Origin of the sequence: Streptomyces galbus, from assembly GCF_005280195.1 — a bacterium.
Lineage (GTDB): Bacteria > Actinomycetota > Actinomycetes > Streptomycetales > Streptomycetaceae > Streptomyces > Streptomyces galbus.
Map to the genome: position 1 here is coordinate 55,676 of NZ_SZPR01000020.1, position 56,272 is coordinate 111,947.

General features: G+C 72.0%; 55 protein-coding genes and 1 pseudogene (2 of these 56 cut by a window edge). 37 read left to right on the forward strand and 19 right to left on the reverse strand.

Going from position 1 to position 56,272, the window contains the following annotated elements:
• From modA to E4U92_RS25880, 3 genes are all read right to left on the reverse strand, one after another.
• Positions 1 to 399, reverse strand: the start of a protein-coding gene (gene modA / locus E4U92_RS25870) for a molybdate ABC transporter substrate-binding protein (RefSeq protein ID WP_137302878.1). 429 nt of this gene lie to the left of the window's left edge; 399 of the gene's 828 nt are visible here — the first part of the coding sequence; the start codon lies at positions 397 to 399; the stop codon falls past the left edge of the window.
• A gap of 193 nt (positions 400 to 592) precedes the next feature.
• Complete coding sequence (locus E4U92_RS25875) at positions 593 to 988, reverse strand: TOBE domain-containing protein (protein WP_137302879.1); 396 nt, start codon at positions 986 to 988, stop codon at positions 593 to 595.
• Positions 989 to 1,058: 70 nt separating this feature from the next.
• Entirely contained in the window at positions 1,059 to 1,691 is a 633-nt protein-coding gene (locus tag E4U92_RS25880) for a hypothetical protein (protein ID WP_174864018.1), read from the reverse strand.
• Positions 1,692 to 2,053: 362 nt separating this feature from the next.
• Between E4U92_RS25880 and hemL the strand changes: the two genes are divergently transcribed.
• The 8 genes from hemL to E4U92_RS25925 all read left to right on the forward strand — a co-directional run bounded on the left by hemL (position 2,054) and on the right by E4U92_RS25925 (position 10,305).
• Complete coding sequence (gene hemL, locus E4U92_RS25890; RefSeq protein WP_137302881.1) at positions 2,054 to 3,400, forward strand: glutamate-1-semialdehyde 2,1-aminomutase; 1,347 nt, start codon at positions 2,054 to 2,056, stop codon at positions 3,398 to 3,400.
• A complete protein-coding gene (locus E4U92_RS25895; RefSeq protein WP_137302882.1) occupies positions 3,397 to 4,092 on the forward strand; it encodes a histidine phosphatase family protein in 696 nt (231 codons plus the stop codon). Before hemL ends, E4U92_RS25895 begins: the two co-directional genes overlap by 4 nt.
• 136 nt (positions 4,093 to 4,228) lie before the next feature.
• Positions 4,229 to 5,524: a polysaccharide deacetylase family protein gene (locus E4U92_RS25900; RefSeq protein WP_137302883.1), complete on the forward strand. Its 1,296-nt coding sequence runs from the start codon at positions 4,229 to 4,231 to the stop codon at positions 5,522 to 5,524.
• 82 nt (positions 5,525 to 5,606) lie between these two features.
• Positions 5,607 to 6,311 (forward strand): TlpA family protein disulfide reductase, encoded by a 705-nt coding sequence (locus E4U92_RS25905; RefSeq protein ID WP_137302884.1) that lies wholly within the window; start codon positions 5,607 to 5,609, stop codon positions 6,309 to 6,311.
• Between the two features lies 1 nt (position 6,312).
• On the forward strand, positions 6,313 to 7,086 hold the full coding sequence (locus E4U92_RS25910) for a cytochrome c biogenesis CcdA family protein (protein ID WP_067240580.1): 774 nt from the start codon (positions 6,313 to 6,315) through the stop codon (positions 7,084 to 7,086).
• Positions 7,087 to 7,089: 3 nt separating this feature from the next.
• Positions 7,090 to 8,808 carry a cytochrome c biogenesis protein ResB gene (resB, locus tag E4U92_RS25915; protein ID WP_137302885.1) on the forward strand — a complete coding sequence of 573 codons (1,719 nt, stop codon included), beginning with the start codon at positions 7,090 to 7,092 and terminating at the stop codon, positions 8,806 to 8,808.
• Positions 8,805 to 9,884, forward strand: coding sequence for a c-type cytochrome biogenesis protein CcsB (gene ccsB / locus E4U92_RS25920; RefSeq protein ID WP_137302886.1), 1,080 nt, complete (start codon positions 8,805 to 8,807; stop codon positions 9,882 to 9,884). Before resB ends, ccsB begins: the two co-directional genes overlap by 4 nt.
• Before the next feature lie 25 nt (positions 9,885 to 9,909).
• Entirely contained in the window at positions 9,910 to 10,305 is a 396-nt protein-coding gene (locus E4U92_RS25925; RefSeq protein WP_137302887.1) for an SRPBCC domain-containing protein, read from the forward strand.
• Positions 10,306 to 10,315: 10 nt separating this feature from the next.
• Here the strand turns inward: E4U92_RS25925 and E4U92_RS25930 are convergent, their stop codons facing one another.
• Complete coding sequence (locus tag E4U92_RS25930; protein WP_137302888.1) at positions 10,316 to 11,314, reverse strand: quinone oxidoreductase family protein; 999 nt, start codon at positions 11,312 to 11,314, stop codon at positions 10,316 to 10,318.
• A 106-nt stretch (positions 11,315 to 11,420) separates the two neighbouring features.
• Positions 11,421 to 11,810, reverse strand: coding sequence for a PLD nuclease N-terminal domain-containing protein (locus E4U92_RS25935; protein WP_137302889.1), 390 nt, complete (start codon positions 11,808 to 11,810; stop codon positions 11,421 to 11,423).
• A gap of 194 nt (positions 11,811 to 12,004) precedes the next feature.
• Between E4U92_RS25935 and E4U92_RS25940 the strand changes: the two genes are divergently transcribed.
• From E4U92_RS25940 to E4U92_RS25980, 9 genes and pseudogenes are all read left to right on the forward strand, one after another.
• The gene (locus tag E4U92_RS25940; protein ID WP_137302890.1) at positions 12,005 to 13,456 is read left to right on the forward strand and encodes a menaquinone biosynthesis decarboxylase; all 1,452 of its coding nucleotides are present in this window, start codon (positions 12,005 to 12,007) and stop codon (positions 13,454 to 13,456) included.
• Positions 13,453 to 14,355 (forward strand): menaquinone biosynthesis prenyltransferase MqnP, encoded by a 903-nt coding sequence (gene mqnP, locus E4U92_RS25945; RefSeq protein ID WP_137302891.1) that lies wholly within the window; start codon positions 13,453 to 13,455, stop codon positions 14,353 to 14,355. Before E4U92_RS25940 ends, mqnP begins: the two co-directional genes overlap by 4 nt.
• A gap of 86 nt (positions 14,356 to 14,441) precedes the next feature.
• A complete protein-coding gene (locus E4U92_RS25950) occupies positions 14,442 to 15,125 on the forward strand; it encodes a UbiX family flavin prenyltransferase (RefSeq protein ID WP_137302892.1) in 684 nt (227 codons plus the stop codon).
• 112 nt (positions 15,126 to 15,237) lie between these two features.
• A complete protein-coding gene (locus E4U92_RS25955) occupies positions 15,238 to 15,693 on the forward strand; it encodes an Lrp/AsnC family transcriptional regulator (protein ID WP_137302893.1) in 456 nt (151 codons plus the stop codon).
• Positions 15,694 to 15,731: 38 nt separating this feature from the next.
• Positions 15,732 to 16,895: an aminofutalosine synthase MqnE gene (gene mqnE / locus E4U92_RS25960; RefSeq protein ID WP_137302894.1), complete on the forward strand. Its 1,164-nt coding sequence runs from the start codon at positions 15,732 to 15,734 to the stop codon at positions 16,893 to 16,895.
• Positions 16,864 to 17,469 (forward strand): annotated as a pseudogene (locus E4U92_RS25965) (UdgX family uracil-DNA binding protein); the annotation flags it as partial. The gene mqnE and the pseudogene E4U92_RS25965, both read left to right, overlap by 32 nt.
• A gap of 16 nt (positions 17,470 to 17,485) precedes the next feature.
• Positions 17,486 to 18,010, forward strand: coding sequence for a GNAT family N-acetyltransferase (locus E4U92_RS25970; RefSeq protein WP_137302895.1), 525 nt, complete (start codon positions 17,486 to 17,488; stop codon positions 18,008 to 18,010).
• A gap of 98 nt (positions 18,011 to 18,108) precedes the next feature.
• Positions 18,109 to 18,411: a DUF4229 domain-containing protein gene (locus tag E4U92_RS25975; RefSeq protein WP_137302896.1), complete on the forward strand. Its 303-nt coding sequence runs from the start codon at positions 18,109 to 18,111 to the stop codon at positions 18,409 to 18,411.
• 59 nt (positions 18,412 to 18,470) lie between these two features.
• Positions 18,471 to 19,139 (forward strand): TetR/AcrR family transcriptional regulator, encoded by a 669-nt coding sequence (locus tag E4U92_RS25980; RefSeq protein ID WP_137302897.1) that lies wholly within the window; start codon positions 18,471 to 18,473, stop codon positions 19,137 to 19,139.
• Between the two features lie 110 nt (positions 19,140 to 19,249).
• On the opposite strand, the gene E4U92_RS25985 is transcribed toward E4U92_RS25980, so the two are convergent.
• Both E4U92_RS25985 and E4U92_RS25990 read right to left on the reverse strand, forming a co-directional pair.
• Positions 19,250 to 20,161, reverse strand: a complete 912-nt coding sequence (locus E4U92_RS25985) for a MaoC family dehydratase (protein WP_137302898.1) — start codon at positions 20,159 to 20,161, stop codon at positions 19,250 to 19,252.
• The gene (locus tag E4U92_RS25990) at positions 20,161 to 21,531 is read right to left on the reverse strand and encodes a 3-oxoacyl-ACP reductase (RefSeq protein ID WP_137302899.1); all 1,371 of its coding nucleotides are present in this window, start codon (positions 21,529 to 21,531) and stop codon (positions 20,161 to 20,163) included. Before E4U92_RS25990 ends, E4U92_RS25985 begins: the two co-directional genes overlap by 1 nt.
• A 117-nt stretch (positions 21,532 to 21,648) precedes the next feature.
• On the opposite strand from E4U92_RS25990, the gene E4U92_RS25995 reads away from it, so the two are divergent.
• Together E4U92_RS25995 and E4U92_RS26000 are read left to right on the forward strand one after the other, a co-directional pair.
• Positions 21,649 to 22,935, forward strand: a complete 1,287-nt coding sequence (locus tag E4U92_RS25995) for an acetyl-CoA C-acetyltransferase (protein WP_137302900.1) — start codon at positions 21,649 to 21,651, stop codon at positions 22,933 to 22,935.
• 245 nt (positions 22,936 to 23,180) lie between these two features.
• A complete protein-coding gene (locus tag E4U92_RS26000; protein ID WP_137302901.1) occupies positions 23,181 to 25,100 on the forward strand; it encodes an AMP-dependent synthetase/ligase in 1,920 nt (639 codons plus the stop codon).
• A gap of 59 nt (positions 25,101 to 25,159) precedes the next feature.
• On the opposite strand, the gene E4U92_RS26005 is transcribed toward E4U92_RS26000, so the two are convergent.
• Positions 25,160 to 25,609 carry a hypothetical protein gene (locus tag E4U92_RS26005; protein WP_206666482.1) on the reverse strand — a complete coding sequence of 150 codons (450 nt, stop codon included), beginning with the start codon at positions 25,607 to 25,609 and terminating at the stop codon, positions 25,160 to 25,162.
• 227 nt (positions 25,610 to 25,836) lie between these two features.
• Complete coding sequence (locus E4U92_RS26010) at positions 25,837 to 26,040, reverse strand: cold-shock protein (protein ID WP_067240544.1); 204 nt, start codon at positions 26,038 to 26,040, stop codon at positions 25,837 to 25,839.
• A gap of 298 nt (positions 26,041 to 26,338) precedes the next feature.
• Between E4U92_RS26010 and E4U92_RS26015 the strand changes: the two genes are divergently transcribed.
• From E4U92_RS26015 to E4U92_RS26035, 5 genes are all read left to right on the forward strand, one after another.
• The gene (locus tag E4U92_RS26015; RefSeq protein WP_137302903.1) at positions 26,339 to 27,187 is read left to right on the forward strand and encodes a menaquinone biosynthetic enzyme MqnA/MqnD family protein; all 849 of its coding nucleotides are present in this window, start codon (positions 26,339 to 26,341) and stop codon (positions 27,185 to 27,187) included.
• A gap of 71 nt (positions 27,188 to 27,258) precedes the next feature.
• On the forward strand, positions 27,259 to 29,100 hold the full coding sequence (locus E4U92_RS26020; protein ID WP_137302904.1) for a serine/threonine-protein kinase: 1,842 nt from the start codon (positions 27,259 to 27,261) through the stop codon (positions 29,098 to 29,100).
• A 62-nt stretch (positions 29,101 to 29,162) separates the two neighbouring features.
• Positions 29,163 to 29,885 carry a prepilin peptidase gene (locus tag E4U92_RS26025; protein WP_137302954.1) on the forward strand — a complete coding sequence of 241 codons (723 nt, stop codon included), beginning with the start codon at positions 29,163 to 29,165 and terminating at the stop codon, positions 29,883 to 29,885.
• Positions 29,886 to 29,963: 78 nt separating this feature from the next.
• Complete coding sequence (gene mqnC, locus E4U92_RS26030; RefSeq protein ID WP_137302905.1) at positions 29,964 to 31,178, forward strand: cyclic dehypoxanthinyl futalosine synthase; 1,215 nt, start codon at positions 29,964 to 29,966, stop codon at positions 31,176 to 31,178.
• 7 nt (positions 31,179 to 31,185) lie between these two features.
• Positions 31,186 to 31,791, forward strand: a complete 606-nt coding sequence (locus E4U92_RS26035) for an amidohydrolase family protein (protein ID WP_137302906.1) — start codon at positions 31,186 to 31,188, stop codon at positions 31,789 to 31,791.
• 129 nt (positions 31,792 to 31,920) lie between these two features.
• Here E4U92_RS26035 and E4U92_RS26040 read toward each other — a convergent pair whose 3' ends face one another.
• The 6 genes from E4U92_RS26040 to E4U92_RS26065 all read right to left on the reverse strand — a co-directional run bounded on the left by E4U92_RS26040 (position 31,921) and on the right by E4U92_RS26065 (position 38,240).
• A complete protein-coding gene (locus E4U92_RS26040; protein ID WP_229863286.1) occupies positions 31,921 to 32,346 on the reverse strand; it encodes a hypothetical protein in 426 nt (141 codons plus the stop codon).
• Between the two features lie 86 nt (positions 32,347 to 32,432).
• Positions 32,433 to 33,677, reverse strand: a complete 1,245-nt coding sequence (locus E4U92_RS26045; RefSeq protein ID WP_168725197.1) for an NlpC/P60 family protein — start codon at positions 33,675 to 33,677, stop codon at positions 32,433 to 32,435.
• Positions 33,678 to 33,871: 194 nt separating this feature from the next.
• Positions 33,872 to 34,552 (reverse strand): hypothetical protein, encoded by a 681-nt coding sequence (locus E4U92_RS26050; RefSeq protein ID WP_137302908.1) that lies wholly within the window; start codon positions 34,550 to 34,552, stop codon positions 33,872 to 33,874.
• A 14-nt stretch (positions 34,553 to 34,566) separates the two neighbouring features.
• Complete coding sequence (locus E4U92_RS26055; protein WP_137302909.1) at positions 34,567 to 36,705, reverse strand: glycoside hydrolase domain-containing protein; 2,139 nt, start codon at positions 36,703 to 36,705, stop codon at positions 34,567 to 34,569.
• Positions 36,706 to 36,720: 15 nt separating this feature from the next.
• Positions 36,721 to 37,251, reverse strand: coding sequence for a peptidase inhibitor family I36 protein (locus tag E4U92_RS26060; RefSeq protein ID WP_137302910.1), 531 nt, complete (start codon positions 37,249 to 37,251; stop codon positions 36,721 to 36,723).
• Positions 37,248 to 38,240, reverse strand: a complete 993-nt coding sequence (locus tag E4U92_RS26065; protein WP_137302911.1) for a hypothetical protein — start codon at positions 38,238 to 38,240, stop codon at positions 37,248 to 37,250. Before E4U92_RS26065 ends, E4U92_RS26060 begins: the two co-directional genes overlap by 4 nt.
• A 185-nt stretch (positions 38,241 to 38,425) precedes the next feature.
• On the opposite strand from E4U92_RS26065, the gene E4U92_RS26070 reads away from it, so the two are divergent.
• Positions 38,426 to 39,448 carry a MarR family transcriptional regulator gene (locus tag E4U92_RS26070; RefSeq protein WP_137302912.1) on the forward strand — a complete coding sequence of 341 codons (1,023 nt, stop codon included), beginning with the start codon at positions 38,426 to 38,428 and terminating at the stop codon, positions 39,446 to 39,448.
• Between the two features lie 366 nt (positions 39,449 to 39,814).
• Here the strand turns inward: E4U92_RS26070 and E4U92_RS26080 are convergent, their stop codons facing one another.
• Positions 39,815 to 40,780, reverse strand: coding sequence for a chitinase (locus tag E4U92_RS26080; protein ID WP_168725198.1), 966 nt, complete (start codon positions 40,778 to 40,780; stop codon positions 39,815 to 39,817).
• A 286-nt stretch (positions 40,781 to 41,066) separates the two neighbouring features.
• Here E4U92_RS26080 and E4U92_RS26085 point away from each other — a divergent pair, with 286 nt between their 5' ends.
• From E4U92_RS26085 to E4U92_RS26100, 4 genes are all read left to right on the forward strand, one after another.
• A complete protein-coding gene (locus tag E4U92_RS26085) occupies positions 41,067 to 41,474 on the forward strand; it encodes a hypothetical protein (RefSeq protein ID WP_174864020.1) in 408 nt (135 codons plus the stop codon).
• Between the two features lie 20 nt (positions 41,475 to 41,494).
• Positions 41,495 to 43,729 (forward strand): bifunctional polysaccharide deacetylase/glycosyltransferase family 2 protein, encoded by a 2,235-nt coding sequence (locus E4U92_RS26090; RefSeq protein WP_137302913.1) that lies wholly within the window; start codon positions 41,495 to 41,497, stop codon positions 43,727 to 43,729.
• A gap of 125 nt (positions 43,730 to 43,854) precedes the next feature.
• Complete coding sequence (locus tag E4U92_RS26095; RefSeq protein WP_137302958.1) at positions 43,855 to 44,928, forward strand: acyltransferase family protein; 1,074 nt, start codon at positions 43,855 to 43,857, stop codon at positions 44,926 to 44,928.
• Between the two features lie 24 nt (positions 44,929 to 44,952).
• Positions 44,953 to 45,648, forward strand: a complete 696-nt coding sequence (locus E4U92_RS26100; protein ID WP_137302914.1) for a demethylmenaquinone methyltransferase — start codon at positions 44,953 to 44,955, stop codon at positions 45,646 to 45,648.
• Between the two features lie 29 nt (positions 45,649 to 45,677).
• Here E4U92_RS26100 and E4U92_RS26105 read toward each other — a convergent pair whose 3' ends face one another.
• Both E4U92_RS26105 and E4U92_RS26110 read right to left on the reverse strand, forming a co-directional pair.
• Complete coding sequence (locus E4U92_RS26105; protein WP_373311697.1) at positions 45,678 to 46,028, reverse strand: PASTA domain-containing protein; 351 nt, start codon at positions 46,026 to 46,028, stop codon at positions 45,678 to 45,680.
• 74 nt (positions 46,029 to 46,102) lie between these two features.
• Positions 46,103 to 46,660, reverse strand: coding sequence for a GNAT family N-acetyltransferase (locus E4U92_RS26110; RefSeq protein ID WP_137302916.1), 558 nt, complete (start codon positions 46,658 to 46,660; stop codon positions 46,103 to 46,105).
• Positions 46,661 to 46,871: 211 nt separating this feature from the next.
• Between E4U92_RS26110 and E4U92_RS26115 the strand changes: the two genes are divergently transcribed.
• A complete protein-coding gene (locus E4U92_RS26115; RefSeq protein ID WP_137302959.1) occupies positions 46,872 to 48,125 on the forward strand; it encodes a geranylgeranyl reductase family protein in 1,254 nt (417 codons plus the stop codon).
• 93 nt (positions 48,126 to 48,218) lie between these two features.
• Here the strand turns inward: E4U92_RS26115 and E4U92_RS26120 are convergent, their stop codons facing one another.
• Positions 48,219 to 49,034, reverse strand: a complete 816-nt coding sequence (locus tag E4U92_RS26120; protein WP_137302917.1) for a C40 family peptidase — start codon at positions 49,032 to 49,034, stop codon at positions 48,219 to 48,221.
• 754 nt (positions 49,035 to 49,788) lie between these two features.
• On the opposite strand from E4U92_RS26120, the gene E4U92_RS26125 reads away from it, so the two are divergent.
• The 7 genes from E4U92_RS26125 to E4U92_RS26155 all read left to right on the forward strand — a co-directional run.
• Positions 49,789 to 50,148, forward strand: a complete 360-nt coding sequence (locus E4U92_RS26125; protein WP_007383963.1) for an NADH-quinone oxidoreductase subunit A — start codon at positions 49,789 to 49,791, stop codon at positions 50,146 to 50,148.
• Positions 50,149 to 50,161: 13 nt separating this feature from the next.
• Entirely contained in the window at positions 50,162 to 50,716 is a 555-nt protein-coding gene (locus E4U92_RS26130) for a NuoB/complex I 20 kDa subunit family protein (protein WP_137302918.1), read from the forward strand.
• A gap of 224 nt (positions 50,717 to 50,940) precedes the next feature.
• Positions 50,941 to 51,666: an NADH-quinone oxidoreductase subunit C gene (locus E4U92_RS26135; RefSeq protein ID WP_137302960.1), complete on the forward strand. Its 726-nt coding sequence runs from the start codon at positions 50,941 to 50,943 to the stop codon at positions 51,664 to 51,666.
• Entirely contained in the window at positions 51,663 to 53,003 is a 1,341-nt protein-coding gene (locus E4U92_RS26140) for an NADH-quinone oxidoreductase subunit D (RefSeq protein ID WP_137302919.1), read from the forward strand. Before E4U92_RS26135 ends, E4U92_RS26140 begins: the two co-directional genes overlap by 4 nt.
• On the forward strand, positions 53,000 to 53,872 hold the full coding sequence (nuoE, locus tag E4U92_RS26145; protein WP_137302920.1) for an NADH-quinone oxidoreductase subunit NuoE: 873 nt from the start codon (positions 53,000 to 53,002) through the stop codon (positions 53,870 to 53,872). The genes E4U92_RS26140 and nuoE overlap by 4 nt, the downstream gene beginning before the upstream one ends.
• Positions 53,872 to 55,218 carry an NADH-quinone oxidoreductase subunit NuoF gene (gene nuoF / locus E4U92_RS26150; RefSeq protein WP_137302921.1) on the forward strand — a complete coding sequence of 449 codons (1,347 nt, stop codon included), beginning with the start codon at positions 53,872 to 53,874 and terminating at the stop codon, positions 55,216 to 55,218. Before nuoE ends, nuoF begins: the two co-directional genes overlap by 1 nt.
• Positions 55,215 to 56,272, forward strand: partial view of an NADH-quinone oxidoreductase subunit G gene (locus tag E4U92_RS26155; protein ID WP_137302922.1) — the 5' end (the start) only. The gene runs 1,447 nt beyond the window's last position; 1,058 of the gene's 2,505 nt are visible here — the first part of the coding sequence; the start codon lies at positions 55,215 to 55,217; the stop codon falls past the right edge of the window. Before nuoF ends, E4U92_RS26155 begins: the two co-directional genes overlap by 4 nt.

Here is a 56,272-nt window from a genome sequence, read left to right on the forward strand (position 1 = left end):
GTTGCGGACGAAGGTGGCGGGCGTGCCGGAGGCGTCCCCCGCGTCGGTGACGACCTTCATCGTCTTCGGGCTGGCCGAGGCGAACACGTCGGCGGGCGCGCCCCCGGTGATGCTCGCGGCCAGGGCGTCGCTGCCGCCGAAGCTGAAGGTGACCGTGGTGCCGGGGTGCGCCTCCTCGAACTCCTTGCCCAGCGTGGTGAAGCTCTCCTTCAGCGAGGCGGCGGCGAAGACGGTCACCTCACCGGACAGCTTGCCGGAGGAGTCCTTCCCGGACCCGGACCCGGACCCGGACCCGCCGGTGCCGGAGCAGGCGCTCAGGGCCAGCAGGGCGGCGACCCCCGCACCGGCCGCCTGCCACGTCCGGCGGGTCCGGCGGGCAAGGCGCACAGAACGGGTCATCACGGGTCCACTCCCTCGGGTCCTGACGGACTCGGCCACGGTCCGATGATAATGCCGCACCTGCGAGGAGGAAGCCCCTAGTCACATCGCATGAGCAGGGTCGAGGCGTGGATCGCTTGGCATGTGCGATCGTACGACCGTCCCGGCCTGCCCCCCCGGCCCGCCCCCCGGCGTGCCCCGCCGCGACCCGCCGTCAGGCCCGGTCGACGTGCACGTTGGTGGACTTCACCCGGGCCGTGGCCTCCATGCCGACCTCCAGGCCCAGTTCCTCCACGGCCTCCCGGGTCAGCAGGGACACCAGCCGGTGCGGGCCGGCCTGGATCTCCACCTGGGCGGCGACGTCCCCGAGCTTGATCGCGGTGACGATGCCGGGGAACGCGTTGCGGACGGAGGTGGTGGGGACGTCCTCCTCGCCGCTGCCGGTGCGCGCGAGTTCGACGGAGAAGGCGGCCAGGTCCCGGCCGTCGACGAGCCGCTTGCCGTGCTCGTCGCGGTGGGTGGCCACCCGGCCCGCGTCCGCCCACCGCCGGGCGGTGTCCGGGCTCACTCCGAGCAGCCGCGCGGCCTGACCGATCGTGTATGACTGCATGCGCGCCAAGATAGGCCAGCACCGGGACACGCACCGGAAGGGGCCACGGCCGGCCCCGGCCGCGGTCGGCTCAGGGCCAGACCAGGCAGTACGGCTGGTGTCCCGCCTCGTGCAGGCGGTGCGAGAAGTCCTGCCACTCGTGCAGGAGCTGGTACACGTTGAACGCGTCCCGCGGGCCGCCCCGGTCCGGGACCGTCGACCAGATGAACGCCGCCGCGCCGACCGCTTCCTCGCCTATGTCGCGCAGGGGGTCGACGACCGTCATGGGGAGCTTCACGACCGCGTAATCGGGGTGCAGGACGACCAGTTCCAGCGGGGGGACCTTGTGCAGGGGGACGCCCTCGATGCCGGTGAGGACCATCGCGGCCATGGTCTCGGGCTTGATCTTGGTGAACATGCCGCCCATGCCGAGTTCGTCGCCGCCGAGTTCCTCGGGGCGCATCGAGATCGGGACCCGGGCCGCGGTCGCGCCGTCCGGCGCGCCGAAGTACTTGTACGTCACCCCCACCCGACCACCATTCCTGCTCCCGGCCCGCAGCGGCTCCACCCGGCCCAGCCGGTCGATCCGCTCGGACTCGCTCGGTGCACCCTGTGCCTGACGTGCCTCGTTCGCTTCCTCCGCGTCGCGCCGGTGCCTTCCCCGCCGGGCACGTCGAGGACCCAGGTCGTCAGTCCCCTCGCCCAGTCCGCCACCGCGATGCATATCTCCACCCGACTGCTTTTCTAGGACGCGTGGCCCCCGCCGCGCAACCCGATCATCGTGTCAGTGACCTCCCCCACGGCCGCCCGCCGAAACGTGCGCTGAAACACCTCTCCGCGGGAGCGCAGGATCTGCCCGGTCCCTGACCATCACGGGCCGCACGGGCCGTCCGTTCAAGAACTCTGTGTATCAGGAGCCAGTTTCGCAGATCACCGGAGCCCGCATGAGTTCGATCACCGGGCGGCACCGACCCGCCCGCCCGTCCACGGGCCCCGCTGCTCCGTCGGCCCCCTGGCCTACCCTGAGGAGGTCACCCAGCATCCGGAGTCCGAGCAAGTCGGAGAAGGTCGGAGAAGTCGCAGGTCATGAGCGAAACGCCCTCTTCGGGAGCGCCCTCCGCGGCGCCCTACCCCTACGAAGCGCCTGTCTCCCAGGCACTGTTCGACCGCGCGGCCGCCGTCACGCCGGGCGGGGTGAACTCCCCGGTGCGCGCCTTCCGCGCGGTCGGCGGCACGCCCCGGTTCATGGTGTCCGGCCAGGGCGCCTGGCTCACCGACGCCGACGGGCGGGAGTACGTCGACCTGGTGTGCTCCTGGGGACCCATGATCCTCGGGCACTCCCACCCCGAGGTGATCGCCGCCGTGCAGGACGCCGTCGCGCGCGGTACGTCCTTCGGGACGCCCGGTGAGGGCGAGGTCGCCCTGGCCGAGGAGATCGTCGCGCGCGTGGCGCCCGTGGAGCAGGTGCGGCTGGTCTCCAGCGGCACCGAGGCCACCATGAGCGCCATCCGCCTGGCCCGCGGCTTCACCGGCCGCTCCAAGGTCATCAAGTTCGCCGGGTGCTACCACGGCCACGTCGACGCCCTCCTGGCCGCCGCCGGCTCCGGCGTCGCCACCTTCGCGCTGCCCGACACCCCGGGCGTCACCGGCGCCCAGGCCGGCGACACGATCGTGCTGCCGTACAACGACCTGGAGGCCGTGCAGGAGGCCTTCCACCGGCACCCCGGCGAGATCGCCTGCGTGATCACCGAGGCGTCCCCGGGCAACATGGGCGTCGTCCCGCCGCTGCCCGGCTTCAACCAGGGCCTGAAGGACGCCTGCGCCACCAACGGCGCCCTGTACATCTCCGACGAGGTCATGACCGGCTTCCGCACCAGCCGCAGCGGCTGGTACGGCATCGACGGCGTGGTCCCCGACCTGATGACCTTCGGCAAGGTCATGGGCGGCGGCTTCCCCGCGGCCGCGTTCGGCGGGCGCGCCGACGTCATGGCGCACCTCGCCCCCGCCGGGCCCGTCTACCAGGCCGGCACCCTCTCCGGGAACCCGATCGCCACCGCCGCCGGCCTCGCCCAGCTCCGCCTCCTCGACGACGCCGCCTACGCGCGGGTCAACGCCGTGTCCGAGCAGATCCAGGCGCTGGTCTCGGACGCGCTCGGCAAGGAGGGCGTCGCGCACACCGTGCAGAGCGCCTCCAACATGTTCTCGGTGTTCTTCACCGACCGTCCGGTGCGCACCTACGAGGACGCCCGGGCGCAGGAGTCGTACCGCTTCACCGCCTTCTTCCACGCCCTGCTCGCGAACGGCGTCTACCTGCCGCCGTCCTCGTTCGAGTCGTGGTTCGTGTCCACGGCCCACGACGAGCGGGCCCTTCAGACGATCGCCGACGCCCTCCCGGCGGCGGCCCGAGCCGCAGCGGAGGCCACGCCCGCATGAGCAGCAGCACCGACATCACCGTCGTCCACCTCATGCGGCACGGCGAGGTCGACAACCCGGACGGGGTCCTCTACGGCCGGCTGCCCGGCTACCACCTGTCCGAGCTCGGCCGGCAGATGGCCGACCGGGTCGCCGAGCACCTCTCCTCGCGCGACGTGACGTACGTCTGCGCCTCCCCGCTGGAGCGGGCGCAGGAGACCGCCACGCCGATCGCCAAGGCGCACGGCCTCGACCTGGCCACCGACGAGCGGCTGATCGAGGCGGAGAACACCTTCCAGGGCAAGACCTTCGGCGTCGGCGACGGCGCGCTGCGCCGGCCGGGCAACTGGAAGTACCTGGTCAACCCGATGAAGCCGTCCTGGGGCGAGCCGTACATCGACCAGGTCGTGCGGATGATGGGCGCGCTGGACTCCGCCAAGGAGCGGGCCCGGGGGCACGAGGCGGTGCTGGTGAGCCACCAGCTCCCGATCTGGATCGTGCGGTCGTACGTCGAGAAGCGCCGGCTGTGGCACGACCCGCGCAAGCGGCAGTGCACACTCGCCTCGCTGACGACGTTCACCTACCGCGGTGACCGCATCGTCTCCGTCGGCTACAGCGAGCCCGCCCGCGACCTGGTCCCGGCCCACCTCCTCGCCGGCGCCAAGCCGGTCAAGGGCCAGGTCAAGGGGCAGGGCAAGGCCTTCGGCGCCTGACCGTACCCGGGCGGCCACCGCACGTCACAGGGCGGCCGACCTGTTACGGAATCCGGACCTTTCCGCGGAACCCCCCCGTTCGTCGCGTCCTCTGACTGGGTGACCACCCAAGCACGTGAACGAACGGGGGACGCGCATGCGCATTCTCACCCGCAGGGGAGCACTCGGAATCGGCGCAGGCGCGGCGGCCTCCGCCGGACTGGCAGGCTGCGGCACCCTCACCTCCGGCACCGGATCGAGCGGATCGGACGGGTCCTCCGAGAGCCCGTCGGGCCGGCCGAGCGCCACCGCCACCGCGCGCCCCATCGGCGACGGGTCGACCTCCTTCACCGGCAAGCAACCCCACCAGCCGGGCAAGCCGGTGCCGCTGGAGCCGGGCCAGCAGCCCCCGCAGTTCGTCGTCTTCTCCTGGGACGGCGCCGGCGAGGTCGGCAACGGCCTCTTCCCGCGCTTCCTCGACCTCGCGCGCGAGCACGGCGCGTCCATGACCTTCTTCCTGTCCGGCCTGTACCTGCTGCCCGAGGCGAAGAAGCGGCTCTACGACCCGCCGAACAACGCCCGCGGCGCCTCCGACATCGGCTACCTCACCGACGGCCACATCAAGGAGACGCTGAAGAACGTCCGCCGCGCCTGGCTGGAGGGCCACGAGATCGGCACCCACTTCAACGGCCACTTCTGCGGCGAGGGACACGGCTCCGTCGCCCACTGGACGCCGCAGCAGTGGCGCAGCGAGATCGACCAGGCGAAGTCCTTCGTGAAGCAGTGGCGCACCAACACCGGCTGGACCGACCTGCCCGCCCTGCCCTTCGACTACGACAAGGAGCTGGTCGGCGGCCGCACGCCGTGCCTGCTCGGGCAGGACAACCTGCTGCCCACCGCCCGCGCCCTCGGCTGGCGCTACGACGCCTCCTCGCCCGGCGGCCGCCAGGTCTGGCCGCAGAAGCGGCAGGGGCTGTGGGACCTGCCGCTGCAGCAGGTGCCGTTCCCCGGCCGCAGCTTCGAGGTGCTGTCGATGGACTACAACATGCTCGCCAACCAGTCGATCAACTCGACCAACGCGCCCGCCCACAACTACCCGGCCTGGCGGCGGCAGGCGGCGCAGGCGTACATATCGGGCTTCCAGCGTGCGTACGAGACGAACCGGGCGCCGCTGTTCATAGGCAACCACTTCGAGCGCTGGAACGGCGGCATCTACATGGACGCCGTCGAGGAGGCGTTCACCCACATCGCCCGCGAGAAGGAGAAGGGCGCCGACGTCCGCCTCGTCTCCTTCCGGCAGTTCGTGGACTGGATGGACGTCCAGAAGCCCGAGGTGCTGGCCAGGCTGCGCACCCTGGAGGTCGGGCAGCAGCCGGCCGGCGGCTGGAAGACGTTCCTCGGCACCGCCGCCCAGAGCCCCTCGGGCACCGGCACGCAGAGCCCCGCGGCGTGAGGAAACCGCCGCCTGAAATGCGGGTTTCCGCCCGCAAGGGGGGTGGGCAAGATCCCCAGAACGGGCATGCGAAACTTTTCACATGAGTGCCGCCCGCCGCGCCGTACCCCTGCGCTCGACCAGCGCACCCCGCCCGTCCGGCTCACCCCGCCCCTCGGGCCCGTCAGGTTCCGGTGAATCCCCCCGCACGACCGCCCGGTCGACGCGGCGCACCGCCCTCGCGGTGGCCGCCGGCACCGCGGCCGCGGGGCTGCTGCTCACCGCGTGCGGCTCCGGAGGCACCTCCGGCGGGGGCGGCGACACCAACTTCGTCATGGGCAAGGACGGCATCTCCACCGTCGACCGCGGCAAGCGGACCACCGCCCCCGACCTGTCCGGCACCGCCCTGGACGGCAAGCGGCTCGACGTCGCCTCCTACAAGGGCCAGGTCGTGGTCCTCAACGTCTGGGGGTCGTGGTGCTCGCCCTGCCGGGCCGAGGCACCCAACTTCGAGAAGGTCTACCGGCAGGTCAAGGCCCGGGGCGTGCAGTTCGTCGGCATCAACACCCGGGACACCAGCACCGCCAACGCCCTCGCCTTCGAGAAGCAGCAGGGCATCAGCTACCCCAGCCTGTACGACCCGGCGGGCAAGCTGCTGCTGCGCTTCAAGAAGGGCACCCTGAACCTCCAGGCGATCCCCTCCACCCTGGTCCTCGACCGGCAGGGCCGGATCGCCGCGCGCTCGCTGGCCCCGCTCAGCGAGACCAAGCTGCGCAAGATGATCGACCCGGTCCTCGCGGAGAAGTGACGTGACCGCAGTGTCGACGCTGGCCGCGGCCACCGATCCCAACCAGACCGTCCTGCACGGCGCCCTGCTGGTCGCCCTGCCGGTCGCGGTGCTCGGCGGCCTGGTCTCCTTCTTCTCCCCGTGCGTGCTGCCCCTGGTCCCCGGCTACCTCTCCTACGTGACCGGGGTCACCGGCACCGACCTCGCGGAGGCCAAGCGCGGCCGGATGGTCGCCGGCGCCTCCCTGTTCGTCCTCGGCTTCACCGCGGTGTTCGTCTCCAGCGGCGCCCTGTTCGGCTACTTCGGCGACACGCTCCAGGCCAACAAGGGCGTGCTGTCCAAGGTGCTCGGCGTGCTGATGATCGGCATGGGCGTGTTCTTCATGGGCCTGATGCCCTGGCTCACCCAGCGCGAGTTCCGCTTCCACCGCACGCCCACGACCGGGCTGATCGGCGCGCCCTTCCTGGGCGCCCTGTTCGGCATCGGCTGGACGCCCTGCATCGGCCCGACCCTCACCTCGGTCCTCGCCCTCTCCTACAACGAGGGCAGCGCGGGCCGCGGTGCCATACTGACCGTCGCCTACTGCCTCGGCCTCGGTGTGCCGTTCGTGCTCGCCGCGGTCGCCTTCCGCAAGGCGCTCGGTGCCTTCGCCTGGGTCAAGCGCCACTACGTCTGGGTGCTGAGGATCGGCGGCACGATGATGATCGTGACCGGTGTGCTGCTGCTCACCGGCGCCTGGGACCGCATCGTGCAGGACATGCAGACCTGGTCCAACGGCTTCACTGTGGGGATCTGACCGATGAGCAAGACCACCGCGCCCACCGACCCGACGGGCGAGCAGGAGCTGGCCGAGGCGGGCTCCCAGCTCTCCACCGCGCCCGACGAGTCCGCGCCCCAGCTTCCCGCGCTCGGCGTCGTCGGCTGGGCCCGCTGGTTCTGGCGGCAGCTCACCTCCATGCGGGTCGCGCTGCTGCTCCTGCTGCTGCTCGCGCTCGCCGCGATCCCCGGTTCGCTGATCCCGCAGACCGGCACCGACGCCACGAAGGTCGCCGCCTTCCGCTCGGCCCACACCACCCTCGGGCCGGTGTACGAGCGGCTCGGCCTGTTCCACGTGTACAGCTCGGTGTGGTTCTCCGCGATCTACATCCTGCTGTTCGTCTCCCTCATCGGCTGCATCGTGCCCCGCACCTGGCAGTTCGTCGGCCAGGTGCGCAGCCGCCCGCCGGGCGCCCCGCGGCGGCTGACCCGGCTGCCCGCGTACACCACCTGGCGCACCGAGGCGTCGCCGGAGCAGGTGCGCGAGGCCGCGCTGGCCCTGCTGAACAAGCGCCGCTTCCGGGCGCACACCGCCGGGGACGCGGTCGCCGCCGAGAAGGGCTACCTGCGCGAGATCGGCAACCTCGCCTTCCACGTCGCGCTGATCGTGCTGCTGGTCGCCTTCGGCTGGGGCCAGCTCTTCAAGTCCGAGGGCAACAAGCTGGTCGTCGAGGGCGACGGCTTCTCCAACACGCTCACCCAGTACGACGACTTCAAGTCCGGCAGCCTCTTCACCTCCGACGACCTGGTGCCGTTCAGCTTCCACCTGGACAAGTTCACCGGCACCTACGAGATGACCGGGCCCAACCGGGGCACCGCGCGCACCTTCCAGGCCGCCCTCACCTACAGCGAGGGCGCCTACGGCAAGGACAAGAAGACCATCGTCAAGGTCAACCACCCGCTGGAGATCGGCGACGCCAAGGTCTACCTCACCGCGCACGGCTACGCGCCCGTGATGACCGTCCGCGACGGCAAGGGCGACGTGGTCTACCGCGACGCCGTCCCGCTGCTGCCGCTGGACAACAACGTCACCTCGACCGGCGTGGTCAAGGTCATGGACGGCTACCGGAACGCCCGGGGCGTGACCGAGCAGCTCGGCATCAAGGCGTTCTTCTACCCGACGTTCGGCGGTGCGGGCACCGAGGCCGGCTCGCGGTTCCCGGCCCTGCTCAACCCGCTGCTGAACCTGGAGCCGTACCACGGCGACCTGGGCGTCGACTCGGGCATCCCGCAGAGCGTGTACCAGCTCGACAAGACCCACATGAAGGACTTCAAGGACGCCAAGGGCCTGCAGGTCCGCGGCAACCTCAAGCCCGGCGAGACCCTGACCCTGCCCGGCGGCGCCGGCTCGGTCACCTACGAGGGCACCAGGCAGTGGGCCAACTTCCAGGTGGTCCAGGAGCCGGGCGGCGGCTGGGCCCTGGCCGGCGCCCTCACCGCGATCTTCGGGCTCGCCGCGTCCCTGTTCATCCAGCGCCGCCGCGTGTGGGTGCGCGCCGTGCCGGGCGACGACGGCGTCACCGTCGTCGAGATGGCCGGGCTCGGCCGCAGCGAGTCCGCCAAGGTGCCCGAGGAGCTCGGCGACCTCGCCGGCCTCCTGTACGAACGGGCCCCCGGCGCCCCGGAGCCGGATCCCGACCCCGCAGTTTCCCCCGACCCCGACCCTCACGTCGTACCTGCCGAAGGGGCTGAGCAGCAGTGACCCTCGCCGCCGCCACCAACGAACACCTCGCGAACATCAGCAACACGCTGATCTACTCCGCGATGGCCGTCTACACCCTGGCCTTCTTCGCGTACATCCTCGAGTGGCTGTTCGGCAGCCGCAGCAAGGTCGGGCGCACCGCCGCCGCGCTGACCGCCGACGCCCGCGGGGCGAAGGCGCCGGCCGTCACCGTCCGCCGGAACGGCGGGACCGCCGTCCTGGAGCGGCCGGAGGTCGTCGTGCGCTCGGCGGCCGGGGCGCGGGACGTGCCCGACGGGCCCGGCGCGCACGGCGGTGACGAGCAGGGCGACCTGTACGGCCGGATCGCGGTCTCCCTCACCGTGCTGGCCTTCGCGGTGGAGCTGGCCGGCGTCATCGCCCGCGCGGCCTCCGTGGAGCGGGCGCCGTGGGGCAACATGTACGAGTTCAACATCACGTTCTCCACGGTCGCCGTCGGCGTCTACCTGGCCCTGCTGACGCTGCGGAAGAACGTCCGCTGGCTCGGCCTGTTCCTGACCACCACGGTCCTGCTCGACCTGGGCCTCGCGGTCACCGTCCTGTACACCGCGAGCGACCAGCTCGTCCCGGCGCTGCACTCGTACTGGCTGTACATCCACGTCTCCACCGCGATCTTCTGCGGCGCGGTGTTCTACGTCGGCGCGGTCGCCACGATCCTGTACCTCTTCAAGGACGGCTACGAGACCAAGCTGGCCGGCGGCGGCACGCCCGGCCGCTTCGCGAACTCCGTCCTGGACCGGCTGCCCTCCGCCGCGTCCCTGGACAAGTTCTCCTACCGGGTCAACGCGGCCGTCTTCCCGCTGTGGACGTTCACGATCATCGCGGGCGCCATCTGGGCGGGCGACGCCTGGGGCCGCTACTGGGGCTGGGACCCCAAGGAGACCTGGTCCTTCATCACCTGGGTCGCCTACGCCGGCTACCTGCACGCCCGCGCCACGGCCGGCTGGAAGGGCCGCAAGGCCGCCTACTTGGCCCTGATCGCCTTCGGCTGCTGGCTGTTCAACTACTACGGCGTCAACATCTTCGTCTCGGGCAAGCACTCCTACGCGGGCGTCTGAGCCGGTCAGGGGGCACCCTGGAGACATGACCGGTTCGATCGAACAGGGCACCAGCCAGACCCACGGGAACACGCACATCCTGCACTTTTTGGTGAAGTTCCCGCACCCGATGGAGGGGGTCTGGCCGGCGCTCTCCACCCCCGAGGGGCTCGGCGCCTGGTGGACCGCCGTCGACGTCCTGGAACCCCGGCTCGGCGGCACGGTCGCCCTGCGCGGCCTGGGCGCCGGCCAGGTCACCGCGTGGGACGTGGACCGGATCGCCGAGTACACCCTCGACGACGGCGCCCGCGTCCGCTTCCACCTGGAACCCGACGGCGGCCACGGCAGCGCCCTGCGCTTCTCCCACGAGTTCCGCGGCGAGGGCGACTCGGAACAGGACTGGCGCGACCGCTTCGAGCGCCTGATCGGGCAGCTCGGCTAGGTCGTGCCGGTCAGCCGACCCGCAGCAGCAGCTTGCCGGTGCTCGCCCGGGTCCCCATCAGCGTGTGGGCCCGCGCCGCGTCCGCCAGGTCGAACTCCGCGGTGACCGGCAGGGTCACGGTGCCGTCGACCGCCTTCGCGAACGCCCGCTCCGCCAGCGCCCGCAGGTCCGCCGGGGACGTCCTGGCCAGGGTCAAGACGGAGAAGCCGCCGACCGACCGGCCGCCCGGGTACAGCTCCGGCTGCCCCACGTGCCACGGCTCGGCGGAACTGGCGTTGCCGAAGGAGACCAGCCGCCCGAAGACCGCCAGCGAGACCAGGGACTGCCGGAAGGTCTCCCCGCCCACGGCGTCCAGGGCGAGGTCCACCCCCCGGCCGCCGGTCGCCGCCCGCACCCACGCGGACAGGCCGCCCGTTCCCGCGTCCGCCTCGACGTCCCCGACGTACACCTCGTCGTAACCGTGCTCGCGGGCGTACCGCGCCTTGGACTCCGACGACACCACCCCGTACACCGCGCCCGCGCCCGCCGCGCGCGCCAGCTGGCCCGCCACGGTGCCGACGCCGCCCGCCGCGCCCTGCACGAGGACGCTCTCGCCGGGCTGGAGCCGGCCCACGGAGTGCAGCAGCGCGTACGCCGTCGGCAGCACCGTCGGCAGGGTGGCCGCCGTGCGCAGGCCGACGCCCGCCGGGAGCGGGAAGACGGTCGCCGCGTCGGCGACGACGACCTCGGCGTACGCCCCGCCCTCGGTCAGCGCGGCCACCTCCTGGCCGGCGGTCAGCCCCGTCACGCCCGCGCCGACGGCCCGTACCCGGCCGGAGACCTCCAGGCCGGGGCGGTGGGGGAGGGCGGGCACCCGGTAGCCCTCGGAACGCGCCTTGAGGTCGGCGAAGTTGACGCCCGTCCAGGCCACGTCCACGCTCACCTGGCCGGGCCCCGGCTCGGGCACCTCGGCGTCCACGACCCGCAGGACCTCGGGACCGCCGTACTCCTGGAACTCGATCGCGCGCATGCCGCAGCCGTCCTTCCGGCACGAGGGGGAGCCGTAGAGGTTCGATGACCGTCAAACTACGACGGTCATCGAACAAGCGCAAGGGTGCCGGACTGCCGCGGCCCCGTCAGGAGCCCTGCGCGTCCTCGCCCCGCTCCTTGCGGCGCAGCTCCTCCTCGCGGCGGCGCAGGTCCGCCTCCCAGTCCTTCAGCAGCGCCTCGTCGCGCTTGTTCTCCTCGGCGAGGGACTTCAGGAACTCGGGGTTGTCGTCCGGGGCGACGTACCGGGGGCGGTGGTCGCGGTGCCACTCGGAGGGGGTGCGCCCGCCCGCCGGCGCGGTGCGCGCCTTGCCCGCGGCCAGCCACGCGATCGGGCCGACGATCCAGAACAGCAGGATGATGAACACCCAGGCGATCTTCGGCAGGTGCCGGGCCTCGTCCTCGGGCGTGTTCAGGCAGTCGATGAACGCGAAGATCGTCAGCGCCAGCGGCACGAGGTACATCAACAGCCGGAACATGGTGGTGCGACCCCCAGGAGACGGTTGCGGGGCCCCGAGGGCCCCGATGACGCGCACAGGGTAGCGGGTGGCCGCGGACCCCTCCCACCCGGCGGCCGGGGCAGGGTCATAGCGGGGCAAAGGGGAACCGGCCCGGCCGGCCGCGGACGGCCCCGCGCGCGGGACGGGCCAGGGCCTCGGCGATACTGGGACGCATGGCTTACGACGATCTTCGTTCCCTGCTCAGGGCACTGGAACGCGAAGGCGACCTCAAGCGCGTCAAGGCGGAGGTCGATCCGTACCTGGAGGTCGGGGAGATCGTCGACCGGGTCCAGAAGTCCGGCGGGCCCGCGCTGCTCTTCGAGAACGTGCGCGGCTCCGACATGCCGCTCGCCATGAACGTCTTCGGCACCGACCGCCGCCTGCTCAAGGCGCTCGGGCTGTCCTCGTACGGCGACATCTCCGACAAGATCGGCGGGCTGCTGCGGCCCGAGCTGCCGCACGGGTTCGTCGGCGTGCGCGAGGCGTTCGGCAAGCTCGGCGCGATGACCCACGTGCCGCCGAAGAAGGTCAAGGACGCCCCCGTGCAGGAGGTCGTCCTGCGCGGCGACGACGTCGACCTCGACCGGCTGCCCGCGCTGTTCACCTGGCCCCAGGACGGCGGGTCCTTCTTCAACCTGGGACTCACCCACACCAAGGACCCCGAGAGCGGGATCCGCAACCTCGGCCTGTACCGCCTCCAGCGCCACGACAAGCGGACCATCGGCATGCACTGGCAGATCCACAAGGACAGCCGCAACCACTACCAGGTCGCCGCCCGGCGCGGCGAGCGGCTGCCCGTCGCCATCGCCTTCGGCTGCCCGCCCGCCGTCACCTACGCCTCCACCGCCCCGCTGCCCGGCGACATCGACGAGTACCTCTTCGCCGGGTTCGTCGCGGGCAAGCGCATCGAGATGGTCGACTGCAAGACGGTCCCGCTCCAGGTGCCCGCGCAGGCCGAGGTCGTCCTGGAGGGCTGGCTGGAGCCCGGCGAGATGCGGCCCGAGGGCCCCTTCGGCGACCACACCGGCTTCTACACCCCGCAGGAGCCCTTCCCGGCGCTGACCATCGACTGCGTCACGATGCGCCGCAAGCCCCTGCTGCAGTCGATCGTCGTGGGCCGTCCCCCGACCGAGGACGGGCCGCTGGGCCGCGCGACGGAACGCTTCTTCCTGCCCCTGCTGAAGATCATCGTCCCGGACATCGTGGACTACCACCTGCCCGAGGCCGGCGGCTTCCACAACTGCGCGATCGTCTCGATCGACAAGAAGTACCCCAAGCACGCCCAGAAGGTGATGCACGCCGTCTGGGGCGCGCACATGATGTCGCTGACCAAGCTGATCGTGGTCGTCGACGCCGACTGCGACGTGCACGACCTGCACGAGGTCGCCTGGCGCGCCCTCGGCAACACCGACTACGCCCGCGACCTCACGGTGGTCGAGGGCCCCGTCGACCACCTCGACCACGCCTCCTACCAGCAGTTCTGGGGCGGCAAGGCGGGCATCGACGCGACGCGGAAGTGGCCGGAGGAGGGGTACACCCGCGACGGCGGGTGGCCCGAGATGGTCCTGTCCGACCCGGACACCGCGGCCCTGGTCGACCGCCGCTGGAAGGAGTACGGCCTGTGAGCTCAGCGTCCGCCGCGATCCCCACGCCGGGGCGCACCAAGGCGTTCCTGCGCCTGGTGATGATCGAGCACTCCGTGTTCGCGCTGCCCTTCGCCTACATCGCCTCGCTGACCGCGATGTACGCCTGGGACCGCAACATCCACTGGGGCCGGCTGCTGCTGGTCACCGTCTGCATGGTGGGCCTGCGCACCTTCGCCATGGCGGTCAACCGGATCATCGACCGCGAGATCGACGCCCGCAACCCGCGCACCGCGCAGCGGGAGCTGGTCACCGGCGCGATGTCCGTCCGGCACGCCTGGACCGGCGCGCTGATCGCCCTGGTGGTGTTCCTCGGCGCGGCCGCGCTGCTGAACCCGCTGTGCCTGGCGCTCGCCCCGGTCGCGGTGGTCCCGATGGTGGTGTACCCGTACGGCAAGCGGTTCACGAACTTCCCGCAGGCCATCCTCGGCATCGCCCAGGCCATGGGCCCGATCGGCGGCTGGCTCGCGATCAGCGGCGAGTGGTCCTGGGACGCGGTGATCCTCGGCCTGGCGGTCGGCATCTGGATCGGCGGCTTCGACCTGATCTACGCCTGCCAGGACGTGGAGACCGACCGCCGGATCGGCGTGCGCTCGGTCCCGGCCCGCTTCGGCATCCCGGCCGCGATCTGGGCGGCGCGCGGCTGCCACGTGGTCACCACGGCCCTGTTCGCCTGGTACGCGGTCGCCACCGACGCGGGCGCCTTCTTCTGGCTGGGCCTGCTGATCGTCGCGGGCGCCTTCGTCTACGAGCACTCCTTGGTCCGCCCGCACGACCTGTCCCGCCTGAACCGCGCCTTCTTCAGTGTGAACGGGTTCATCGGCATCGCCCTGTTCGTGTGCGCGCTGCTGGACCTGCTGGTGCGGGGGTTGACGCCGTAGCGGAACGCGGGGCCGGACCCGGGCGCGGGGCCCGAAGGGGTGCGGCCGGTCCTCGGTCTGCTGCGACGCGCCGGTAGGCTCGTCGTGTGAACGCAGGAGAAAAGCAGCGCGCGCCTTGGATCGTGGGGGTGTCCGGGGCTTCCGGGACGCCCTACGCGGCCGCCGTGCTGCGGGCGCTGATCGCCGCCGGGGAGAGCGTCGACCTGGTGGTCAGCCGGGCGTCGCGGCTGACGCTGCTGGACGAGACCGGCATCTCCTTCCGTGACGCCCACTGGCGGGACGACCTGCGCGCATGGCTGGCCCGCGGGGCCGACGGCAAGCCCGACACCTTCGCCCCCGACCTCGGCGACGTGCGGTACTGGAGCCCCGGGGACCTGGCCGCCGGGCCGTCGTCGGGGTCGTACCCGGTCAAGGGCATGCTGATCGTGCCGGCCTCGACGGAGTGTGTCGCGGGCGTGGCGCTGGGGCTGTCGAAGGACCTGCTGCAGCGGGCGGCGAGCGTCACACTGAAGGAGCGCCGCAGGCTGGTGGTGGCCGTGCGGGAGACCCCGCTGAACGGCCAGACGCTGCGCCACCTCGTCGCGCTGGACGACGCCGGGGCGAGCGTCGTGCCCGCCTCACCCGGCTTCTACGCGGGCGCCACGCACATCCAGGACCTGGTGGACTTCGTCGCCGGGCGGGTGCTGGACGCGGCGGGCGTCGAGCACGGCCTGTACCGGCGCTGGAAGGGCGGCCTGGGCGGCGGTGCGGCCCCCGCACCGACCCGGTAGCCGGGCACCCGCGGCACCCCGTACTTCGCAGGACCGCAGTACCTCGCAACACCCCGCAGCACCTCGCAGTACCTCAACCGAAAAGCGACTTTCACCGGAAGGCTTCGATCGCATGGACGCGGTGGACAGGCAGCTCATCCAGGCCCTGAGGGAGAACGGCCGGGCCTCCTACGCGGAGCTGGGGCGCCTCGTCGGCCTGTCGGGACCCAGCGTCACCGACCGCATCAACCGGCTGGAGGCGGCCGGCGTCATCACCGGCTACCGGGCCACCGTGAACGCGGCCCAGCTCGGCCTCGGCGTGACCGCCCTGATCGGCATCTCGCTGTCCGACGCGGCCGACCACGAGGACGTGGCGCGCCGGATGAAGGACTTCACCGAGATCGAGGACTGCTGGTTCATCGCCGGCGACGACTCGTTCATGCTCAAGGTGCGGGCCACCGACGTGGACGGCCTGGAGCGCATCATCCGCCGGCTCAGCGGCACCAAGGGCGTCTCCCGCACCCGTACCACGATCGTGCTGTCCACGAAGTGGGAGAACCGGGTCGGGGAACTGCCCGAAGAGGTCTAGGGATACCGTTGGCGGGGCTGTCGGAGAAAGGTGTGGGCATGGACGTCGGGCTCAAGCGCGAGCTGGAGGAGAAGGTCAGGGCCGGTGAGCGGCTGACCCGCGAGGACGGCATCGCCCTGTACGCGTCGGACGACCTGGCCTGGCTCGGCGGCCTGGCCCACGAGGTGCGCACCCGCAAGAACGGCGACGTGGTGCACTTCAACGTCAACCGGCACCTCAACATGACCAACGTGTGCACGGCGTCCTGCGCCTACTGCTCGTTCCAGCGCAAGCCGGGCGAGAAGGACGCGTACACGATGCGCATCGAGGAGGCCGTGAAGCTCGCCAAGGCGATGGAGGGCGAGAACCTCACCGAGCTGCACATCGTCAACGGCCTGCACCCGAACCTGCCGTGGCGCTACTACCCGCGCTCGCTGCGGGAGCTGAAGGCGGCCCTGCCGGCCGTCTCGCTGAAGGCGTTCACCGCCACGGAGATCCACCACTTCGAGACGATCTCCGGGCTGAGCGCGAGCGAGATCCTCGACGAACTGATCGACGCCGGCCTGGAGTCGCTGACCGGCGGCGGCGCCGAGATCTTCGACTGGGAGGTCCGGCAGCACATCGTGGACCACCGCACCCACTGGGAGGACTGGTCGCGCATCCACCGCCTGGCGCACGAGAAGGGTCTGAAGACCCCGTGCACCATGCTGTACGGCCACATCGAGGAGCCCCGCCACCGCGTGGACCACGTCCTGCGGCTGCGTGAACTGCAGGACGAGACCGGCGGGTTCCAGGTCTTCATCCCGCTGCGCTACCAGCACGACTTCGTCGACATGAAGGACGGCAAGGTCCGCAACCGCCTCCAGGCGCGCACGCAGATGGCCACGGGCGCGGAGGCGCTGAAGACCTTCGCGGTCTCGCGGCTGCTGTTCGACAACGTCCCGCACGTGAAGGTCTTCTGGGTGATGCACGGCGTCCAGACCGCGCAGCTCGCCCTGCAGCACGGCGCGGACGACATGGACGGCTCGGTCGTCGAGTACAAGATCACGCATGACGCGGACAACTACGGCACGCCGAACAAGCTGACCCGCGAGGACCTGCTGGAGCTGATCCGGGACGCGGGCTTCCGCCCGGTGGAGCGCAACACGCGGTACGAGATCATCCGCGAGTACGAGGGCCCGGACCCGGCGCGCCGGGAGTCGCCGCAGCCGATGCGGGTCTGACGCGGGCCGCCGACGCGGGTGTCCCCTGCACCGGGACGCCACGCAGACCGTGTTCGGCGCCGGCGACGCGCACGCGCGCGTGATGCTCGTCGGGGAGCAGCCCGGGGTCCAGGAGGACCGGCAGGGCAGGCCCTTCGTCGGACCTGCCGGGAAGCTGCTCGACCTGCTCGACCGGGCCTTCGCCGAGGCGGGCATCGACCCCGGCGAGGCGTACGTCACCAACGCCGTCAAGCACTTCGAGTTCACGCAGGCCGAGCCGCGCAGACGCCGCATCCACAAGGCGCCGACCCTGCGGGAGACGACGGCGTGCGGGCCGTGGCTCGCCGCCGAGCTGGCCCTCGTCGAGATGGAGCTGGTCGTGGTCCTCGGCGCGACCGCCGGGAAGGCGCTGCTGGGCTCGTCGTTCCGCGTCACGCAGGTGCGCGGGACCGTGCTGGAGGAGGAGATCCACGGACGCCGGGAGCGGCTGGTGCCCACCGTCCACCCGTCGTCCGTGCTGCGCGCGGACGACCGGCAGGCGGCCTACGACGGGTTCCTGTCCGATCCGAACGCCGCGGCACGCCTGCTCGCGTAAGGGCTACGATGCAAGCGTGTCCCTTACTTTCACGCTCGACCCCGCCGTCACCCCCGCCCTGCGCGACGGCGTCCTCGGCCTGTGGACGGACGTGTCCAACGCCGGGGGCTCCGTCGGGTTCGTGCCGCCGGTGACGCCGGACGTCGTCCGGCCCGAGCTGGTCAAGCACCTGGTCGCGATGGCGGAGGGCCGCACCCGGCTGCTCGTCGGGCACGACGAGGACGGACGGGTCGCCGCGACGGCCTTCCTCGCCCTCAACACGCACCGGCTGATGACCCACTGGCTGTGGCTCTACACGGTCATGGTCCACCCGCGCCACCAGGGCAAGGGCTACGGCCGCGACCTGCTCGCCGCCGCCGCGGACGCGGCCCGCGGCATCGAGGGCATCGAGGCGATCCGGCTCACCTGCCGGGGCGGGCTCGGCCTGGAGCGGTTCTACGGCTCCTGCGGCTACAAGGAGGTCGGCCGGGTGCCGGACGCCATCCGGGTCGCCCCGGGCGACGACCGCGACGACGTGATCATGCTGCTGCCGCTGCGCTGACCGCAGGCCCCAGGACCCCCTGCCGGGATCCGTCCCACGGCGTGCTTCACTGGAAGCTGCCAGGGTGCCCCTTTTTGGAATCGGAAGACTGGATTGAGATGCTCCGCTACACACTGATGCGCCTCGGGATCTTCGTGGGCTGCCTCGTGGTCGTCTGGGGTCTCGTCTACTCCGGGATCGTCCCGCGCGGCCTCGGCGACTCCAACGGCATGTGGGTCGTCCTGCTCTCGCTGGTGATCTCGGCCCCCCTCAGCTTCGTCCTGCTGCGCAAGGAGCGCGACCGGGCCTCGGAGACGGTCGTGCGCCGGGTGGACCGGATGAAGGCCAACCTCGACGCCAGCCGCTCCCAGGAGGACGCGGCCGTCGACGAGGCCGCCGCCTCCCAGCGCACCGCCTCCTGAGGGCTCCCCTCCGCTTCCGGAGGGGTCGGTCCGCGGCACCGCGCAACTACTCTTGGCCCATGGGTGCCGTGAAGACCAAGCGGATGCCGCGCGCGGTCCGTGAGCAGCAGATGCTGGACGCCGCCGTGCGGACCTTCGGCCAGCGCGGCTACATGGCCGCGTCCATGGACGAGATCGCCGAACTCGCGGGCGTGTCCAAGCCGTTGGTGTACCTGTACCTGAACTCCAAGGAAGACCTCTTCACCGCGTGCATCCGCCGCGAGGCCACCGCCCTCGTCGCGGCGGTCCGCGCCGGTGTCCGCACCGACCTGCCCGCCGACCGCCAACTCTGGGCCGGGCTGCGGGCGTTCTTCGCGCACACCGCACAGCACCCGGACGCCTGGTCCGTGCTGCACCTCCAGGCCCGCACCCACGGCGAGGTGTTCGCGGCCGAGGTCACGGCGATGCGCGACGAGATCGTCACCTTCGTCACCCAGCTCATCGCGGCCGCCGCCCGCGAGGCGCACCGCAACCCCGACCTGCCCGAGCGGGAGGTCGCCGGACTGGCCGAGGCCCTGGTGGGCGCCGCCGAGTCCCTGGCCGCCTGGGCCAACGCCACCGAGGGCGTCACGGCCCGCCAGGCGGCCACCACCCTGATGAACTTCGCCTGGTCGGGCCTCGGCGACCTGATGGCGGGCCGCCCGTGGTCCCCGCCGGAGGAGGAACCGCTCACCCGGCCGGGCGGCTAGCTGCCGCTCGCGTCAGGCACGGCCCCCAGGAGCGGGCCCCAGGAGCGGGCCCGAGGAGCGGGGCCACGAGCGGGACCCACGAGCTCCGGCGCGGGCCTCCGGCGCCGGCCTCAGGCGCGGGCCCGCGGTGCGGGGAGCCGCTCCACCCGACCGCTCACGTGCAGCCGTCCGCCGTCGCCGGGTCCGCGCAGCGTGAACCGGCCGCCGTCCGCCGCGAACACCACCGTGCCCGGCAGCAGGACCGGCGCCCGGAAGTCGGCGTGCACCCGGACCGCCTCCGGGGTGCCGTGCGCGGCCAGACAGCGCGCCACGGTCCACATGCCGTGCGCGATGGCCCGGGGGAAGCCGAACAGGCGGGCGGTGAGCGGGTGCAGGTGGATGGGGTTGCGGTCGCCGGAGGCGGCCCCGTACCGGCGTCCGACGTCCCCCGAGAGCCGCCACTCGTCGACGACCGGCAGCGCGCCCTCCTCGGCGTCGCCCCCGCCCGGGGAGGGCGACCGCTCCGCGGGCGGGCCCGTCCGGTGCCGGGCCAGGTAGGTGCTGCGCGACTCCCACACCGCCTGCCCGCCGGAGCGCAGGACGGTGGCCACGGTGGCCTGCGTGCCGCGCCGGTGCGGGGCCAGTCCCTCGACGTGCACGGCGAGGTCGTACGGCTCGGTGGCCGGGAGCGCGGTGTGCCGGGTGACGTCGATCGAGGTGTGCACCAGGCCGAGCAGCGGCAGCGGGAAGTCCCGCCGGCTCATCAGCCGCATCGCCGACGGGAAACCGAGCACGTGCGGGTAGGTCACCGGCAGCCCGTCGTCCCCGGGGGCGAAGCCGCACACCCGCTCGTAGGCGGCCAGCCGCGTCCGGTCGATGCGCAGGCCGGGCAGCACGACCGGCTCCCGCGGGTGTCCGGCGTCGGCGCGGGGGCGCTTGAAGGGGGAGAGCAGCGCCCCGCGCGCGAGCAGCAGGCCCAGCGGGGGACCGGCCGTGCCGGGGGCCGGGCGGGTGGGCGGCGTCGAGGGGTCCGTGGTGGTCATCACGCCCCCAGCAGGCTCTGGCCGCAGACCCGCACGACCTGTCCGTTGACCGCGCCGGACGCGGGGTGCGCCAGCCAGGCGGTGGTCTCGGCGACGTCCACCGGCAGTCCGCCCTGGGCCAGGGAGTTCATCCGGCGGCCCGCCTCGCGGATGAGCAGCGGGATCGCGGCCGTCATCCGCGTCTCGATGAAGCCCGGCGCGACCGCGTTCACCGTCACGCCGTGCTCGACCAGCGCGCGGGGGGCCAGGGAGCGCACGAGACCGACGATCCCGGCCTTGCTCGCCCCGTAGTTGGTCTGTCCGGCGTTGCCCGCGAGCCCCGCGATGGAGGCGGTGGCGACGATCCGGCCCCCCGGGCGCAGCGTGCCCTCGGCGAGCAGGGCGTCCGTGGTGCGCAGCACGCTCGCGAGGTTGACGTCGAGCACCGAACTCCAGCGCTCGGCGGGCATGTTGACCAGCCGCCGGTCGCGCGTGACACCGGCGTTGTGGACCAGGACGTCGAGTCCGCCGGGGAGTTCGGCGGCGATCCGCTCGCCCGCGTCGGCGGCCGTGATGTCCAGGGTGAGGGCGGCGCCGCCGAGGCGGTCGGCCAGGCGCCGGGCGTCCTGTGCGGCCTGCGGCACGTCGAGGACGACGACCCGGGCGCCGTCGCGGGCCAGCGTCTCGGCGACGGCCGCGCCGATGCCCCGGGCGGCCCCGGTGACCAGGGCGGTGCGGCCGTCGAGCGGGCGGGCGGGGTCGGCCGGCGTGGCGGGGCCGGCCGCCGCGCGGACGTCGATCACCTGGCCGCTGACGTAGGCCGACCTGGGGGAGAGCAGGAAGTGGAGGGTGGACCAGGCGGCGTCCGCGTCGGTGAGCCGGACCAGGTTCACGGTCCTGCCCCCGCCGATCTCCTTGCCGAGCGACCGGGTGAAGCCCTCCAGGGCCTGCTGGGCGGCCGACTGGTGGTGGTCGGCCGGGTCGAGCGGTGCCCCGAGGACGACGACCCGCCCGCTCGGGGCGACGGACCGGACGACCGGGTGGAGGGCCGCGTGCACCCCGGCGAGCGTGTCGACGTCCCGGACCCCGGTGGCGTCGAGGACGACGGCGGCCGGGCGGGCGGCATCGTCGGTGGCCGGGCGGGTGCCACCGGCGCCCGGATCGCCGGCCGCGCCCTCCGGCCGCCGCGTCGCGACGGTCAGCCCCGTCCGTGCGAGCACGGGCGCGAGGTCGAGGGCGGAGGGGCCGGCGGTGAGGTGCAGCAGGGGGCCGTCGAGGGCGGGGCGGTCGGGGGACCAGCGGTGCAGGGCGGCCGGCTGGGGCAGCCCCAGCCGGCGGGTGAGGAAACGGCCGGGCGCCGTGCTGGTGAGGCTCAGATAGCGGTCGGCCATGTCCGTAACTCCCCGGTGTTCCTGGCGCGTTGTCATTTCCCCGTGTCTTACCCCAGTCCTTACTCTGGAGTAAGGTTACCGGAGGTAATGCTACGTGACCATGAGGAGCAGGTCGAGATGAGCCCCGTGCAACCGCCCCGGGCCCGGCGTGTGGCGATCATCGGCGGGAGTCGTGTCCCGTTCGCCCGCTCCGACGGCCCCTACGCCACCGCGTCCAACCAGGACCTGCTCACCGCGGCGGTGGACGGGCTCGCCGACCGCTTCGGGCTGCGCGGGCCGGGCGCCGTGGACGAGGTGGTGGCCGGCGCCGTCCTCAAGCACAGCCGGGACTTCAACCTGGCCCGCGAGACCGTCCTCGGCTCGGCCCTGGACCCGCGCACCCCGGCGTACGACGTCCAGCAGGCGTGCGGCACCGGTCTGCAGGCCGTCGTCGCCGCCGCCAACAAGATCGCCCTCGGGCAGACCGAGGCGGCGGTCGCGGGCGGCGCGGACACGGCGAGCGACGCACCCCTCGGCGTCAACGACCGGCTCCGGCGCATCCTGCTGGAGGCCCGCCGTGCCCGTTCCACCGGCGACCGGCTCAAGGCGCTCGCCCGGATCCGCCCCGCCCACCTCGTCCCCGACATCCCCCGCAACGCCGAGCCGCGTACCGGCCTGTCGATGGGCGAGCACGCGGCGGTGACCGCCCGCGCCTGGGGCATCGGCCGCGCGGCCCAGGACGAACTGGCGGCCACCAGCCACCGCCGGCTGGCCGCCGCCTACGAGCGGGGCTTCTTCGACGACCTGGTCGTCCCCTTCCGCGGCCTGGAGCGCGACCAGAACCTGCGCCCGGACTCGACGGTGGAGAAACTCGCCCGCCTGAAGCCGGTGTTCGGCCTCGACGGCCCCGACCCGACGATGACCGCGGGCAACTCGACCCCGCTGACGGACGGCGCCGCGGTCGTGCTGCTGGCCTCGGAGGAGTGGGCCGAGGCGCGCGGCCTGCGCCCCCTCGCGTACCTGACCGCGTACGCCACGGCGGCCGTCGACTTCGTGCACGGCGACGTGGCCGGCGGCGAGGACGGCCTGCTGATGGCGCCCGCGTACGCGGTGCCGCGCATGCTGGAGCGCGCCGGGTACGGCATCGAGGACTTCGACCTGGTCGAGATCCACGAGGCGTTCGCCTCCCAGGTGCTGGCCACCCTCGCGGCCTGGGAGAAGCGCGGCCTGGCCCCGGTCGACCGGGACCGGCTCAACGTCGCCGGCTCCTCGCTGGCCACCGGGCACCCCTTCGCGGCGACCGGCGCCCGCATCGTCGCCACGCTGGCCAAGCTGCTCGCCGAACGGGGCGGCCCGGGGCGGGGGTTGATCTCCGTGTGCGCGGCCGGCGGACAGGGCGTGACGGCGGTGCTGGAGCGGGACTGAGCCCGGTGCACGGGCGCCCCGGGGCGGCATACCTGAGGGTCACTCACATGATCCGCAAGAATGCACAGCCCCGGCCCCGGAGCAACCCGGAAACCTCACAGCACGCTCACGTCAGGCCCGTACGATCCACTGGCTGACCGGCGGTAACACCTTTGCGGGACGTACCGCGGTGAACGCCTCGCCGCACGAGGCACGTAGTTCAGGCAGCAAGCAGTTCTCGTCGCTGCACGCCCAGGGAGCCGCCCGTGTCCATCGCACACCCCACCTCCGCCGACTACGACACGGCTTCCCCCACCCTCGTCCAGCCCGAGACGCTGCGCCTGGACGGGGTCGTGCGGGAGGCGTCCGTACCGGCCTTCGCGCAGCCGGTGCGGCACGGCTCGCTCGCCGACCTGCCCTTCGACAACGCCTCCGCCGCGCCGGACGCGGTCGCCCTCAGCCGCAGGTGGCCGGACGGGAGCTGGAGCGACGTCACGGCCGAGCACTTCGCGGCGCAGGTGCTCGCCCTGGCCAAGGGGCTGATCGCCGAGGGGCTGGTGCCCGGCGACCGCATCGCCATCATGGCGCGCACCACGTACGAGTGGACCCTGCTGGACTTCGCCGCCTGGGCGGCCGGGCTGGTCACCGTGCCCGTCTACCCGACCTCGTCCGTGTTCCAGACCCGCTGGATCCTCCAGGACTCCGGCGCGGTCGCCCTGGTCACCGAGACCGTCGCCCAGGCCGCCGCGCTGGGCCCGGAGCGCGACCGCATCCCCGACCTGCGGCACGTGTGGGTCATGGACAAGGGGCACCTCGACCGGCTGGGCGAGGTCGGCGCGGCGCACGTGACGGACGGCGAGGTGTCCGTGCGCCGGGGCGTGCTGGGCCCCGACACCCTCGCCACCCTCATCTACACCTCCGGCACGACGGGCCGGCCCAAGGGCTGCGCGCTCACCCACGGCAACTTCTTCGCCGAGGTCGACAACGCCATCGAACTCCTCCACCCGGTCTTCCGGGCGGGCGGCGACGACCTGTCCGTGCTGCTCTTCCTGCCCCTGTCCCACGTGTTCGGCCGCATGGTGGCCATCGCCTGCCTGCGCGCCCGGGTGCGGCTGGGCCACGCGCCCAGCCTGAAGTCCGCCGACCTGCTGCCCGACCTGGCCGCCTTCCGCCCCACCTGCCTGCTGGCCATCCCGTACATGCTGGAGAAGATCTTCAACACCGCGCGCGCCCGGGCCGAGGCGGGCGGCCGGCTGTCCGCCTTCGACCGCGCGGCCGCCGTCGCGCGCCGCTACGGGGAGGCGGTCGAGGCCCACAAGACCGGCACCGGACCGGGGCCCGGCGCCACCCTGCGGGCCGCCCGCACGTTCTACGACCCGCTGGTCTACCGGCGGATCCGCAACGCCATGGGCGGCCGCGTCCGGCACGCCATCTGCGGCGGCTCCCCGCTCGGCCGCCGCCTGGCCGCCTTCTACCTGGGCGCGGGCATCGAGATCTACGAGGGGTACGGCCTGACCGAGACGACCGGCGCGTCCACGGTCACCCCGCCCCTCAAGCCCCGCCTCGGCACCGTCGGCTGGCCGCTGCCCGGCACCCGGGTGCGCATCGCCGCCGACGGCGAGATCCTGCTCGCCGGCGACCACGTGCTGCGCGGCTACTGGGACCCGGCGGCCGGCGGGGTGGTCCCGGCGGCCCGCGACGGCTGGCTGGCGACCGGTGACCTCGGGGAACTGGACGACGAGGGCTACCTGACGATCACCGGCCGCAAGAAGGAGATGATCATCACCGCGGGCGGCAAGAGCGTGGCGCCCGCCCCGCTGGAGAACTGGCTGCGCTCCCACCCGCTGATCTCGCAGGTGATGCTCGTCGGCGACGGCCGCCCCTACGTCTGCGCCCTGATCACCCTCGACCCCGACGGCATCACCCACTGGCGGCGGATGAACGGCAAGCATCCGGTCCCCGCCGAACTGCTCCTGGACGACGACGACCTGAAGGAGGTCCTGCAAAGGGCCCTGGACGAGGCGAACAAGCTCGTCTCCCGCCCCGAGTCGATCCGCCGCTTCGCCGTGCTCCCGGCGGACTTCACGGAGGAGTCCGGCCACCTCACCCCGTCGATGAAACTCCGCCGCGACCAGATCCTCCGGGACTTCGCGGACGTGGTGGAGGGGCTGTATCCGCCGCAGTGAAGGGGCGGCGCGTGTCGGTCCGGTCCCCAGGCAGCGCGCCTCCGGGACCGGCCGCCCCGTCAGGCCACCCAGTCCCCGCTGTCCCGGTGCCGGTGCAACCCGACGGCGGAGAACTCGTCCTCGCCGGCCCGCGCTGCGACCCCCAGCCGGCGCAGCGCCCGGGAGATCGGACTGCCGGCCGACGGGAACGGCTCACCCTCCTCGACCCGGAGCGGACCCAGGACGAGGGCGCCGCTCTCCCAGACGGCCGCCCGCTGCTCGCCCACACCGCCGAAGTACTCGGCTTCCACGTAGGCCACCGGCCCACCGGCCGACCAGTCGGCGAGCACCCGGTCGAACCCTTCGGGCACCTCCCGGAAGCCCAGGGCACCCCTGCCGAGGCTGCCCGCGACGGCGTGGAACAGGGTCTCCGTCATCGGCAGCAGCGACAGGCCCTGCCCGAGCGCCGCCGCACGGGCGGCAGGCACCATGCGGGTGGCCGCGCGCAGGACCTCCTCGCCCGCGATCACCGCGCTCAGCTCGTAAGCCGTTCCAGGGCCTCCTCGAACAGGGCGTCGGCGGAACATCGCCCGGACGGACGGGGCCGAACGGTGGAGCCGCCCGGACGACGGGAGGGGCCGAGGCAGGCCCGCTCCGCGGGAGGCCCGTGCAAAGGCAGGAGCCCCGTCGCCTGGTGGCGCGGGGCTCCTTGGGTACTGCACTCGGAGTCTGTGCTCAGGGCCTGATCAGACCCGGATCAGACGGGGGTGACGTTCTCCGCCTGCGGGCCCTTCGGGCCCTGCGTGACGTCGAAGGACACCTGCTGGTTCTCCTCGAGCGACCGGAAGCCGGTCGAGTTGATCGCGGAGTAGTGGACGAAGACGTCCGGGCCGCCGCCTTCCTGGGCGATGAAGCCAAAGCCCTTTTCGGCGTTGAACCACTTAACGGTTCCGGTAGCCATAAGCCCTCCTTGGGCCCAAAGGGTTGCCCTGCTCCAGAACCAGCAAGTGTGAAGACGATGTTCTGCACAACTGCGTATGTCTGAAAACGACGAGAGCCCGCGGTCACATGCTCCGCAGGCTCTGTACTGCAAGGGAAACCAAACTGCAACTTGCGGCGAGCCTAGCACGCAGGCAGCCGAAAGCAACAGGGGTCAAGATCACATCACTCGGATGTTTGAACCGTGGCCGAGTGGTTGACGGCGCCCGACGGCGGGGGGCGAAGCTCGCAGCCTACCGGATGGGGTCTAGCCTCGCGATGTGGACAATTCTCGCACCCGGCCGCGCGTCGGCCACATCCAGTTCCTGAACTGCCTGCCCCTCTACTGGGGGCTCGCGAGAACGGGCACGCTCCTCGACTTCGAGCTGACGAAGGACACCCCGGAGAAGCTCAGCGAGCAGCTGGTGCAGGGAGACCTCGACATCGGGCCGATCACCCTGGTCGAGTTCCTCAAGCACGCCGACGAGCTGGTCGCCTTCCCCGACATCGCCGTCGGCTGCGACGGCCCGGTGATGAGCTGCGTGATCGTCTCGCAGGTCCCCCTGGAGCGACTGGACGGCGCCCGCGTCGCCCTCGGCTCCACCTCCCGCACCTCCGTGCGCCTGGCGCAGCTCCTGCTGGCCGACCGCTACGGCGTCACGCCGGAGTACTACACCTGCCCGCCCGACCTCAGCCTGATGATGCAGGAGGCCGAGGCCGCCGTCCTCATCGGCGACGCCGCGCTGCGGGCCAACCTGCTCGACGGCCCCCGCTACGGCCTGACCGTCCACGACCTGGGCGCGCTGTGGAAGGAGTGGACCGGGCTGCCGTTCGTCTTCGCGGTGTGGGCGGCACGCCGCGACTACCTGGAGCGCGAGCCGCTCATCACGCGCAAGGTCCACGAGGCCTTCCTCGCCTCCCGCAACCTCTCCCTGGAGGAGGTCGGCAAGGTCGCCGAACAGGCGGCCCGCTGGGAGGCGTTCGACGAGAAGGTCCTCGAGCGGTACTTCACCACCCTCGACTTCCGGTTCGGCGCGCCCCAGCTGGAGGCCGTGACCGAGTTCGCCCGCCGGGTCGGCCCCACGACGGGTTTCCCGGCGGACGTGAGGGTGGAACTGCTGCGGCCGTAACCTGCCTCTGAGTTCTCACAGGGCGCCGCGCGCGGTCGCACGGGGCGCCGTACGGGGGAGGGGTGGACGGCATGCAGCCGCTCGGAGCGGACGAGCCCGTGGTCGTCGGGCCCTACCGGCTGCTCGGCCGGCTCGGGGCCGGCGGCATGGGCCGGGTCTACCTGGGGCGCAGCGCGGGCGGGCGCACGGTCGCCGTGAAGATCGTGCACCCGCACTTCGCGCTCGACGAGGAGTTCCGCGCCCGCTTCCGCCGCGAGGTGGACGCGGCACGCCGGGTGGGCGGCGCCTGGACCGCGCCGGTGCTGGACGCCGACCCGGACGCCGCGGTGCCCTGGGTCGCCACGGCCTACGCGGCCGGGCCGTCCCTGGCCGCCGCGGTCGGCCCGCACGGGCAGCCGCTGCCCGGGCACACCGTACGGGTGCTGGGCGCGGGCCTCGCCGAAGCGCTGACCGCCGTGCACGACCTGGGCCTCGTGCACCGCGACGTCAAGCCGTCCAACGTGCTGCTCACCATGGACGGCCCCCTGCTGATCGACTTCGGCATCGCCCGCGCCACCGACGGCACGGCGTCCCTCACCTCCACGGGCGTCTCCGTCGGCTCGCCCGGCTACATGGCCCCCGAGCAGATCCTCGGCAGGGGCGCCTCCGGCGCGGCCGACGTCTTCTCCCTGGGCGCCGTCCTGGCGTACGCGGCGGCCGGCGCGCCGCCCTTCCGCGGGGACACCTCGGCCGCGCTCCTCTACAAGGTCGTCCACGAGCAGCCGGAGCTGGGGGAGCTGGCCCCGGGCGAGCTGCGGGACGTCGTCGAGGCGTGCCTGGCCAAGGACCCGGCCGCGCGGCCCACCCCCGCCGAGGCGGCCCGGCGGCTCGCCCCGCAGGGCGCGGCCCGGCTGGTGACGGCCGGCTGGCTGCCGGGGCCGCTGGTGGAACAGGTGGGCCGCAGCGCCGTCCAGCTCCTGAACCTGGAGGCGGCGGCCACCGGCCCGGGCGCCGCGCCGACGGCGTCGGGACCCGTCGGCTTCGACGGGGTGGCGGTGGAGTCGGTGGAGTCGGTGGAACCGGTGGAGTCGGTGGCATCGGACCCGGCGACCGCGACGGGCGGCCGGGGGACGGACCCGGCCGCCGACCTGGCCGCGGCCCACGGCACGTTCGGGCCCGCGCCGGTGATGCCCGGGTCCCGGACGTCCGCGGACGCGCCGGCGGGGCCGCCCGGCGGTGGTGCCTCCACCGTCGTACCGGCGCCGCGGGGCGACAGGCCCGGCAAGGTGTCCGTCACCGTCGCCGCCGGGGTGGCGCCCGGGGACGGCGGGCGCGGGCGACGGCTGAGCTGCACGGTCGCGCTCGCCGTGGCCGGGGCGCTGGCCGCCGTGACGCTGGGGTCGGCCGTCGTCTTCGACCTGGTGCCCGGCGACGACCGCGACAGCGGCGCCGCGGGCGCGCAGTCGTCGCCCCCGGCGGCCGACACCGGCACGCCAGGTGCGAGCACGGGCCCGTCCGGTCCCGGCCCGTCGAGCCCGGGCGAGTACAGTCCGGCACCCACGGCTTCCGGCGGTCCCGGCGGAGCGCTGCCCGCCCGGTACGTCGGCACCTGGGAGGGCGAGGGCAGCGGACTCGGGGGGACGCTGCCCATGGGGACGTTCCGGGTGACGCTCCACCGGGCGACCGTGGGCCAGAGGATCGGCGAGCTGCGCCAGACGGACGTGCTGGGCTCGGTCTGCGTCGACCTGCTCACGCTGAAGCAGGTCTCCGCGAGCGAGGTGGTGGCCGCCTCGGCCGGCGCCGCGTCCAACCACAGCGGCTGCAACCCCACCCCGCACACCGTGCGGCTCGTGCCGACCGGCGACGACCTGACGTACCGCTCGGACAGCGCGGCGGAGGGCGAGCCCGTCGCCCGGATGGCCCGGGTCCGGTGACCGGCGTGCCCCTCGACCTGCTCCTGGTGCTGGCCGCCGCGCTGTGGGGAGCGGGGGCCGGGATGCTGCTGCCGCGCCCGGCCCACCGGTTCTCCGTGCCGCTGCCGGAGCCGGAACCGGAGGGGACGCAGGGGGAGACGGAGGAGGGCGCGGGGTACGGCTGGCGGGACGCGTGTCCCGCCGGGCACCCGATCCGGGGCTGGCTCGGACCGGCGCGGTGCGCACCGTGCGGCGCGACGGCGTACGGCCCCCGCCCCCTTCCGTTCGCCGTCGTCACCGCCCTGCTCTGCGCGGTGCTCGCCGCCGCGACCGGGACGCGGCCCGAGCTCGCGGTCTGGCTGCTGCTCGCGCCCGTGGGCGTGCTGCTCGCGGCCGTCGACCTGGCGGTGCAGCGGCTGCCGGACCCGCTCACCCTGCCGTTCCCGGTGGTCGCCCTCGCGCTGCTCGGCGCGGCCGCCGTGCTGCCGGAGCACGCCGGGGACTGGCCGACGGCCCTGCTCGGCGCGGCCGCCCTCGGCGGCGCCTACCTGCTGCTGCACCTCCTCAACCCCTCCGGGATGGCCTTCGGCGACGTGAAGCTGTCGCTCGGGGCGGGGGCGGTGCTCGGCTGGTACGGCTGGGCGACGGTGATGCTCGGCACGCTCGCCGCGTTCGTCCTCGGCGCCCTGTACGGCGGGGCCCTGGTGCTGGCGCGGCGGGCGGACCGCAGGACGGTGATCCCGTTCGGGCCGTTCCTGCTCGCCGGGACGCTCACGGGCCTCCTGATCGGCGCCGGTGCGGCCTGACCTCGGGCGCCCGAGCGGGCTGGCGTAGGCTGGCTCAGTCCGTCCACAACCCTTGTGAACCTTGCGAAAGGGACGCCGGTGACCGAGAAGGCCGACCTCACCCCCATCGATGTCACAGCCGTCCTCGACCGTGCCGCCGCCGGTGGGCGGATCACCCCCGAGGAGGCGCTCGTCCTCTACCGCGACGCGCCCCTGCACGCGCTGGGCGCCGCCGCCGACGCCGTGCGCCGCCGCCTGTACGCGGGGACCGAGCACATCGCGACGTACATCATCGAGCGGAACATCAACTACACGAACGTGTGCGTCACGGCGTGCAAGTTCTGCGCCTTCTACGCCGCCCCCAAGGACACGGCCAAGGGCTGGACGCGCGACCTCGACGACATCCTGCGGCGCTGCGCCGAGACCGTCGAACTCGGCGGCACGCAGATCATGTTCCAGGGCGGCCACCACCCGGACTACGGCGTCGAGTACTACGAGTCGCACTTCCGGGCCATCAAGGAGGCCTTCCCGCAGCTCGTGATCCACTCGCTGGGCGCCTCCGAGGTCGAGCACATGGCCCGGATCAGCGGGGTGTCGGTCGAGGAGGCCATCACCCGCATCCACGAGGCCGGACTGGACTCCTTCGCCGGCGCGGGCGCCGAACTGCTGCCCGAGCGGCCGCGCAAGGCCATCGCCCCGCTGAAGGAGAGCGGCGAGCGCTGGCTGGAGATCATGGAGACCGCGCACCGGCTGGGCGTGGAGTCCACCTCGACCATGCTGATGGGCACCGGCGAGACCAACGCCGAGCGCATCGAGCACCTGCGGATGATCCGCGACGTGCAGGACCGCACCGGGGGCTTCCGGGCCTTCATCCCGTACACCTACCAGCCCGAGAACAACCACCTCAAGGGCCGCACCCAGGCGACGATCTTCGAGTACCTGCGGATGATCGCCATCGCCCGCCTGTTCCTCGACAACGTCCGTCACATCCAGGGCTCCTGGCTGACGACCGGCAAGGAGATCGGCCAGCTGTCCCTGCACTACGGCGCGGACGACCTCGGCTCGATCATGCTGGAGGAGAACGTCGTCTCCTCGGCCGGCGCCAGGCACCGCTCCAACCGCCTGGAGATCATCGACCTGATCCGCAAGGCGGGACGCGTGCCGGCCCAGCGCTCGACGACGTACGAGCACCTCGTCGTGCACGACGACCCGGCGAACGACCCCGTCGACGACCGCGTGGTCTCCCACATCTCCTCCACCGCCATCGAGGGCGGCACGGCCCACCCGGAGCTGAAGCTCCTCGCGTCCAACTGAGCGGTCCGTGCTGACGATCCACACCGACGCGCGCGGGCACGCGCTCGCCGTGCGGGGCGAGTGGATCGCGGACGCCGGGCCCCTGGCGGACGTGGTCGCGGCGCACCCGCACGCACGCGTGCGGGAGTGGCCCGGCATCCTCACGCCCGGGCTGGTCAACCTCCACGGCACGGAGCTGCTGGAGCAGGCGTACCACCCGGACCCGCGTGAGGCCGATGCCCTGGGCACCGAGCCGCTGACCGGCGACGCGCTCGCGAACCTCGCCCCTGACGACGCCCGTTGGGGCGCCAGCGCCCGGCGCGGGGTGCAGCGGATGCTGGCGCACGGCACGGTCGCGGCGGCCTGCGAGGACCTGCGCAACCGCGCGGTGCGGGACGCCGTACGGCGCACCGGGATCGGCGTGGTGGGACGCACCGGGCGCCCCGGCGGGACGCCGTCGCTCGACCCGTACGCCTCGGGCCTGCCCGTCGAGTTCCCGCCGCCCCGGGTGCGGGGGAGCGCCGCCCGCTTCGCCGTGTTCGACGTGCGCGACGAGGACGAGCTGGCGGAACGCGGGGCGGGCACGTGCGTGGCGACCGTGGTCGACGGCCGGCTGGTGTACCGCGGGCGCTGAGCGCGCGCAGGGACAATCCGGCGCGCGCCCCGGACGCGGCGGTCGTGACGCCGGCCCGAGGACCGCCACGTGGAGCAGGCGGCGGCCCTCGGGAGCGTCACGGCCCGTGAAGGCCCGTGCCGTGCCGGATCAGCACTCGGGAACGCCGTCGATCCAGTTGGTCACGTTGTCGATGTAGTAGCTCGACATGTAGCCGCGCTCGCCGTGGGTCGGCATGACCCACAGCCAGTACGGGTTGCCGCCCACGCTCTCGATGCCGTACGACTGGCAGTAGACGTATACCGCCTCGGGGGCGCTGACCTGGTTGACGACCCGGAAGCAGTTGACCGTGCCCGGCCGGAGCTGGCACTCCTCGCCACCGGTGCGGAGGTTGACGTTCGTCCCCCACACGGCGTACCAGCCCTTCCCGTGGCCGTCGGCGTGGGCGGTGCCCGCCGTGCCGGCGAGCGTGCCGGTGACGGCGAGAGCGGTCGCACCGACGACGGTGGCGGCACGAGAGCGCAGCCCGGAGCCGATGCGTGTGGTGAGACGCTTCTTCGTGGAAGTGGAGTTCATCGGGGAGACCTCTGTCCTGTGTGGGGCGCGACTGTCCGGGCCGCGCGCGGGAGAAGGTGAAGGGAGTGGGCGGAGGGGACGCCGGGTCAGAACCAGCCGGTGCATGCGATCGTGCCGCCCTTGCCGTTGGTGCCGCAGGCACGCATCACCAGTCCGTCGTCGTTCCACTGGGTGGTGTAGGCGTCGCCGCCGGAGGTGACGGCCGTGTAGCCGAGCATCGGCTCCCAGGTGTCACCGCCGTCGCTGCTGCGGTCGACCCAGATCTCGTCGCCGATCGTGCCGCCGACGATGCGGCCCCAGGCGCACGCGGTCGTGCTGTTGTAACGAAGTTCGACGGTACGGCCCCACACGGTCGCCGACTTGGCCGTCCAGCCGCCCTGGGAGTTCGGCTCGGTGCCGTCGCCGCAGGAGGTGTTGGACTCGGCGCCGTTCAGGCTGCCTCCTACACTGGAGTACTCGCCGCACGACGGCACACCGGGCATGATCGCCGGGCCCTGCAAGAACAGGTTGCTGACCCAGCTGCGGTAGTCCGGCAGATACGTCCAGACGTTGTTGACCATGCCGTCGACGGTGACCCGTTCGCCGACCCGCTGGCACAGCGCCCGTACGGCGACCGAAATGCCGTTCCTGATCTGCCATCTGACCTCGCTGCCGGTGTGCGAGTCACCGCGCAGGTTGGGCTGGCCCCAGGTCTTCACGTGCTTGCCGAGCCCGTCGTACTCCCACACCGGGAACACGCCGTTGGTGTGCGGCCGGAACGCGCCCTGATAGCGGTCCCACTTGGCGTCCGTGACCCGTATGACGTCACCCGAGTTGGGCGCCTCGACGACCTTGCCGCCGCCGAGGTAGAGCGCGACGTGCGTGATGTTTGTACCGAAGTAGAGGATGTCGCCGGGCAGTAGCGGGGCCTCGCCCTGCTCCTTGGTGAACCGCGTGTGCGGGTAGCCCGGGTTCTGCCAGGTCGACTGCGTGGTGCGCTCGCTGATGATGTCCTGACGGGTCGCCTTGTACCAGGCCCAGCGGACCAGTCCGATGCAGTCGAAACTCCAGATGCCGGGGTCTCCGTAGGACCGCGGGTCGGTCGCGTCGATCATGCCCTGGCTCGGGCCGGGCAGGCCCTCCGCGTGGCCGCCGCCCCAGGCGTAGCTCAGGCCGACGTAGCGGCAGGCGACCCGCACCGCGTCCTCGGCGGCGATACTCGCGCCCGCCTTCAGCGGGGCGCAGGTCTCGGCGGTGGCGGAGGCACTGGCCGCGGTAGCGGCGGTTGCGGCGGGTTGGCCTTCGCCCGCCGCAGAACGGCCCTCACCGACCGCCGCCGGCGCTACTGCCACGGCGCTCGCCGGTGCCGTCGCTGCGGCTTCCGTCGTCGTGATCGGCAGGCCCAGACAGGCTGCCGTTATGACTGCGGCGAGCAGGAGTCGCAGAGGCCGCGTGCGGTCGAACGGCCTTCGTCTGCCGCCGCCTTGCGTACTCGGTCTCATCTCGTCCCTCGTCTCCTCATCGGGTGTCGGCGCCGCGTCCCGGCTCAGCCGGACCGGCTGAGCCGCAGGCGCCGGGCCTGCGCGAGGCGCGAAGGGCTGGCCGGGTCGGCGACCCTGCCCGGGCTCTGGGCACGGGATGTCGTGCGCCGGCTGGTGTCCAGGCGGGCCGCGGTGCGGTTCAGTGCCCTGTCGCCGGGGCGGGTGGCGATGTGGAAGTGGGAGGCCTTCACCGGGGTGAGGTCGCCGCCCCAGACGACCACGCCGTCGCAGTCGGCGAGGATGTCCCGCACGATCGCCTCCTGATGCGGCCAGAGTCCCTCGCTGCCGGCGAGCGGGTAGGCGGTGGGGTGCAGGGCGACGGCGGTGCCGGAGAGGTGGTTGGACTCGAAGTCAGCGCCGACGGCACGCCCGGTCGTGTGGCCGGTGGCACCGCCGCCCTCACCGGTGTCCAGCGGGGCGATCTCGTAGTGCCATCGGCGGACCACATGCAGGAGTACGGTGGCGGCGGGACCACACCGCAGGGCGAGCGAGGTCGCCGAGCCCTCGACCGGGTGGACGGCGACGGCGGTGGGGTCGATCCGCCAGCCGTTGGCGGACACGTCACCGGTCCACTGTCCCTTCGCGGCGGGTGTGCCGGCGGACGCGGGAGTGGTCAACGGGCCCGCCGCCACGGCGAGCACACCGGTTCCTGCGGCGGCGCGCAGCAGACTGCGTCTGGAGATCATCGACTTACCTCGCCTCATCCCTGGCCGATCGCGGACACACCGGGGTCGCCGCCGTCCCGCCAGATGTTGTGGTCCAGGCCCCAGCCCGGCTGGAAGTCGTACTCGTGGATCTGGTTGAACGACCAGTTCTGCGGCAGCGGGAAGCCGAGGTTCCCCGAGAATCCCCAGGACATCCCGGAGACGAACGACCAGCGGGCCCCGGCCTCCTTCGAGACGCGGATGCACACGTTGCGCGACCCGTAGACACCGAAGGTGTAGCGGCCGCCCAGCTCAGCGAGAGCGGTCTTGACGCCGTTGAAGTACGGCACCACATGGCTGCCGATGTCCTCGTCGGTCGCGTCGTAGTCGACGCCGAAGTAGATGCACGTCCCCGCGCCGATGCCGTGCTCCACCGCCTTCTGATGAGCTTTCCTGCCCTGGTCGTAGCCCTTGCCGTAGGTGAAGTTGTCCAGTTGCGTGCCGTTGTACTGGAAGATCGGGAAGAACCTCAGCCCGGCGTTCAGGATGGTCTGCGGCTCGCCGGGCTTGAGCGCCTTGCCGAGATAGCCGTCGTCGCCCGGGACCAGATGCTCGTCCAGGTAGCGGCCGACGATGTGGTAGCCGTTGGCCTTGAGCAGTTGGCCGCGCTGTGCGGTGATCTCCGTGATGCAGTCGCAGCCGGTGGCGTCGCGCGAGGTGTCGCCGGACGAGACGAGCAGTTGTGCCCAGGTCGTGTAGTCGTTGTGCCCGGTGACGGGAATCTGGGAGAACCTCTGGAACGCCTGCAGCCATCCCACGTGCGTGCCGGTCCGGGCGTCCGTCGTGATGTCCGCCGGCAGGTAGGCCAGCTCCCCGCTTCCGGTGTACGTCGGCGAGTTGAAGTAGCAGGCGGCGCGGAACAGGTACCGCAGATCACCCGTGAGCGTCGTGGATCCCTTTCCCTTGAGGGCGGCCTGTGTTCCCGGTCCGAAGTACCCGTTGATCGAGCCGGGTGCGATGCCGATCTCGTACTGGATGGCCATCATCAGCCCCTGCTGGACGTCACGGGAGTAGATCCCGTCGCACGGCACGAGGCTCATCGCGGGGATGCGGACGCCCGCGACGTACCGTACGTTCAGCCGCTGCTGGATGGTCCTGACCGCCGCGTCCCCTGCCGGTACGAGCCGGAACTGGTCCATGCGCAAGAGGGACTTCAGAACGTGCGGCCACATGGCGTACCGCTGTTCGACGTTCGCGTGGTCCAGGCCCATGTCGGCGTACAGGCGCCGCAGGGAGTTTTCGGAGTCCTCGCCCCATCCGACGAGGTACTGGGAGGCCCAGTAACCCTTGGCCCACAACGCGCCGTTGTAGATGCGCAGCAGGTTCTGGTTCGGCTCCGCGTCGGGCAGGAGGCGGTGGTTCTTCACCGCCTCGAACGTGCCGGGGCCGAAGCTCTGGACGGTCGGGGAGATACCGAGTTCGTGCTGGAGCCCCTGGGTCAGGGCGAGCACGGTGTTCCAGCCCGTGTAACCGGTCTCGGGGCAGATCACGTACCCGGGTGCCTCGTCGTACGTCTCGTTCACCCACTTCTGGGTCCGGTAGACGTAGATGTCGGCGGGGCCTCGCCACGGTGCGGACGGATCGACGGTCGACCCCGGTCGCGCGTACATGTGGAGGTTGCCGGGACAGTCGGTGTTGTACTGGAAGGAATGCGGGAGGATCCTCTCGCCTGTCCTGCGGGGCGCCTCGTGGCGGAGGTGGTGTATGAGGTTGCGGATCGCGAGGAGCATCGCCTCACCGGCGGTGTCCTCCGAACGGATCATGCCGACGATCGAGTAGAAGCCCTCGTTACGGCCCACGCCCTCAATGGGCGGGGCAAGGCCCTGGTTGCCCTCACCCCGCTCGTATCCGCGGCCCTCATAAATCTGACCGTGTGGGCAGACGAGGAAGTTGTAGGCGATGTCCCCCTCGAATTCGCCACCCGTCACGTGGTCCTCGTAGATGCCCGCGACTTCCCTGCGGCAGTCCTCCTCCGTTTGCAGGTCGCTGGTACTCCCGGAGCCGAGGTGGTGGAGGAAGACGCCCATGTGTCCCGACCACGGGTCTCTCGGCACGGGCGGCGCGGAGGCGTGTTCCACTCTGAGCCATGGGGCGTACTGGCCCCATGTGCTGCGCTTGTTGATGGTGATCGACATGGTCCTCCGCTCCGGTCAGCAGGCGTAGTGCGGGTCGCCGTAATAGTCGGCGTCGTCGGTGAACCAGTGGTGCGAACTGATGGCGTTGTCCGCGGACGGGCCGTCGAGGAACTTCTCGTAGCCGAGGGACAGATCGGCGTAGTAGTCGCCCGCCTCGATGCAGAGCCGCGCCAGGTTGGTGGAGAGGTTCACGTCCCGGTTGAGCGAGACCTCGCTGTAGTAGCCCGGGAACCCGTTGTTCCAGACCGAGGTGGCGCGGTCGTTGAAGTTGCCGCAGTCGTCGCCCCACCAGGAGTCGTTGCTGTTCCAACGGCACCAAGCACCCTGGAAGTCGGGCAGGTCGAAGGCGTACAGGTAGCCGTCGGCGTCGTCCGCCGCGACCAGTGTGCTCAGGTCGGCGCCGGGCCGCACGGGGGTCGGCTTGCCGGGCGTGACGACGGTCGCCGTCGGCGCGGGTGCGGGTGCGGCGGCCACCGCGGGCGCCGCCACGGCGACCAGGGCGAACGCGGACGCCGCCGTCAGGACCGTCCGTACGTAGTGCTTCATCGCGTCTGCCTCTCGGGAGGTCGGGTGGTCCCGGGCGCTCGGCTCGGGTGCCGTGCTCTACGGGTTGTGTGTCGGGTGGTGTCGTCGGGCGCCGTCTCGTCCTCCCTGACGATCCGGACCGCCTTCGCCAGGGCGGCCAGGCGCATCCTGCGGGCGTTGGTCACGTCGACGAGGTAGCGTGCGCGGATGCGCGCCAGGTGCCGTTCCTCGACCTCGGGGGCGATCTCCGCCAATGTGGAGCTGACGGCGCACTCCGCCTCCGCGACCGCGTACTCGATCTCTTTGGCCCGCGGGGCCGAGTCGCCCAGCGCGTCCCTCAGCCGCCGCGGCGACTCATGGGGCAGTCCGCGTACGGCCACACAGTGCGACCAGCCGCGCAGCGCCCCGGTGAAGGCAGGGTCCTCCTGCGCCCGGTCCATGGCCAGCGCCGTCACACCCTGGTCCACCGCATCCACGCCGAACCAGGTGCGGAAGTCGCCGTACAACTCGCCGCGGGCCTCGCTGGTGCAGCCGCGGCTGCTCCGCCCCCTCGTCATGCCGCTGGGCAAGGTGACCTCGACCGTGTCCACGCCCCCGCCCTGCCAGGCACGCAGCGCCTGTGCCCGCCGCTTCGGCGACAGGGCCCGCAGGTAGTCCCCCACCGGGTCGTCCGCGAGCAGACGCGCGGTCTCCTCGGGAGTGCGGACCCGGGGCCCGTAGCCGTGTTCGCGGGCGTAGGCGAGATCGCTCAGGACGAGCGCCGGCGCCGGGGGTGCGAGCTCGGTGCGGCCCCGCTCGGGCGGCGCCGGGACGTCGAAGCCGGCGCGAGCCAGACAGCGCCGCTCCAGGATCTCCTCGGCCCGGCTCAGGGTCACCCGTTCGTCCGCCGTGACCTGGCGCGGCAGCGCCGCGCCGCGCTCGGCCCCGTCCGCAGGTGTTCCCCCCGGTTCCGGCCCGCAGGCGGTGAGCGTTCCCAACAGCAGCAGTGACAGCACAGCAGGCCAGCGCACCCGGTCTCCCCCCGGTCCCCGCTCATCTTCAGGTCTCCACGAGCGTGTCCGAGAACCGAAGGTCCCGCACTCATTTTCGGTGTCGCCCGAAAACCCCTCCGGGCAAGCCTGTTGGCCGCGGTGACGCAAAGTCAGACCTCCGTGGCACTCTTACCTCACAGCCAGTCGTCACGGGGGTTTCCACTGTGCTGAACATCCACTTCTCCTCAGAGGACCTCGGCCGGGTCCGTCTCGCCGCAGAGCCGGACCCGGCGTGGGAGATGCTGCTGAGCCTGCACGCGCTCGGCGGCTCACCGAACCACATCGTCTTCGGCACTTGGCGGGCCGCCGCCCTCACACTGTCCGATCCGTCCGTCTCCCTGCTGCGCCGGCTTGCACCACCGCGCGGCTACTCGCCCGACTTCCTGACGCCGGGCTCGGGCGGTGACCTGGAAGCGGCCGTGGACGCCGTGCTGAGCGTCGGCCGGAGACGGCTGCGCAGCGAACTCGCCCTCCTGGCAGCCCGTGGGCACACAGCCCCCTGGATGCGGCAGCTCACCGAGGGCGAGAGCGAGGCGATGCACCGGCTCGGCTCGGCCATACGCCGCTACCACGAGCGGCTGCTGGCGCGGCCCTGGCCCCGCATCCGCAAGGTGATCGAGGAAGAACGGGTCTTACGCGCGCGTGATCTCCTCGACGCCGGCGTCGAACACATGCTGAACAGCATTCACCCCACGGCCCGTTGGGAGCCTCCGGTGCTCAGGGTGGACTATCCGGTGCACCAGGACATGGTGCTGAACGGACGCGGACTCCTCCTGATCCCCTCCTACTTCTGCTGGGGCCGTCCCATCACGCTGCGCGACCCGGAACTGAACCCGGTGCTGGTGTACCCGGCCAACCGTGGGCTGCGCCTGCTCACGGAGGGGGCCGGGACGGCGCAACGCGCGGCGCTCGCCCGTCTCCTCGGGCGTACCCGCGCCGCGGTCCTCGAAGAGATCGCGGCCTCCAATGACGCGACAGGAGGTCAACTCGCCCGCCGCCTGGGCATATCCGCTGCGTCGGCGAGCGAGCACGCTGCGACCATGCGTGACGCCAACCTGATCATCAGCCAGCGCGTGGCCAACTCCGTACGGCACTCACTGTCCCCTCTCGGACAGGCACTGCTCGAAGGCCGCCGACCGGAGGAAGAGCCTTCTGTCGGACAGGCGCCGCCGGGGAAGGCCGGGTGAGCGAGAGCCGACCATCACTACGCGGGTGGCCCCGCACCTCCCGTGGGGTGCCGTGGGAGGCCGTTCGCCGGCTTCCCACGGCTCCCCATCACCTTCTTGGTGGCCACCACGCCACCGCCGCCACCCCGGCAGGGAAGCGCCGCCCGCGTCATACCTCACACGCTCCGCTGTGATCGGGCAGACGCTGCTTAGGCCGTGTCCGCAAAGTCCCGCCTGCCCCGCGGCGCCCGGCACGCACTCTCACCGCACCGGGCGAACACCCGAGTAGGGGCCAGTACGCGGGCGTCCGCCCGGCACGCCGAGAGCACGCACCGGACGCCGCAGAGCCCGCCCTCCGGGCGGACGACGGGACTTTGCGGACACGACCTAGGGCGCGAACGCCTCCGCGAACGCGCCGGTCTCCTGCCGCACCCCGCTGCACTCGGTCAGCGCGTCCTGCGCGGAGGCGTCCGCGCCGCACCGCTGGTCGCGGAACGTCGACCACATCGACACCCAGCCCAGGCCCTCGTCCTCGGCGAACGCGCGCACCTGGGCCGCGTCGGACAGGGTGAACGTCTCGCCCTCGACGTCGTTGACGCCGATCATCGAGGTGAGGGCCATGCCCCGCCAGGCCGCCGCGCCGGACGTGCCGAACACCTCCCGGAGCTGGGTGTGCGCCGCGGTCGCCGAGGTGATCGCGTAGTCGCCCATGTCGCCGTCGTAGGACTCGCCGTAGTTCATCGTCATCAGGTTGACGGTGGAGACCTGGACGTCGTACCTGTTCGCCGAGGCGAGCAGTGCCAGGCCGTCGGCGTCGAGCCCGGACGGCATCACCGGCAGGGTGAACGTCACGCCGAGACCCGGCCGTTCCCGCTGGAGGCGGGCGATCGCCCGTGAACGCTGCGCGACGGAGGCGGAGTCGGTCAACTCGTCGCCCTCGATGTCGAAGTCGGCCTGCGTGGAGCCGGCCGCGTCCAGGGCCGCGCCGTACGCCTCGGCCAGCGCGGAGACGCTGCCGCACGTCGCCGCCAGCTCCTTGCCGGAGGCCCCGCCGAAGGAGACCCGCACGCTCGCGCCGCCCTTCTTCAGCGCGCTGATCCGGGAGGACACCGTCGCGTCGTCCACGGCGTGCGTGCCGTTCCAGCGCGGCGTGCAGGCGCTGTCGTCCGAGATGACGAAGGCCAGGTTGTACGTCGTCGGTGACCCGGCCGCGTCGTGGGCGGACGCCTCGGTGGCGTCGACGTACGGCGCGTACCCGGTCGGGCTCCGGTGCTCCGCCGTCCCGGAGCATCCCGCCGTCGCCAGAGCGAACAGACAGGTGAGCCCGGCCAACGGCCTCAGGAATCTCCTCATTGCGTATGCACCCGCTCTCGTGACACAAGTCCTCCCGGGGCAGGAAATCTCTCACACCCGGGCGGCCGGAAAGGCGACAGGAAAGACGCAGCCGGTTGGGCGCAACCGGCGGGCCGGACGGGCAAGTGGCTGATGCAGAGCGGCTGTTGAGGCACGTATCGCCAGGTGGTGAGGGCTCTTCCGTGCGCTCTTTTCTCAGGTAAGTGACAGGTTGAGCCATTTCTCACGGGCCGCTCACAACCTGCTCCGACTTTCCGGCACATAAAGCTTGCCTAGCATCCGGGGAATGCAATCCGAGCCTGCCATCGAACACCGCGCCATCCCGCGCGGTCGCCGTCGCAAACGCGGGAACGCCTCCGGGGAGGGTCCCGTCTTCGTCGACACCTCCGGGCGCCGTTCGAAGGTCCTGCGACGCATCGGCCTGCTCCTCGGCGCGGGCTGCCTGGTCTACGCGACCGTCCTCGGCGCCGCCTTCATGGGCTGGGGCACGGATCTGACGCCGTCGTCGCTGCTGCCGTTCGGCGGCAGCGCCCGCGGCGGCCCCGGCGGCCTGGGCCCCGCGGGCGGCCACGGCGACCAGCTCGGCCGGCCGGCCGACGCGCCCACCTCGGCACCCACCCCCACCACAGCACCCACCCCCACCACGGCCCCCACGATCACCCTGGCCCCCACCGCCTCCGCGTCCGCCGACTGACGGGAACGCACACCACCGCCATGACCACGACGACGTCCTCCCGCGGCCGCCGCCGCGCCCCCACCCGCATCGAACGGGCGGCCGGCCGGGCCGCGGCGCTCCAGAGACCGCGCGTCATCCTCGCCGCGCTGCTCCTGCTCGCGCTGACCAGCGTGATGCTCCTCGACGGCTACCTGCGCGCCGAGGTCGGCGGCGACCAGCGCGTGCGCACGGGAGCCAGTTCCAGCGAGGTGCCCGACTCGGTCCTCGACGGCGGCCCGATCCTCACCTTCCGGGGCGGGCAGGCCACGACGGTCTCCGTCCCCGACAAGACGATCGCGCTCACCTTCGACGACGGACCCGACCCCACCTGGACGCCCAAGGTGCTGGCCGTCCTGGCGAAGTACGACGTGCCGGGCACGTTCTTCCTGGTCGGCTCGATGGTGTCCCGCTATCCGGGCATCGTGCGGGACCTGGTGCGCCAGGGCAACGAGGTCGGCATCCACACCTTCACGCACGTCGACCTGTCGTACCAGAGCGACGCCCGCGTCCGGCGCGAGATCACCCAGACCCAGCTCGCGCTGGCCGGCGCGGCCGGCATCACCACGACCCTGTTCCGCGCGCCGTACTCCTCCGAGACGGACGCCGTCGACAACTACAGCTGGCCCGTCTACGAGAAGCTCGGCGAGGAGGGCTACACCAGCGTCTTCGTCGACACCGACAGCGACGACTGGAAGAAGCCGGGCGTCGCGAAGATCGTCCGGTGGGCCACGCCCGAGGACGGCAAGGGCGCGTCGGTGCTGTTCCACGACGCGGGCGGCGAGCGGTCCCAGACGATCGCGGCGCTGCCGGAGTACATCGAGAAGATGAAGGCGAAGGGATACACCTTCACCACCGTGAGCGGGGCCCTGGAGGAGCAGCGGGGCGGTGCCCGGGCCGTCGGCGGGACCGGCGGGACCGGCGGGCTCCAGGCCGCCCACCACCGGGCCACCGGCGTCACCCTCTACGAGGGCGAGGCGCTGGTCGCGGCGGTCGCGGTCGCCGAGTGGACGGTGCCCGCCCTGAGCGTGGGCCTGATGGTCGTCGGTGTCGCGGTCCTCGGCCGCTTCGCGATGATGCTCGTCCTGGCCCGCCGCCACCACCGGCTGCGCAACAGACGCCGCTTCAGCTGGGGCCCGGCCGTCACCCGCCCGGTCAGCGTGATCGTCCCCGCGTACAACGAGAAGGAGTGCATCGCCAACACCCTGGAGTCGCTGGCCCGCAGCACTCACCCGATCGAGGTCCTCGTGGTCGACGACGGCTCCACCGACGGCACCTCCGAGATCGCGCGGTCCGCCGCCGACCGGCTCGGCATGCGCAACGTCCGGATCGTGCGCCAGGAGAACGCCGGCAAGCCCGCCGCCCTCAACCACGGTGTCCGCAGCGCCCGTCACGACATCGTCGTGATGATGGACGGCGACACGGTCTTCGAACCGGACACCGTCCGGCAGCTCGTGCAGCCGTTCGCCGACCCGCGCGTCGGCGCCGTCGCCGGCAACGCCAAGGTCGGCAACCGCGACACCCTGATCGGCGCCTGGCAGCACATCGAGTACGTGATGGGCTTCAACCTCGACCGCCGCATGTACGACCTGCTGGGCTGCATGCCCACGATCCCGGGCGCGGTCGGCGCGTTCCGGCGGGAGGCGGTGCTGGAGGCCGGGGGGATGAGCGAGGACACCCTCGCCGAGGACACCGACATCACCATCGCCCTGCACCGGGCGGGCCGGCAGGTGGTCTACCAGGAGCACGCGCGCGCGTGGACCGAGGCCCCGGGCTCCCTGAAGCAGCTCTGGTCGCAGCGCTACCGCTGGTCCTACGGCACCATGCAGGCGCTGTGGAAGCACCGCAAGTCACTGACGGACAGGGGGCCTTCCGGGCGCTTCGGCCGGGTCGGCATGCCGCTGGTGGTGCTGTTCCAGGTCGTCACGCCCGTCTTCGCCCCGCTGATCGACGTGTTCACGGTGTACTCGATGGTCTTCGTCGACTTCCGGGCCGCCCTGCTCGCCTGGCTGGCCGTGCTCGGTGTCCAACTCCTGTGCGCGGCCTACGCCTTCCGCCTCGACCGGGAGAAGTACCGCTACCTGCTGATGATGCCGCTCCAGCAGCTCGCCTACCGGCAGATGATGTACCTGGTGCTGATCCACTCCTGCGTCACGGCGCTGACCGGCGGCCGTCTGCGCTGGCAGAAGCTGAAGCGCACGGGCGAGGTCGGCACCCCGGCCGGGGTGAGCTCGTGACCGGGGAACGGCAGGGGCACGGGTGTCCCTCCGCGGCGGAGGCGGAGGTGGAGGCGGAGGGACAGGCACAGGCACAGGCGCAGGTTCAAGTTCAGGCGCAGGGGAAGGCGGCCGACGAGCGGAGGCTGCCCGGTCGGCACGCGGCCCGGCACGCGTCCCGGCCCTCCGCCGGCCGGGACCGCTACTTCGACACCCTGCGGGCCCTGGCCCTCGTCCGGGTCGTCGCGTACCACACCTTCGGCTGGGCCTGGGCCGGCCTGGTGTTCCCCTCCATGGGGATCATGTTCGGCCTGGCCGGCACCCTGATGGCGAAGTCGCTGGAGCGCCCCGCGCTCACCGTGGTCCGCGGCCGGCTGCGCAGGCTGCTGCCGCCGTTCTGGTGCTGGGGCGTCTTCGTCGTCGCCGCGATGCTGGTCCACGGTTGGATGCCCGGCTGGCAGATCGTCTACTGGATCGTGCCGCTGGGCGACCCGCCGGGCGACGCGTGGGGCGAGCAGGCGTGGGAGATCCTCTGGTACCTGCGCACCTACCTGTGGTTCGTGCTGCTCTCCCCGCTGCTGCTGCGGGTGTTCCGCCTGGCCCCGCTGCCCGTGCTCGCCCTGTCCCTGGCTCCGGTCGTGATGCTCCAGTTCGTCCGGGCCGGGCCGGACGGCCGGGTGGGCAGCGCCCTGTGGGACCTGGCGACGTACCTCTGCTGCTGGCTGGCCGGTTTCGCGCACCGCGACGGCGTCCTGCAGCGGCTGAGGCCGGCGGCGGTGGTGCTGCCGGCGCTGGCCGCGATGGCGTACGGCGGCTGGTACGCCTTCTCCCACCAGGCGGACCACGGCACCTACGACCTGGACGAGGACCCGCTCGCCCAGGCGTTCTGGTCGGCGGGCGCCGTGCTGCTGCTGATGTGGGCGAAGGCGTACTTCCGCGTCGACTTCGCCCGGCTCACGCGGTTCCGCCGCCTGGACCGGACCGTCACCGTCTTCAACGCCCGGGCGGTGACGATCTACCTCTGGCACGAGATCGCCCTGGTCCTCGCCGTCCCGCTGATCGACCGGTTCTGGGACGTGCCCGCCCTGGAGACGTACCTGCCGCTGGACAGCCAGTGGTTCCTGTTCGGCGTCGGCTGGGTGCTGATCGCGCTGTTCGTGCTGCTGTGCGGCTGGGTGGAGGACGTCGCGGCCCGCAGGACGCCCCGGCTCCTGCCGTGAGGCCGGGCTGCAACAATGGGGCCCGTGACCCGCGCATCCCTGGACAAGCAGCCGCACGAAGTCGCCTCGATGTTCGACAACGTGGCGGAACGGTACGACCTGACCAACGACGTGCTGTCCCTGGGACAGGACCGGCGCTGGCGCAAGGAGGTGGCGCGGGCGGTCGACGCCCGCCCCGCGCAGAAGGTCCTCGACCTCGCGGCCGGCACGGCGACGTCCTCGCTGCCCTTCGCCCGGACCGGCGCCTACGTCGTGCCGTGCGACTTCTCGCTCGGCATGCTCCAGGTCGGCAAGAAGCGCCAGCCCTGGCTGCCGTTCACCGCGGGCGACGCGACGCGGCTGCCGTTCAAGGACGACACCTTCGACGCCGTGAGCATCTCCTTCGGGCTGCGCAACGTGCAGGACTTCGACGCGGCCCTGCGCGAGATGCTCCGCGTGACGCGGCCCGGCGGGCGGGTCGTCATCTGCGAGTTCTCCCACCCCACCTGGGCGCCGTTCCGCACCGTCTACACCGAGTACCTGATGCGCGCGCTGCCCCCGGTCGCCCGCGCGGTCTCCTCCAACCCCGACGCGTACGTCTACCTCGCCGAGTCCATCCGCGCCTGGCCCGACCAGCCCGCCCTGGCCGAGCGCCTGCGCGGGGCCGGCTGGTCGCGGGTCGCGTATCGCAACCTCACGGGCGGCGTCGTCGCCCTGCACCGGGGCTTCAAGGAGAGCTGAGCCGCCTGCTGAGCCGCCGCGAGGGCGACTCAGCGGACGATCGCCTCGAAGGCGTCCCCCGGCCGGTCCAGTTCGCGCTCCAGTCCGCCCCCGCCCGGTCTCGGCACGCGCGGTTCGCGCACGCCCGAGCCGCCACCGCCCTCCCCCTCGCCGAAGTCGAACCACACGGTCACGACGGCCCCGCGCGGGATCTCGGTCCCGGGCGGCGGGTACTGCCGTACGACGTGGTCGACGACCGTGCGGCCGAACTCGGGCCGGTCCGGCGCGGCCAGCAGCACGCCGTACGCCCGGGCCGTCTCGCGCGCGTCCACGGCCATGAGACCGACGAGCCTGGGCACGCGTACTTCGGGAGTCTTGGGCGGTATGAACACAGATGTCACCCCCAGCGGTACTGGCAGGGTAACCGCCCGGGGGCGCCGTCCGGAAGCGCCAAGTGGCTATCTGTGACAGTCGGTTACGCTGCGTTACCGTTCGCGGGGGCGAGGTCCAGCCGGTAGCAGTGGCCCTCCCGCTGCGAAGCCGGCGTGGTGAACACCTCGGCGAGCCGCATCCCCAGCCGCCGGGTCACCGCGATCGACCGGGTGTTGCGCGCGTCGACCATCGCCACCACCGTCGGCACGCCCGCGTCCCGCACCCGCTGCAGCGTCATCCGCGCGGCCGCCGTGACGTACCCCCGGCCCCAGAACTCCCGGCCGAGCCGCCAGCCGATCTCGATCTCACCTCGGGGACCCCAGTCCCGCGGCCACGGCTGGGCGCCGGTGAAGCCGATGACCCGGTCGGACTCGTCGAGCACCGTCCACAGGCAGAAGCCCCGCTCGGCGTCGTGCCGGCGCTGGCGCGCGGTGAGTTCCTCGTAGACGGACAGCTCCGCGGGGCGGCCGCCGTGGAACTCCATCACGTCCGGGTCGTCGAACACCCGGTGCCAGGCGACCGCGTCCTCGTCGGTGGGGACGCGCAGCCGTACTACGGGGAGAGCTCGGTTCACGGGGCAGCCCTTCAGCCGGGTGATCAATTCTGCTGAATAGACTGCCCATGTCCAGTGCCGGCCGGCACGCAGATGTCGAACTTGGGGAGATCCCGCCGTGACCGCCGAGACCGAACCCCTTCCCGAGCCCTCCTCCGAGTCCTCGTCCTCCGCCGAGTCCTCGTCGTCCGCCGGGCCCTCGTCCTCCGCCGAGTCCTCGTCCTCCGCCGAGCCGTTCGCCGGGAACAACACCGCCGACGTGATCGTCGTGGGCGCGGGACCGGCCGGTTCCACCACGGCCTACCACCTCGCCAAGGCCGGCCTGGACGTGCTGCTCCTGGAGAAGACCGAGTTCCCGCGCGAGAAGGTCTGCGGCGACGGCCTCACCCCGCGCGCCGTCAAGCAGCTCGTCGCCATGGGGATCGACATCTCCGAGGAGGCCGGCTGGCTGCGCAACAAGGGCCTGCGCATCATCGGCGGCGGCGTCCGCCTCCAGCTCGACTGGCCGGACCTCGCGACCTTCCCCGACTACGGCCTCGTCCGCAAGCGCGACGACTTCGACGAGCAGCTCGCCCGCCAGGCGCAGAAGGCGGGCGCCCGCCTGTACGAGCGCTGCAACGTCGGCGCCCCCCTCGTCGACGACCGCACCGGCCGCATCACCGGCGTGCGGGCCAAGCTCGGCGAGGACAAGCGCGAGGTCACCTTCCACGCGCCGCTGGTGGTCGCCGCCGACGGCAACTCCACGCGCCTGTCCCTGGCGATGGGCCTGCACCGCCGCGAGGACCGCCCGATGGGCGTCGCCGTGCGCACCTACTTCACCTCCCCGCGCCACGAGGACGACTACCTGGAGTCCTGGCTGGAGCTGTGGGACCGGCGGGGCCCCGGCGAGGACCGCCTGCTGCCCGGCTACGGCTGGATCTTCGGCATGGGCGACGGCACCTCCAACGTCGGCCTCGGCGTCCTCAACACCTCCGACTCCTTCAAGGAGCTGGACTGGCGCGAGGTGCTCAAGGCCTGGTGCGCGTCGATGCCCGAGGACTGGGGCTACACCCCGGACAACATGACCGGCCCCATCCGCGGCGCCGCCCTGCCCATGGCCTTCAACCGCCAGCCGCACTACACCAAGGGCCTGCTCCTCGTCGGCGACGCCGGCGGCCTGGTGAACCCCTTCAACGGCGAGGGCATCGCCTACGCCATGGAGTCCGGGCAGATCGCCGCCGACGTCATCGTCCAGGCCCACGCGCGCGCGACGCCCGGCCAGCGCGAACTGGCCCTCCAGCGCTACCCGCGGATCCTCAAGGACACCTACGGCGGCTACTACACGCTGGGCCGCGCCTTCGTGAAGCTCATCGGCAACCCGAAGGTCATGAAGATCGCCGCCCAGCGCGGCCTGACCCACCCCATGCTGATGAAGTTCACCCTCAAGCTGCTCGCCAACCTGACGGACCCCACGGGCGGCGACGCGATGGACCGCCTCATCAACGGCCTGAGCAAGGTGGCCCCGAAGGCCTGACGCCCGACCGCACGACCGCACGACGAAAGGGTCGCATCCGCCGAGCGGCTGCGACCCTTTCGTCGTCTCGTCGTGCTTCCCCGCTGCCGGGGGTCAGAGCACCCGCACCGCGCCGGACGGCGGGTCGTACGACAGGGGCTTCTCGACCACACCGGTGGACGGGTTCTGCGCGCCCACGAACATGCCGCCACCGACGTACACAGCCACGTGGTAGGCGCTGCCCGCGCCGCCCCAGTAGAGGATGTCGCCCGGCTGGAGGTTGTCCAGCGACACCTGGGTGCCGGCGGTGGACTGGTCCTGGGAGACGCGCGGCAGGTCGACGCCGACCTGCCGGAAGGCGGCCTGCACCAGGCCCGAACAGTCCCACGAGTTGGGGCCGGTGCCGCCGGAGACGTACGCGTCGCCGACCTGCGCCCGCACGAAGGCGATGACGGCCGCGGCCGAACCCGTCGCCGCGGACGCGGACGCGCTGACGCTGCTGGAACCGGTGTCCGCGGACGCGGCGAGGGTGGTCCGCTGGGAGTCGCGCGAGGCGCGCTCGGCGGCGGCCTGACGGGCCTCCTCCGCGGCCTTCTTGCGGGCCTCGGCCTTCTTGGCGGCGGCCAGGTCCTTCGCGGCCTCCTTGGCCGCCGCGGCGGCGGCCGCGTCACGCTCCGCCTGGAGCTGGTAGTTCGCGGCGGCCAGCTGCGTGGCCTCCGCGGACTGGGCGACCTGTGCGGACAGATCGGCCGTCAGGGTGGGCAGTTCGAGCGTCTGCGTCACCGGCTCGGCCGCGTTCGCCGCGGCCGAGGCTCCGGCCACTGCCACGGTGCTGAGGATGCCACCGGCGACTCCGGCCCGCATCGCGATCGTCGACGCGGTGCGGGAGCGGGGTTTCCGGTGGCTGCGTATGTGAGCGGTGTGGGACATGGGTACAAGCGGTACCAGGGGCTCCTCCATACCTTCAAGAAACGTGTGCTGCGCCACAATTGCTCAATGCGCGCCCCAACTCACCGGCGTCCGGTTCTTTATTGACGCCGTAACGGACATTGTGGACGCAGGTGATCATGCCTGTGATCATGGGCTTTCGCTGTTACGCCCGAATTGCCCGCCGCTTACCATTGGTTGAGGCCGTTGGCCAAGCCCGCTTCTCAGGCTCCTCTCATCATGTGGCGGAGGTCACGGAACGATCACCGGGCCGGCCGCGTCCGACGGCCACGGAGCCTGCCGGTCCGCTCGTGAACGCGCGCACGCGGCCGCCCGTCGTCCACATCCGCCCCTCGCGTCCCTCTGATGTGTGAACGCGGTCCTCTACCAAGGCCCCGCGTCCAACGCCAATTTGCATGCAAGGGAACCCTCTTGATATGGAGACGCCCCCTCCTGCCTGCGATGACGAGCGAGAATGTCACTTCTTGTGATCACTCTGACGCTTCGCGTATGAAGATCACCGCTGATATGACTTCATGATCCTTCGTCAGGTGGTGGAGATCACAAAGCTTGTGCAATACCCCGTGTCGCAGATCACAGAGCCGCAGGCATAAGATGCGAGGCAGTTGGGCTTGTGACCTGCTTCACATGTTCTCGATCTTCGCCGGGACGAGCGGGGTTCGTGGGGCGCGTGGGGTGGGCGTGAGCCCGGATGCAACCGCCAGCAGTCAGTGCCGACTGAGAGGAGCGAGGAGCGGTGAACGCGTATGCGCCCATCCTCGTACTGGGAGCCCTCGGGGCAGGCTTTGCGATCTTCTCCGTGGTCATGGCCACGCTGATCGGTCCGAAGCGGTACAACCGCGCCAAGCTCGAAGCCTACGAGTGCGGCATCGAGCCGACCCCCACGCCGGCCGGCGGCGGGCGCTTCCCCATCAAGTACTACCTGACGGCGATGCTCTTCATCGTCTTCGACATCGAGATCGTCTTCCTCTACCCGTGGGCGGTCACCTTCGACGCCCTGGGTGTTTTCGGGCTCGTGGAGATGCTGCTCTTCGTGCTCACCGTCTTCGTCGCGTACGCGTACGTATGGCGGCGCGGCGGCCTGGAATGGGACTGAGGGGCTTAACGACATGGGACTCGAAGAAAAGCTGCCGAGCGGCTTCCTGCTGACCACCGTCGAGCAGGCCGCGGGCTGGGTGCGCAAGGCGTCCGTCTTCCCCGCCACCTTCGGACTCGCCTGCTGCGCCATCGAGATGATGACCACCGGCGCCGGGCGCTACGACCTGGCCCGCTTCGGCATGGAGGTCTTCCGCGGCTCACCCCGTCAGGCGGACCTGATGATCGTCGCCGGCCGGGTCAGCCAGAAGATGGCGCCGGTGCTGCGGCAGGTCTACGACCAGATGCCCAACCCCAAGTGGGTCATCTCCATGGGCGTGTGCGCGTCCTCCGGCGGCATGTTCAACAACTACGCGATCGTCCAGGGCGTCGACCACGTCGTCCCGGTCGACATCTACCTGCCCGGCTGCCCGCCGCGCCCCGAGATGCTGATGGACGCGATCCTCAAGCTCCACCAAAAGATCCAGAACTCCAAGCTGGGCGTGAACGCCGAGGAGGCGGCCCGCGAGGCGGAGGAAGCGGCGCTCAAGGCCCTGCCCACGATCGAGATGAAGGGGCTGCTGCGGTGAGCGACGCGAACGGCACCCACGGCGCGAAGCAGCCGGACGGGGCGAACGGCACCCCCGGCGCGAAGGGACCGGACGGCGCGAAGGCCGACGGGCCGGCCGAGGTGAAGGCGGAGCAGCCGGCCGCGGTGAAGGCGGAGCAGCCGGACGGCGCGGAGGCGGCCGAGCCGGCCGATGCCACGGCGGGCGGCGCGGCCGCGGCCAAGGGCGTCACCGAGGCGCAGGGCGTGGCCGGTCCGAACCCCGACAAGGACCTTTCCGCCTCCAACCTCCCCGGCCAGCGAGGCCAGGGCGGCGAGGAGATCCGCGTCCAGCGCGGCATGTTCGGTGCCGCGGGCGGCGGCGACACCTCCGGCTACGGCGGCCTGGTCCGCTCGGTCCGGCTCCCGGGCCCGGCGAGCCGTCCCTACGGCGGCTGGTTCGACGAGGTCGCCGACGAGCTCGAGGGCGCGCTGGAGGAGCAGGGGCTCCTCCCCGACAACGCCATCGAGAAGACGGTCGTCGACCGCGGCGAGCTGACCTTCCACATCGAGCGCGAGCACCTGCCGCGCGTCGCCCGCACCCTGCGCGACGACCCGGCCCTGCGCTTCGAACTGTGCACGGGCGTCAGCGGCGTGCACTACCCGCACGACAAGGGCCGCGAGCTTCACGCCGTCTACCACCTGCGCTCGATCACCCACAACCGGCTGATCCGCCTCGAAGTCAGCGCCCCCGACGCCGACCCGCGCATCCCGTCCCTGGTCTCCGTCTACCCGACGAACGACTGGCACGAGCGCGAGACGTACGACTTCTTCGGCATCGTCTTCGACGGTCACCCGGCCCTGACGCGGATCATGATGCCGGACGACTGGCAGGGCCATCCGCAGCGCAAGGACTATCCCCTCGGCGGCATCCCCGTCGAGTACAAGGGCGCCCAGATCCCGGCTCCGGACCAGCGGAGGTCGTACTCGTGAGCACGCAGTCAGCATCCGCCGCATCGGCGGCCTCGGCGCGCGAGACCACCGAGGGAACCGTCTACACCGTCACCGGCGGCGACTGGGACGAGGTCGTCCGGTCCGCGGCCCGCGCCGACGACGAGCGCATCGTCGTCAACATGGGTCCCCAGCACCCCTCCACCCACGGCGTGCTCCGGCTCATCCTGGAGATCGAGGGCGAGACGGTCACCGAGGCCCGCTGCGGCATCGGCTACCTCCACACCGGCATCGAGAAGAACCTCGAGTACCGGACCTGGACGCAGGGCACCACGTTCGTGACGCGCATGGACTACCTGACGTCCTTCTTCAACGAGACCGCCTACTGTCTCGCCGTCGAGAAGCTCCTCGGCATCGAGGACCAGATCACCGAGCGCGCCAAGATCATCCGGGTGCTCCTGATGGAGCTGAACCGGCTCTCCTCCCACCTGGTGTGCATCGCCACCGGCGGCATGGAGCTCGGCGCCACCACGATCATGATCTACGGGTTCCGCGATCGTGAAATGATTCTCGACCTCTACGAGCTCATCACGGGCCTGCGCATGAACCACGCGTACATCCGGCCCGGCGGACTCGCCCAGGACCTGCCGCCCGGCGCGGTGGACCAGATCCGCGAGTTCGTGAAGAAGATGCAGCGGAACATCCCGGAGTACGACAAGCTCGCCACCGGGAACCCCATCTTCAAGGCCCGCATGCAGGACATCGGCTACCTCGACCTGGCCGGCTGCATGGCCCTCGGCGCCACCGGCCCCATCCTGCGCTCCACCGGCCTGCCGCACGACCTGCGCAAGGCCCAGCCCTACTGCGACTACGAGACGTACGACTTCGACGTCCCGACCGCCGACTCCTGCGACGCCTACGGCCGCTTCCTCATCCGCATCGAGGAGATGCGCCAGTCGCTGCGGATCATCGAGCAGTGCCTGGACCGGCTCGAGCCCGGCCCCGTGATGGTCGCCGACAAGAAGATCGCCTGGCCCGCCCAGCTCGCCCTGGGACCCGACGGGCTCGGCAACTCCCTCGACCACATCAAGAAGATCATGGGCACCTCCATGGAGGCCCTGATCCACCACTTCAAGCTGGTCACCGAGGGCTTCCGCGTCCCGCCCGGACAGGCGTACGCGGCCGTCGAGTCGCCCAAGGGAGAACTCGGGGTGCACGCCGTGTCCGACGGCGCCACCCGCCCCTACCGGGTCCACTTCCGTGACCCGTCCTTCACCAACCTGCAGGCCATGGCGGCGATGTGCGAGGGCGGCCAGGTCGCCGACGTCATCGTCGCCGTCGCGTCCATCGACCCCGTGATGGGAGGCGTCGACCGGTGACCACCAGTTCTTCGGAGCGGGGCGTCAGCCTGGGCATGCCCGAACTGCCCGCACCCGCCTACCCGGACGACGTCCGAGCCCGGCTCGAGGCGGACGCGCGCGAGATCGTCGCGCGCTACCCCGACTCCCGCTCCGCGCTCCTGCCGCTGCTGCACCTCGTGCAGTCCGAGGAGGGTTACGTCACCCGCACCGGGATGCAGTTCTGCGCGGACGTCCTCGGCCTGACCACCGCCGAGGTCACCGCCGTCGCCACCTTCTACACCATGTACCGGCGCAAGCCGAGCGGTGACTACCAGGTGGGCGTCTGCACCAACACCCTGTGCGCGGTGATGGGCGGCGACGCCATCTTCGAGGCGCTCCAGGACCACCTCGGCGTCGGCAACGGCGAGACCACCGACGACGGGAAGATCACCCTGGAGCACATCGAGTGCAACGCGGCCTGCGACTTCGCGCCGGTCGTGATGGTCAACTGGGAGTTCTTCGACAACCAGGACGTGCACAGCGCCAAGCGCCTGGTGGACGACCTGCGCACCGGGGCGACCGTCTCGCCCACGCGCGGGGCGCCGCTGTGCACCTTCAAGGAGACCGCGCGGATCCTGGCCGGCTTCCCCGACGAGCGCGACGGGGCCGTCGAGGCGGGCGGCAGCGCGGGACCGGCGTCGCTGGTCGGACTGCGCCTGGCCAAGGGGGAGGCCGCGCCCGCGCGTGTGGTCCATCCGCGCGACGGCGGCCCGCACGACGAGACGCACGGCGGCACGGTGCACGAGCCGTCGCCGAACGAACACCTCAGTTCGCACGACGCGCCGCAGGACACGTCGGCCTCCGACCCGGCCCACCCGGCTGGGCCCGCCGCCGAGGAGGGGGAGTGATGACCTTGGCACCCGAACTGAAGGACACCGGCCCCGAGAAGCTGCTCGCGCCCGTGCTGTCGGCCTTCTGGGACGAGGACCGGTCCTGGACCCTCGACGTCTACCGCAGGCACGAGGGGTACGAGGGGCTCCGCAAGGCGCTCGCCATGTCACCGGACGACCTGATCGCGTACGTCAAGGACTCCGGTCTGCGCGGGCGCGGCGGCGCGGGGTTCCCGACGGGGATGAAGTGGCAGTTCATCCCCCAGGGCGACGGAAAGCCGCACTATCTCGTTGTCAACGCCGACGAGTCGGAGCCGGGGACGTGCAAGGACATCCCGCTCCTCTTCGCGAACCCGCACAGCCTCATCGAGGGCATCGTCATCGCGTGCTACGCCATCAGGTCCTCGCACGCGTTCATCTACCTGCGGGGTGAGGTCGTCCCCGTGCTGCGGCGGTTGCACGCGGCCGTGCGCGAGGCCTACGAGGCCGGCTACCTGGGCGAGAACGTCCTCGGCAGCGGACTCGACCTCGAACTCACCGTGCACGCGGGCGCGGGCGCGTACATCTGCGGTGAGGAGACCGCGCTGCTGGACTCCCTCGAAGGCCGCCGGGGTCAACCGCGGCTCCGTCCTCCCTTCCCTGCTGTCGCGGGCCTGTACGCGTGCCCCACTGTCGTGAACAACGTCGAGTCGATCGCGTCGGTTCCCGCGATCCTGCAGCGGGGCAAGGACTGGTTCCGCTCCATGGGCAGCGAGAAGTCCCCGGGCTTCACGCTGTACTCGCTCAGCGGCCACGTCGCCAGCCCCGGCCAGTACGAGGCCCCCCTCGGCATCACCCTGCGCCAGCTCCTGGAGATGAGCGGCGGGATGCGGCCGGGCCACCGGCTGAAGTTCTGGACGCCGGGCGGCTCCTCCACGCCGATGTTCACCGACGAGCACCTGGACGTCCCCCTCGACTACGAGGGGGTGGGCGCCGCCGGTTCCATGCTCGGCACCAAGGCGCTGCAGTGCTTCGACGAGACCACCTGCGTGGTACGCGCCGTGACCCGCTGGACCGAGTTCTACGCCCACGAGTCCTGCGGCAAGTGCACGCCCTGCCGCGAGGGCACCTACTGGCTCGTGCAGCTGCTGCGCGACATCGAGGCCGGCAAGGGCGCCATGAGCGACCTCGACAAGCTGAACGACATCGCCGACAACATCAACGGCAAGTCGTTCTGCGCCCTCGGCGACGGCGCCGCCTCGCCGATCTTCTCCTCGCTGAAGTACTTCCGCGAGGAGTACGAGCAGCACATCACGGGCCGGGGCTGCCCCTTCGACCCGGCCAAGTCGACGGCCTGGGCGGACCGCCCGGAGGTGAACGCATGACCGTGACCACCAGTGCTCCCTCCGGCGGAGGAGAGGCGGCGGTCCCGCCGGAAGACCTCGTGTCGCTGACGATCGACGGCATCGGGATCAGCGTGCCCAAGGGCACCCTGGTCATCCGGGCCGCCGAACAGCTCGGCATCGAGATCCCCCGCTTCTGCGACCACCCCCTCCTCGACCCGGCGGGCGCCTGCCGCCAGTGCATCGTCGAGGTCGAGGGCCAGCGCAAGCCCATGGCGTCGTGCACCATCACCTGCACCGACGGCATGGTCGTGAAGACGCAGCTCACCTCGCCGGCCGCCGAGAAGGCCCAGCACGGCGTGATGGAGCTGCTGCTCATCAACCACCCGCTGGACTGCCCGGTCTGCGACAAGGGCGGCGAGTGCCCCCTGCAGAACCAGGCGATGTCCCACGGCAACGCCGAGTCCCGCTTCGAGGGCCGCAAGCGCACCTACGAGAAGCCCGTCCCCATCTCCACGCAGGTGCTGCTCGACCGCGAGCGGTGCGTGCTGTGCGCACGCTGCACCCGCTTCTCCAACCAGGTCGCCGGCGACCCGATGATCGAACTGATCGAGCGGGGCGCGCTGCAGCAGGTCGGCACCGGCGAGGGCGACCCGTTCGAGTCGTACTTCTCCGGCAACACCATCCAGATCTGCCCGGTCGGCGCGCTCACCTCGGCCGCCTACCGGTTCCGCTCCCGCCCCTTCGACCTGGTCTCCTCGCCGTCGGTGTGCGAGCACTGCTCCGGCGGCTGCGCCACCCGCACCGACCACCGGCGCGGCAAGGTCATGCGGCGCCTCGCGGCCGCCGACCCCGAGGTCAACGAGGAGTGGATCTGCGACAAGGGACGCTTCGCGTTCCGCTACGCGCAGCTCAAGGACCGGCTGGAGACGCCCCTCGTGCGCAACGCGGAGGGCGAGCTGGAGCCGGCCTCCTGGCCGGAGGCGCTGCAGATCGCCGCCCAGGGGCTGCTCGCCTCACGCGGCCGCACCGGCGTCCTGACCGGCGGCCGCCTCACCGTCGAGGACGCCTACGCGTACAGCAAGTTCGCGCGCGT

Bases quoted from the DNA above. Each gene is read 5' to 3' on its own strand.
- E4U92_RS25875 (WP_137302879.1), bottom strand. From the start codon at position 988: ATGCAGTCATACACGATCGGTCAGGCCGCGCGGCTGCTCGGAGTGAGC.
- E4U92_RS25880 (WP_174864018.1), bottom strand. From the start codon at position 1,691: ATGCATCGCGGTGGCGGACTGGGCGAGGGGACTGACGACCTGGGTCCT.
- hemL (WP_137302881.1), top strand. From the start codon at position 2,054: ATGAGCGAAACGCCCTCTTCGGGAGCGCCCTCCGCGGCGCCCTACCCC.
- E4U92_RS25895 (WP_137302882.1), top strand. From the start codon at position 3,397: ATGAGCAGCAGCACCGACATCACCGTCGTCCACCTCATGCGGCACGGC.
- E4U92_RS25900 (WP_137302883.1), top strand. From the start codon at position 4,229: ATGCGCATTCTCACCCGCAGGGGAGCACTCGGAATCGGCGCAGGCGCG.
- E4U92_RS25905 (WP_137302884.1), top strand. From the start codon at position 5,607: ATGAGTGCCGCCCGCCGCGCCGTACCCCTGCGCTCGACCAGCGCACCC.
- resB (WP_137302885.1), top strand. From the start codon at position 7,090: ATGAGCAAGACCACCGCGCCCACCGACCCGACGGGCGAGCAGGAGCTG.
- E4U92_RS25925 (WP_137302887.1), top strand. From the start codon at position 9,910: ATGACCGGTTCGATCGAACAGGGCACCAGCCAGACCCACGGGAACACG.
- E4U92_RS25930 (WP_137302888.1), bottom strand. From the start codon at position 11,314: ATGCGCGCGATCGAGTTCCAGGAGTACGGCGGTCCCGAGGTCCTGCGG.
- E4U92_RS25935 (WP_137302889.1), bottom strand. From the start codon at position 11,810: ATGTTCCGGCTGTTGATGTACCTCGTGCCGCTGGCGCTGACGATCTTC.
- E4U92_RS25940 (WP_137302890.1), top strand. From the start codon at position 12,005: ATGGCTTACGACGATCTTCGTTCCCTGCTCAGGGCACTGGAACGCGAA.
- E4U92_RS25955 (WP_137302893.1), top strand. From the start codon at position 15,238: ATGGACGCGGTGGACAGGCAGCTCATCCAGGCCCTGAGGGAGAACGGC.
- mqnE (WP_137302894.1), top strand. From the start codon at position 15,732: ATGGACGTCGGGCTCAAGCGCGAGCTGGAGGAGAAGGTCAGGGCCGGT.
- E4U92_RS25975 (WP_137302896.1), top strand. From the start codon at position 18,109: ATGCTCCGCTACACACTGATGCGCCTCGGGATCTTCGTGGGCTGCCTC.
- E4U92_RS25980 (WP_137302897.1), top strand. From the start codon at position 18,471: ATGGGTGCCGTGAAGACCAAGCGGATGCCGCGCGCGGTCCGTGAGCAG.
- E4U92_RS25985 (WP_137302898.1), bottom strand. From the start codon at position 20,161: ATGACCACCACGGACCCCTCGACGCCGCCCACCCGCCCGGCCCCCGGC.
- E4U92_RS25990 (WP_137302899.1), bottom strand. From the start codon at position 21,531: ATGGCCGACCGCTATCTGAGCCTCACCAGCACGGCGCCCGGCCGTTTC.
- E4U92_RS25995 (WP_137302900.1), top strand. From the start codon at position 21,649: ATGAGCCCCGTGCAACCGCCCCGGGCCCGGCGTGTGGCGATCATCGGC.
- E4U92_RS26010 (WP_067240544.1), bottom strand. From the start codon at position 26,040: ATGGCTACCGGAACCGTTAAGTGGTTCAACGCCGAAAAGGGCTTTGGC.
- E4U92_RS26020 (WP_137302904.1), top strand. From the start codon at position 27,259: ATGCAGCCGCTCGGAGCGGACGAGCCCGTGGTCGTCGGGCCCTACCGG.
- E4U92_RS26025 (WP_137302954.1), top strand. From the start codon at position 29,163: ATGCTGCTGCCGCGCCCGGCCCACCGGTTCTCCGTGCCGCTGCCGGAG.
- E4U92_RS26040 (WP_229863286.1), bottom strand. From the start codon at position 32,346: ATGAACTCCACTTCCACGAAGAAGCGTCTCACCACACGCATCGGCTCC.
- E4U92_RS26050 (WP_137302908.1), bottom strand. From the start codon at position 34,552: ATGATCTCCAGACGCAGTCTGCTGCGCGCCGCCGCAGGAACCGGTGTG.
- E4U92_RS26055 (WP_137302909.1), bottom strand. From the start codon at position 36,705: ATGTCGATCACCATCAACAAGCGCAGCACATGGGGCCAGTACGCCCCA.
- E4U92_RS26060 (WP_137302910.1), bottom strand. From the start codon at position 37,251: ATGAAGCACTACGTACGGACGGTCCTGACGGCGGCGTCCGCGTTCGCC.
- E4U92_RS26080 (WP_168725198.1), bottom strand. From the start codon at position 40,780: ATGAGGAGATTCCTGAGGCCGTTGGCCGGGCTCACCTGTCTGTTCGCT.
- E4U92_RS26085 (WP_174864020.1), top strand. From the start codon at position 41,067: ATGCAATCCGAGCCTGCCATCGAACACCGCGCCATCCCGCGCGGTCGC.
- E4U92_RS26090 (WP_137302913.1), top strand. From the start codon at position 41,495: ATGACCACGACGACGTCCTCCCGCGGCCGCCGCCGCGCCCCCACCCGC.
- E4U92_RS26120 (WP_137302917.1), bottom strand. From the start codon at position 49,034: ATGTCCCACACCGCTCACATACGCAGCCACCGGAAACCCCGCTCCCGC.
- E4U92_RS26130 (WP_137302918.1), top strand. From the start codon at position 50,162: ATGGGACTCGAAGAAAAGCTGCCGAGCGGCTTCCTGCTGACCACCGTC.
- nuoF (WP_137302921.1), top strand. From the start codon at position 53,872: ATGACCTTGGCACCCGAACTGAAGGACACCGGCCCCGAGAAGCTGCTC.